The organism is Specibacter sp. NPDC078692 (assembly GCF_040686835.1).
In the GTDB taxonomy this organism is placed as follows: Bacteria; Actinomycetota; Actinomycetes; order Actinomycetales; family Micrococcaceae; genus Specibacter.
The window spans coordinates 1-56985 of record NZ_JBFBLV010000007.1; the positions used below are offsets into that span (position 1 = coordinate 1).

Annotated in this window: 51 protein-coding genes, 1 other RNA gene, 2 pseudogenes and 1 riboswitch; of the genes and pseudogenes, 25 read left to right on the plus strand and 29 right to left on the minus strand. The window is 61.2% G+C overall.

Annotation, left to right across the window (positions count from 1 at the left end; genetic code table 11):
• Positions 1-161: 161 nt before the first annotated feature.
• Both AB0O97_RS06955 and AB0O97_RS06960 read right to left on the minus strand, forming a co-directional pair.
• Complete coding sequence (locus AB0O97_RS06955) at positions 162-1649, minus strand: hypothetical protein (protein WP_363881259.1); 1488 nt, start codon at positions 1647-1649, stop codon at positions 162-164.
• Between the two features lie 8 nt (positions 1650-1657).
• Positions 1658-2047, minus strand: a complete 390-nt coding sequence (locus AB0O97_RS06960; protein WP_363881261.1) for a PadR family transcriptional regulator — start codon at positions 2045-2047, stop codon at positions 1658-1660.
• A 482-nt stretch (positions 2048-2529) separates the two neighbouring features.
• Here AB0O97_RS06960 and AB0O97_RS06965 point away from each other — a divergent pair, with 482 nt between their 5' ends.
• Entirely contained in the window at positions 2530-3900 is a 1371-nt protein-coding gene (locus tag AB0O97_RS06965) for a GH1 family beta-glucosidase (RefSeq protein WP_363881263.1), read from the plus strand.
• On the opposite strand, the gene AB0O97_RS06970 is transcribed toward AB0O97_RS06965, so the two are convergent.
• On the minus strand, positions 3897-4469 hold the full coding sequence (locus tag AB0O97_RS06970) for a hypothetical protein (RefSeq protein WP_363881265.1): 573 nt from the start codon (positions 4467-4469) through the stop codon (positions 3897-3899). The two genes, AB0O97_RS06965 and AB0O97_RS06970, sit on opposite strands and share 4 nt — an antisense overlap.
• On the opposite strand from AB0O97_RS06970, the gene AB0O97_RS06975 reads away from it, so the two are divergent.
• Entirely contained in the window at positions 4468-5169 is a 702-nt protein-coding gene (locus AB0O97_RS06975; protein ID WP_363838562.1) for a class I SAM-dependent methyltransferase, read from the plus strand. The genes AB0O97_RS06970 and AB0O97_RS06975 overlap by 2 nt on opposite strands.
• A gap of 36 nt (positions 5170-5205) precedes the next feature.
• Here the strand turns inward: AB0O97_RS06975 and AB0O97_RS06980 are convergent, their stop codons facing one another.
• Together AB0O97_RS06980 and AB0O97_RS06985 are read right to left on the minus strand one after the other, a co-directional pair.
• The gene (locus AB0O97_RS06980) at positions 5206-6957 is read right to left on the minus strand and encodes a DUF222 domain-containing protein (RefSeq protein WP_363838559.1); all 1752 of its coding nucleotides are present in this window, start codon (positions 6955-6957) and stop codon (positions 5206-5208) included.
• Between the two features lie 645 nt (positions 6958-7602).
• Entirely contained in the window at positions 7603-8622 is a 1020-nt protein-coding gene (locus AB0O97_RS06985; protein WP_363839344.1) for an EamA family transporter, read from the minus strand.
• Between the two features lie 75 nt (positions 8623-8697).
• On the opposite strand from AB0O97_RS06985, the gene AB0O97_RS06990 reads away from it, so the two are divergent.
• The 3 genes from AB0O97_RS06990 to hrpA all read left to right on the plus strand — a co-directional run bounded on the left by AB0O97_RS06990 (position 8698) and on the right by hrpA (position 14238).
• Positions 8698-9189, plus strand: coding sequence for a MarR family transcriptional regulator (locus AB0O97_RS06990; protein ID WP_363838556.1), 492 nt, complete (start codon positions 8698-8700; stop codon positions 9187-9189).
• 111 nt (positions 9190-9300) lie between these two features.
• Positions 9301-10161: a hypothetical protein gene (locus AB0O97_RS06995; RefSeq protein WP_363881267.1), complete on the plus strand. Its 861-nt coding sequence runs from the start codon at positions 9301-9303 to the stop codon at positions 10159-10161.
• 36 nt (positions 10162-10197) lie between these two features.
• Positions 10198-14238 (plus strand): ATP-dependent RNA helicase HrpA, encoded by a 4041-nt coding sequence (gene hrpA / locus AB0O97_RS07000; protein ID WP_363881269.1) that lies wholly within the window; start codon positions 10198-10200, stop codon positions 14236-14238.
• Positions 14239-14288: 50 nt separating this feature from the next.
• Here the strand turns inward: hrpA and AB0O97_RS07005 are convergent, their stop codons facing one another.
• Together AB0O97_RS07005 and AB0O97_RS07010 are read right to left on the minus strand one after the other, a co-directional pair.
• Positions 14289-16055 (minus strand): BCCT family transporter, encoded by a 1767-nt coding sequence (locus AB0O97_RS07005; RefSeq protein ID WP_363881271.1) that lies wholly within the window; start codon positions 16053-16055, stop codon positions 14289-14291.
• 78 nt (positions 16056-16133) lie between these two features.
• Positions 16134-16403, minus strand: a pseudogene (locus AB0O97_RS07010) (SDR family oxidoreductase); the annotation flags it as partial.
• 20 nt (positions 16404-16423) lie between these two features.
• On the opposite strand from AB0O97_RS07010, the gene AB0O97_RS07015 reads away from it, so the two are divergent.
• Entirely contained in the window at positions 16424-16561 is a 138-nt protein-coding gene (locus AB0O97_RS07015; protein WP_363881272.1) for a hypothetical protein, read from the plus strand.
• Between the two features lie 168 nt (positions 16562-16729).
• Here the strand turns inward: AB0O97_RS07015 and AB0O97_RS07020 are convergent, their stop codons facing one another.
• Genes AB0O97_RS07020 through AB0O97_RS07030 form a run of 3 tightly spaced genes read right to left on the minus strand, consistent with a single transcriptional unit; the run spans position 16730 to position 19112 of the window.
• Positions 16730-17158 carry an HIT family protein gene (locus AB0O97_RS07020; RefSeq protein WP_363838541.1) on the minus strand — a complete coding sequence of 143 codons (429 nt, stop codon included), beginning with the start codon at positions 17156-17158 and terminating at the stop codon, positions 16730-16732.
• Positions 17159-17187: 29 nt separating this feature from the next.
• The gene (locus AB0O97_RS07025; protein WP_363881274.1) at positions 17188-18237 is read right to left on the minus strand and encodes an NAD(P)-dependent alcohol dehydrogenase; all 1050 of its coding nucleotides are present in this window, start codon (positions 18235-18237) and stop codon (positions 17188-17190) included.
• The gene (locus tag AB0O97_RS07030) at positions 18234-19112 is read right to left on the minus strand and encodes a sulfurtransferase (RefSeq protein WP_363881276.1); all 879 of its coding nucleotides are present in this window, start codon (positions 19110-19112) and stop codon (positions 18234-18236) included. The genes AB0O97_RS07025 and AB0O97_RS07030 overlap by 4 nt, the downstream gene beginning before the upstream one ends.
• A 65-nt stretch (positions 19113-19177) precedes the next feature.
• On the opposite strand from AB0O97_RS07030, the gene AB0O97_RS07035 reads away from it, so the two are divergent.
• The gene (locus AB0O97_RS07035; RefSeq protein WP_363881278.1) at positions 19178-20257 is read left to right on the plus strand and encodes a PLP-dependent cysteine synthase family protein; all 1080 of its coding nucleotides are present in this window, start codon (positions 19178-19180) and stop codon (positions 20255-20257) included.
• 34 nt (positions 20258-20291) lie between these two features.
• Here the strand turns inward: AB0O97_RS07035 and AB0O97_RS07040 are convergent, their stop codons facing one another.
• Entirely contained in the window at positions 20292-20948 is a 657-nt protein-coding gene (locus AB0O97_RS07040; protein WP_363881280.1) for an MBL fold metallo-hydrolase, read from the minus strand.
• A gap of 117 nt (positions 20949-21065) precedes the next feature.
• On the opposite strand from AB0O97_RS07040, the gene AB0O97_RS07045 reads away from it, so the two are divergent.
• On the plus strand, positions 21066-21476 hold the full coding sequence (locus AB0O97_RS07045; protein WP_363838527.1) for a Fur family transcriptional regulator: 411 nt from the start codon (positions 21066-21068) through the stop codon (positions 21474-21476).
• 32 nt (positions 21477-21508) lie between these two features.
• Here the strand turns inward: AB0O97_RS07045 and AB0O97_RS07050 are convergent, their stop codons facing one another.
• The 8 genes from AB0O97_RS07050 to AB0O97_RS07085 all read right to left on the minus strand — a co-directional run bounded on the left by AB0O97_RS07050 (position 21509) and on the right by AB0O97_RS07085 (position 28941).
• The gene (locus AB0O97_RS07050) at positions 21509-22384 is read right to left on the minus strand and encodes a metal ABC transporter permease (protein ID WP_363838524.1); all 876 of its coding nucleotides are present in this window, start codon (positions 22382-22384) and stop codon (positions 21509-21511) included.
• Entirely contained in the window at positions 22381-23241 is an 861-nt protein-coding gene (locus tag AB0O97_RS07055) for an ABC transporter ATP-binding protein (protein WP_363881282.1), read from the minus strand. Before AB0O97_RS07055 ends, AB0O97_RS07050 begins: the two co-directional genes overlap by 4 nt.
• Positions 23238-24164 (minus strand): zinc ABC transporter substrate-binding protein, encoded by a 927-nt coding sequence (locus AB0O97_RS07060; protein WP_363881284.1) that lies wholly within the window; start codon positions 24162-24164, stop codon positions 23238-23240. Before AB0O97_RS07060 ends, AB0O97_RS07055 begins: the two co-directional genes overlap by 4 nt.
• A gap of 75 nt (positions 24165-24239) precedes the next feature.
• A complete protein-coding gene (locus AB0O97_RS07065; protein ID WP_363881286.1) occupies positions 24240-25298 on the minus strand; it encodes a hemolysin family protein in 1059 nt (352 codons plus the stop codon).
• Complete coding sequence (locus AB0O97_RS07070) at positions 25295-26677, minus strand: hemolysin family protein (RefSeq protein WP_363881288.1); 1383 nt, start codon at positions 26675-26677, stop codon at positions 25295-25297. The genes AB0O97_RS07065 and AB0O97_RS07070 overlap by 4 nt, the downstream gene beginning before the upstream one ends.
• Positions 26678-27014: 337 nt before the next feature.
• Positions 27015-27698: a flavin reductase family protein gene (locus AB0O97_RS07075; protein WP_363881290.1), complete on the minus strand. Its 684-nt coding sequence runs from the start codon at positions 27696-27698 to the stop codon at positions 27015-27017.
• Positions 27699-27881: 183 nt separating this feature from the next.
• A complete protein-coding gene (soxR, locus tag AB0O97_RS07080) occupies positions 27882-28385 on the minus strand; it encodes a redox-sensitive transcriptional activator SoxR (protein ID WP_363881292.1) in 504 nt (167 codons plus the stop codon).
• Position 28386: 1 nt separating this feature from the next.
• Positions 28387-28941 carry a gluconokinase gene (locus AB0O97_RS07085; RefSeq protein ID WP_363838505.1) on the minus strand — a complete coding sequence of 185 codons (555 nt, stop codon included), beginning with the start codon at positions 28939-28941 and terminating at the stop codon, positions 28387-28389.
• Between the two features lie 166 nt (positions 28942-29107).
• On the opposite strand from AB0O97_RS07085, the gene AB0O97_RS07090 reads away from it, so the two are divergent.
• Positions 29108-29278 (plus strand): hypothetical protein, encoded by a 171-nt coding sequence (locus AB0O97_RS07090; RefSeq protein WP_363881293.1) that lies wholly within the window; start codon positions 29108-29110, stop codon positions 29276-29278.
• 50 nt (positions 29279-29328) lie between these two features.
• On the opposite strand, the gene AB0O97_RS07095 is transcribed toward AB0O97_RS07090, so the two are convergent.
• On the minus strand, positions 29329-29814 hold the full coding sequence (locus tag AB0O97_RS07095) for a hypothetical protein (RefSeq protein ID WP_363881295.1): 486 nt from the start codon (positions 29812-29814) through the stop codon (positions 29329-29331).
• Positions 29815-29981: 167 nt separating this feature from the next.
• On the opposite strand from AB0O97_RS07095, the gene AB0O97_RS07100 reads away from it, so the two are divergent.
• On the plus strand, positions 29982-30227 hold the full coding sequence (locus AB0O97_RS07100) for a hypothetical protein (protein ID WP_363881296.1): 246 nt from the start codon (positions 29982-29984) through the stop codon (positions 30225-30227).
• A gap of 313 nt (positions 30228-30540) precedes the next feature.
• Here AB0O97_RS07100 and AB0O97_RS07105 read toward each other — a convergent pair whose 3' ends face one another.
• From AB0O97_RS07105 to AB0O97_RS07115, 3 genes and pseudogenes are all read right to left on the minus strand, one after another.
• Complete coding sequence (locus tag AB0O97_RS07105) at positions 30541-31683, minus strand: LacI family DNA-binding transcriptional regulator (RefSeq protein WP_363881298.1); 1143 nt, start codon at positions 31681-31683, stop codon at positions 30541-30543.
• Between the two features lie 150 nt (positions 31684-31833).
• Positions 31834-32549 (minus strand): annotated as a pseudogene (locus AB0O97_RS07110) (TIM barrel protein); the annotation flags it as partial.
• Between the two features lie 384 nt (positions 32550-32933).
• Positions 32934-34433, minus strand: coding sequence for a GuaB1 family IMP dehydrogenase-related protein (locus AB0O97_RS07115; protein WP_363881300.1), 1500 nt, complete (start codon positions 34431-34433; stop codon positions 32934-32936).
• A 332-nt stretch (positions 34434-34765) separates the two neighbouring features.
• On the opposite strand from AB0O97_RS07115, the gene AB0O97_RS07120 reads away from it, so the two are divergent.
• The 4 genes from AB0O97_RS07120 to AB0O97_RS07135 all read left to right on the plus strand — a co-directional run bounded on the left by AB0O97_RS07120 (position 34766) and on the right by AB0O97_RS07135 (position 40791).
• On the plus strand, positions 34766-38566 hold the full coding sequence (locus tag AB0O97_RS07120; RefSeq protein WP_363838492.1) for a multifunctional oxoglutarate decarboxylase/oxoglutarate dehydrogenase thiamine pyrophosphate-binding subunit/dihydrolipoyllysine-residue succinyltransferase subunit: 3801 nt from the start codon (positions 34766-34768) through the stop codon (positions 38564-38566).
• 87 nt (positions 38567-38653) lie between these two features.
• Complete coding sequence (locus AB0O97_RS07125; RefSeq protein WP_363838490.1) at positions 38654-39253, plus strand: GDSL-type esterase/lipase family protein; 600 nt, start codon at positions 38654-38656, stop codon at positions 39251-39253.
• A 482-nt stretch (positions 39254-39735) separates the two neighbouring features.
• Positions 39736-40203 carry a hypothetical protein gene (locus tag AB0O97_RS07130; protein WP_363838487.1) on the plus strand — a complete coding sequence of 156 codons (468 nt, stop codon included), beginning with the start codon at positions 39736-39738 and terminating at the stop codon, positions 40201-40203.
• 6 nt (positions 40204-40209) lie between these two features.
• The gene (locus AB0O97_RS07135; protein ID WP_363881302.1) at positions 40210-40791 is read left to right on the plus strand and encodes a group III truncated hemoglobin; all 582 of its coding nucleotides are present in this window, start codon (positions 40210-40212) and stop codon (positions 40789-40791) included.
• A gap of 52 nt (positions 40792-40843) precedes the next feature.
• Here the strand turns inward: AB0O97_RS07135 and rsrA are convergent, their stop codons facing one another.
• Positions 40844-41104 carry a mycothiol system anti-sigma-R factor gene (rsrA, locus tag AB0O97_RS07140; protein WP_363838481.1) on the minus strand — a complete coding sequence of 87 codons (261 nt, stop codon included), beginning with the start codon at positions 41102-41104 and terminating at the stop codon, positions 40844-40846.
• A gap of 2 nt (positions 41105-41106) precedes the next feature.
• Positions 41107-41868, minus strand: a complete 762-nt coding sequence (locus AB0O97_RS07145) for a sigma-70 family RNA polymerase sigma factor (RefSeq protein ID WP_363881304.1) — start codon at positions 41866-41868, stop codon at positions 41107-41109.
• Positions 41869-42107: 239 nt separating this feature from the next.
• Between AB0O97_RS07145 and AB0O97_RS07150 the strand changes: the two genes are divergently transcribed.
• From AB0O97_RS07150 to AB0O97_RS07185, 8 genes are all read left to right on the plus strand, one after another.
• Entirely contained in the window at positions 42108-42623 is a 516-nt protein-coding gene (locus AB0O97_RS07150) for a DoxX family protein (protein WP_363881460.1), read from the plus strand.
• Between the two features lie 6 nt (positions 42624-42629).
• A complete protein-coding gene (aroA, locus tag AB0O97_RS07155) occupies positions 42630-43979 on the plus strand; it encodes a 3-phosphoshikimate 1-carboxyvinyltransferase (protein WP_363881306.1) in 1350 nt (449 codons plus the stop codon).
• Positions 43980-43982: 3 nt separating this feature from the next.
• Positions 43983-45101 (plus strand): ribosome small subunit-dependent GTPase A, encoded by a 1119-nt coding sequence (rsgA, locus tag AB0O97_RS07160; RefSeq protein ID WP_363838473.1) that lies wholly within the window; start codon positions 43983-43985, stop codon positions 45099-45101.
• Positions 45102-45313: 212 nt separating this feature from the next.
• Positions 45314-46129, plus strand: coding sequence for a histidinol-phosphatase (hisN, locus tag AB0O97_RS07165; protein ID WP_363881308.1), 816 nt, complete (start codon positions 45314-45316; stop codon positions 46127-46129).
• 158 nt (positions 46130-46287) lie between these two features.
• Positions 46288-46401: riboswitch (SAM riboswitch) on the plus strand.
• A 44-nt stretch (positions 46402-46445) separates the two neighbouring features.
• Complete coding sequence (locus AB0O97_RS07170) at positions 46446-47858, plus strand: aminotransferase class V-fold PLP-dependent enzyme (protein ID WP_363881310.1); 1413 nt, start codon at positions 46446-46448, stop codon at positions 47856-47858.
• A gap of 236 nt (positions 47859-48094) precedes the next feature.
• The gene (locus tag AB0O97_RS07175; protein WP_363881311.1) at positions 48095-48865 is read left to right on the plus strand and encodes a class I SAM-dependent methyltransferase; all 771 of its coding nucleotides are present in this window, start codon (positions 48095-48097) and stop codon (positions 48863-48865) included.
• Positions 48866-49052: 187 nt separating this feature from the next.
• Positions 49053-50321: an Nramp family divalent metal transporter gene (locus AB0O97_RS07180; protein WP_363881313.1), complete on the plus strand. Its 1269-nt coding sequence runs from the start codon at positions 49053-49055 to the stop codon at positions 50319-50321.
• Positions 50322-50338: 17 nt separating this feature from the next.
• Positions 50339-51091 (plus strand): metal-dependent transcriptional regulator, encoded by a 753-nt coding sequence (locus AB0O97_RS07185; RefSeq protein WP_363838436.1) that lies wholly within the window; start codon positions 50339-50341, stop codon positions 51089-51091.
• A gap of 284 nt (positions 51092-51375) precedes the next feature.
• On the opposite strand, the gene AB0O97_RS07190 is transcribed toward AB0O97_RS07185, so the two are convergent.
• From AB0O97_RS07190 to AB0O97_RS07200, 3 genes are all read right to left on the minus strand, one after another.
• Positions 51376-51840 (minus strand): YrdB family protein, encoded by a 465-nt coding sequence (locus tag AB0O97_RS07190; RefSeq protein ID WP_363881315.1) that lies wholly within the window; start codon positions 51838-51840, stop codon positions 51376-51378.
• A 14-nt stretch (positions 51841-51854) separates the two neighbouring features.
• Complete coding sequence (locus tag AB0O97_RS07195; RefSeq protein WP_363881317.1) at positions 51855-53513, minus strand: AMP-binding protein; 1659 nt, start codon at positions 53511-53513, stop codon at positions 51855-51857.
• Between the two features lie 77 nt (positions 53514-53590).
• On the minus strand, positions 53591-53890 hold the full coding sequence (locus AB0O97_RS07200; protein WP_062287035.1) for a DUF4193 domain-containing protein: 300 nt from the start codon (positions 53888-53890) through the stop codon (positions 53591-53593).
• Positions 53891-54193: 303 nt separating this feature from the next.
• Between AB0O97_RS07200 and AB0O97_RS07205 the strand changes: the two genes are divergently transcribed.
• The 3 genes from AB0O97_RS07205 to AB0O97_RS07215 all read left to right on the plus strand — a co-directional run bounded on the left by AB0O97_RS07205 (position 54194) and on the right by AB0O97_RS07215 (position 56133).
• Complete coding sequence (locus tag AB0O97_RS07205) at positions 54194-54586, plus strand: hypothetical protein (protein WP_363881319.1); 393 nt, start codon at positions 54194-54196, stop codon at positions 54584-54586.
• Between the two features lie 96 nt (positions 54587-54682).
• On the plus strand, positions 54683-55417 hold the full coding sequence (locus tag AB0O97_RS07210) for a hypothetical protein (protein WP_363881321.1): 735 nt from the start codon (positions 54683-54685) through the stop codon (positions 55415-55417).
• Positions 55414-56133, plus strand: a complete 720-nt coding sequence (locus tag AB0O97_RS07215; protein WP_363881322.1) for a hypothetical protein — start codon at positions 55414-55416, stop codon at positions 56131-56133. Before AB0O97_RS07210 ends, AB0O97_RS07215 begins: the two co-directional genes overlap by 4 nt.
• Positions 56134-56614: 481 nt before the next feature.
• Here the strand turns inward: AB0O97_RS07215 and ssrA are convergent.
• Positions 56615-56980, minus strand: a transfer-messenger RNA (tmRNA) gene (gene ssrA / locus AB0O97_RS07220).
• Positions 56981-56985 lie beyond the last annotated feature (5 nt).

Genomic DNA, 56985 nt, shown 5'->3' on the forward strand with positions numbered 1-56985 from the left:
GGGCGCTAATTTGCACCAGCCCCTTGCCGGGCTTGGTCTCAAAGCCGTGCCGGACCGCGTTTTCCACGAGGGGCTGCAGGCTGAGGAAGGGAATGGGGCCATATGTGTCGACTCGAATCTGCTGGCGGGTGGGCTGGCGGGCGGGCCTTGGTTGCCTGACTCTACGTGGCTTGCGCGGGCATGGCTTGGTAGCCTGCTGGACGTTTTCGCCTAGGCCAAATCACCAGCGCCGTAGCAGCCAACGGAAGCGCAAACACCAGCATCGGCAGGACCATAATGCCCAGGAACGCCGTCACAATGGCACCGATCAGGGCCCCCAGCAGCACTCGCAGTGCTGGCGTTCCTGGCAGCATCTGGAACAGGAACCAGGCCAGAGCCGCACCACCAAACGCGGATGCCGTCAGCATCCCCAGCTCCATACCGTCCCAGGACGGAGCGTTGGTATACGCCGCGGCCATCGATCCACATGCCAAGGCAGCTAGTAATAACGGACCCCAAATATGCCGCGGACTGCGTTTAAGTGAGGGCCCAAACCGCAACCCAAGCACCGCCAGCAGTGGCACCGCCGATACCAAACCAATCGTGATGCCCTGCCCCATGGCTTGTGTCCCATCGTTGGCCCCACCCCACGAGGACCCCGTCAGCGCGTACACAACTCCCACGGTCCCACCTACTCCGCTAACGCCAGCCAAAATCCGCGATGCCAACAGGCCCGGGACCGCCGCCTTCACGGAGAGTCCGGGAGCCGCCGTCGTACTTTCTTGGGTATCCTGGCCGCTCTGGGCGCCTTGATGCTCAAGGGTCGACGCCGGAGCCACCTTGGTGTCGCGTTGAGCCTGGGCTACGGCCAAGACCGTGACAGTCAGCGCCGCCGCGGCGGGTATGTACGGCATGAGTAGCAGCACGCCTGCGAACAAGGCGCCGAATCCCCCGGCGAGAACAAGGGCGAGCATTCGACGCCAGGTGGCCCGTCCGGCGTAGACCGAGTCGAGCAGGAGCATGGCTGCCGCTGTGCCCGTGGCCCAGGCCACTAGGAATAGTGGGCCCACGATTCGGCTGAGGAAGGGGGCGGCCATTCCGGAATCGGCGGCGTCGAAGGCGAGTGAGAGGCCCTGCCATGTGGCCGCAGTGAGCCCTACAGCGATGATGGCGAGTGCGAGAATCCCTAGGGCACGGGGCCCCGTGACAGCGCCCCGTTCGCGGAGAAGTGAACACACCGAAACCATGGTCAAAGCCGGGCCGAGTCCGGCATTCAACGCGGGCAGCAACCAGCTGCATCCGGCTTCGTCGAGCACTTGCAAGCCCCACGTGAAAACGACGCCGACTGCGAGCGCAACAACGATTGCAGCTATGCCACTGCGCATCGCTAGCTTGGCGTCGAGTCGTGTTCCCACGCCGTGGGCCACCGATGAGATACGCTCCCCTGTGCTGGGCTTGAGCCTGCCCTGGGCATCAGCGGAGTCGAGCATGGTGGCGAGCAACGCTGCGCCATTTTCCTCGCGCCACGCTTTCGGGTACCAGCGCAACATGCGTGCATAACGCACTTGTGTGGTGTGGGCTTCCGCGGTACTGGCTTCCGCAGTACTGGCCGGTGACTGCTCAGGGCCGTTCGATGAGCGGGTCTCTGAGCCCTTCCCTGCGTCACTCACTGGACGCTTCACTGAGCGAATCCCTGCGCGAAACCCTGCGCGAATACGCGGCTGGTGACTCCGGGGCTCGTGAAGGCATAACTGTGGCCGGAGAGACGCTTGAGCGCCATTCGTGCCTGCGATTGAAGAACTCGGGCTTCTTCATCGAGGCGCGTTGCTCCTTGATCCGTCAACCGGTAATACCGCCGGGCCCGTCCAGAAACAATCTCTTCACCGTCAGCGGCAACAAGTCCATCCCGTTCGAGGCGTTCCAAAGCGGCATAGAGCGTGGTGGCTTTCAACTCCACGCGGCCATCGGAGACCTTGGCACTCTCGAGCATGATCTCGTACCCATGCCTGCGCCCACTGGCGAGAGTGGTAAGAATCCAGAAGGCCGATGAGCTTAGCGAGGTAGACATGACTCCACCATATGCCCACTGTGGGTATATGCCAAGCTTTGTGTCAGTTTAGATTCCCGGCCATGGCAGCCGGCGTTTTATCAGCTGACTTTCCGCTGGAAAATGCGGTCCTGCAAGTACCCGCATCGGCAGAAGCCAACTCATACTTGCCAGCCTCTAGGGTCTTGATGACCGCTGCGAAAACCTGCTCGGGAGAATGTGAAAGGCTCATGGGCTTCGTTACGGGCGCATGCATGATGTCGACCTCCAGTTGGCACTGAATGTTGGCACTGAATGTTGGGACTGGCTTTAGGCACTCTCAAGGAGACCCAAGCTTCCGAAGACCAGCGTGGGCGTTGGGCAGAACTTCCCAACCCATCGCACTAGGATGCCAGTGCTTTAGGTACCCAGCACTTAGGTACCACCCATCGCGGCACCCAACCCTTGACTTCCCTCCTCTATTCCGTGAAGCTCGTCCCCCAAGCCATCGATGAGAGGTCTCCATGGACACGTCACGCTTCCCCAGTTTTCCGAGTGATTTTGTGTGGGGCGTTTCCACCGCCTCCTACCAAATTGAAGGGGCCGTCAACGAAGACGGCCGGGGCCCCTCCACTTGGGATGCCTTCGTGGCCGAGCCTGGGCGCATTCACAACGGAGACACCGGAGCCATTGCCTGCGACCACTACCACCGCTATCCCGAAGACATCGCGCTCATGCAAGAGCTCGGTGTGGACGCGTACCGTTTCAGCTTCTCGTGGTCTCGCATCCAGCCCACCGGCAAAGGTGCGGTGAACGCCGTCGGACTTGGGTTTTACGACAAGCTCGTTGACGGACTACTGGAGGCCGGGATTACCCCAAGCCCCACCCTGTTCCACTGGGACACGCCTTTGGCGCTCGAGGAGACGGGAGGGTGGCTCAATCGGGAAACCGCCGAACGATTTGCCGACTACGCCCAGATTCTTGGCGAGCACTTTGCCGACAGAATCCCGCGCTGGATCACCATCAACGAACCCGTTGTGGTCACGATGCTCGGCTACGGTGCAGGCATTCACGCACCGGGGCTGGCGCTCGGTTTTGACGCACTCCCTGCCGCACACCACCTGTTGCTCGCGCACGGCCTCGGCGTTCAGGCGCTTCGTTCTGCGGGAGCTTCGAATATTGGCATCGCGAACAATCACGCACTCACATGGTCCGCCAGTGAGAGCGAAGAGGATCGTGCAGCCGCCGGACTCTATGAGAACATCACCAATTGGCTCTTTGCCGACCCCATCCTCACCGGCACCTACCCCGAGGCAGTGGCCCCTTTCCTCCCTCCCGTCCCTGACAGTGACTTGGCCATTATCTCCACGCCGATCGACTGGTACGGCATCAATTCCTACAACCCCACCTTGGTTGGTGCGCCCACCACCGGGGACGCCGCGCTCATGGATGGGCACGCCTTGGATGCAGCTCTTCCGTTTTCCTTGCGCGAGATTCAAGGCTATCCACGCACTGATTTCGACTGGCCCGTGGTCCCGGAAGCGTTCACTCAATTGCTTGTGAGCTTCAAGGAGCGCTATGGCGAGTCACTCCCTCCCCTATTCATCACCGAGAATGGAGCCTCCTATAGCGATGGCCCGGACGACGCCGGACGGGTCCAGGACCAGCGCCGAATCACCTACACCGATGCTCACCTGAGGGCTCTCAAAGCTGCCATGGACGCCGGTGTGGATGTCCGCGGCTACTTCCATTGGTCGCTCTTGGACAACTTTGAATGGGCTGCGGGCTACTCTCAGCGTTTCGGTCTCGTCCATGTTGACTACCAAACCCAGAAGCGCACTCCTAAGGATTCGTACTACTGGTACCAAGAATTGATCAGGTCAAATCTGAGTTAAAGTGAGCTAAAGATTGCGGCGATCCACCGAGGGTCCGAGTAGGTCGCGGACCAGCGAGTGGCCGCATTCCCGTCGAAGGCTTGATGGGCAGGGAAACTTGGCGTTTCAATTCCGGAAGAGGTAGCCACTGCCCCTGCTGCGGCATTGGGGATGCCGTGTACACCGAGGCTCCACACCCCCATGGTGGCGAAGCCTTGGGTGGGGGTCAATCCGGCAAGCCGCCCATACCGTGCTTCAGTCGTTGGAAAGGTGACCTGGTCCTTGCCTGGCCCAGCAACCTTATAAGGACTCATCCGATCCCAGAACAAACCGTCTTTGGACGTCTCAACGGCATAACCCGCCGGAGCGTTGAGCTCCCATTTAGCCGTGGCAGATCCGATTTTCTGTACAGACTCGAGGTCAATCATCAAAGCGGCTTCTTTGCCATCGGCGGATTTACTTCTCCTAGGGCGCAGGACCAAAAACTGCTGCACGGCTTCTTCATTCGGGAGCGCCCAAAGTCCCTGAATGCGAGTGCGGCATGTTGCGCGCAGGATTTGCCGGACTTCAGGCGTATAGCCTGTTGCCATGACGAACCTCTTCGATGAGAACTTCTGGGACGAGCGCTACGGCGGCAGCACAACAGTGTGGAGCGGGCAGGCAAATCCCCAACTAGTTGCTGAGTTATCTGATCCTGATGCTGGCGCCATTACAGCGCCTACTTCTGGTCCAAACAATGAACGGCCTGGCGATCGGCGTGGGGCCTCAAATATCCCTCGCACTGCTCTCGATGTGGGCTGCGGCGAAGGTGCTGATGCAGTATGGCTGGCTCGCCAAGGCTGGGACGTGACTGCTGTGGACATTTCACGTGTAGCCCTTCAACGCGCCAAGGAGCATGCAGCTGCGCTGGACTTGGCGGGTTCCATCAGCTGGGAACACCAGAATCTGTTGACCTGGACTCTCCCGGTATCCAGTTTTGGCCTTGTTTCCGCCCAGTTCATGCACTTACCCAGCGACGAACGGGAACCCCTGTACGCTCGACTCGCTACTGCGGTTACCCCCGGAGGGACACTGCTCATTGTGGGCCACTCAGCATCAGACATTCACGCAGGTGCCAGGAGACCAGATGCTCCAGATTTGTACTTCAGTACGGAGGAGCTCGCCAGCTCGCTGGATCCGCAGCAGTGGCAGGTTCTGGTCTCGGAGTCCCGGCCCCGTAGTGCGCAAAATTCTGAAGGGCAGCCGATCACAATTCATGACGAGGTTCTGCGAGCCATTCGCCTGGCCTAGTTACTGCAGGATTCCGCGAAGGAACGACTTCAGAATTTACTGCCGGTCCACACTGTGCCGGCTTTGGTATCCCGGTAACGGAGGCGCCGTGGAAACGTATCGGTGGCCGGTGGGAGTGCTGATGCAGGTTCCCGCCGGACCACCCTCTGCCACTCCATGGGACTCGCTGCCCTTGACACGTTTGGAAACCCAGCCGGGCGATTCCTTGGCCCGGTTGCAGTCCGAACACAGACCTTGACCGTTGTCCAGAGAAGTGGCTCCCCCGGCCACATAGGCTTTGATGTGGTCATACTCCCGGATTGGCGCGTCGCAATAGGGTGTTTGGCAGCGTTGACCTTGGAGCCGAAGGAATTCCTTCATGCCTTCCGGGAACAGTCTGCCCTGAGAATCCATAGCCAGAAGCTGATTGGTTTGCGGGTGGGTGAAGAGCCTCTTCAGCCACACTCGAGCTGAGAATCCTCCGTTCAGGACCATGTCGCGGGCAATAGGGGCTGGAATCGGATCGTAACCGACAAGAATGGCTGGCTCATTGTCAGTACCAAAGAGCGATCTGTCCGTCATGACCAGCTCCAAGGAGATACTGGCCTCATCCACGGTGGTGCACAACTGGTCGCCCGTGGCGCCAAACGGCGGAAAAGTTGCCGCCGGGAAGCCATCCACCGGAACACCCCGGTGATCGCTGACGGTTCCAGCGCCATCATTGCATGGGGCGTGCTGGATCAAGCGGTGCATCAGCGCGTCCGCCATGATTTGCCCTTTGCCCCGTTCATCACCAGAATTCCTGAGACTATCGGCAATCTTGGTCAGTGTGGCTAGCACACGCACTCCTTGTTTCAACGGGATCAATGCCGTCAAGAAGGTCATGCCATCTGCCGCTGGCCGAAGCGAGACATAGCGCTCTCCCACAGCTTTCTCCTGCCGCTTCACAAAAGCTTCCGGATCGAGGTTGTAGGCGGCTCTTCTGGCCGCCGCGCCGAGTTCTCGATTTCCTAGAAGCTCGACGGCGTCCATGTCACCACAGATTTTTCGATCCACCATTTGCCGGTGCTCCAGCGACAGAAAAACTGTTTCCCTAGCGACAATGCCAGCCTTGTACTCGCTGATCCTTCCTTGGGAGAATGCCTGCATGCTACACGGCATTTCCCGCACCAAGACCTCGGATAATTCACAGAGTTGGCGCCCTCTAAACGGCGATTCGTGTCTGGCAAGAGCCAATTGATGGGGAATGCCGCGACCCACTTTTTCCTTCGGGGTTCCCGCGCAAGCCTGACTAAGCCGTTGCTGGGCAACAAATAAAGTTTGCGCATGGGCCTGAGCCGCGGCAAGAGCATTTTTAGCTCGTTCAAGGGAGCCAATAACGTCAAGCAGCACGACACCGGAAACCGCTTCGACGGCTTCAGGGTCAAAACCTACATCGGAGATTTCGCCGCCCAAGGCCCGCAGCACGTCTGTGGCCAGTGTTGCCTGAGACGCGGCCTTGGTGGCATCTGATTTTGCCGTTGCCACACGTTGTGCCAAATGGGCCAGAGCGTCAGTATTTTTGCTTTCTCGGAGGGCCACTGACATTCCTTCAGTGGCAGCGACAACCTGCCCCTGCGCCCGGTGCGCAAATTCATGAGCGAGGGCCGCATCCAGCTGCGCCAGCATCACAGGGTCAAAGAAGGAATCGCACTCAGCCAACAGAGCGCTGCTGAACTCAAGCAGTCCTTGGCACTTACCCATGGCAACCGCACCGGAGTTCGCAGGTTTGGCTGGGCTGGCTTCAGCCAAGGTCTCCCACGCAGGCACACCTGTTGGTTCAATACCGACGTTGTTTGGTGCAGCCGCGGGGTCCACAGGGGGTTCAGCAGCTCTCTCGACATGCGGCCTCACCGCTGGGGCACTGCCAGTCGGCACCCCTACTTCTGGTCTATTGCCGACCGGCGACCCCAGTCCGGCAACAACCACTGGGGAACTCACCCATTCAGGAGCCGCCATGCGATTCACCGCCTTGCCATTTCGCCTAGGTCCGTCGGCAAAAGCTACGGAACCAGATTGCGTCCTTGAATCAAAGACAAATTCTGCAACAAGTGTCGATTCAGATCGTCCTTGATCTACTGCTACTTACGACACTACGCACACCCTCTGACATTCTGGATGCCAGAACCACGACACCTGGATAGCCGCGGCGCCGGCCTTGCCGGTGGAGGAATGAATGAGGCAAAGCGCTAGGACAAAGCCTCAGCGGATGCCTTTCGGGGCTTGAAGCTGCGACTTCAGGCCGGGCCCCAATTCGGGGACACAAGGGTGGACACAAGGAATGGCTATGAGTCGCGCGCTCAACTCATGAGCTCACCGATGTATCCGATGTATCAGACGCCGGATACCCCTAGCCATCGAGGCAAGACGCCCCATCTGCGAGCGCAGCCAGCAAATCAACAGCGAGCCTGCCAGTCACCGAGTTTCTAGCTCATGTGCGCCTGGCCCACCTACGCCTAGCTCACCTACTCCGAGCCCAATTGCGCCGAGCCCACCTACGCCGACGGCTTTTGAGGACAGCTTTCCAGACAGGGTTTCCGGTCGCAGTTTCCCAGCCTTCCCAGCCTCCCCACCCTCCCCAGAATTCCTCGAACGCCCAAGGCTTACCCCTGCAGCAACTGAACTTAGAACCACCGCGATACCCGCTATCTGCAGGGCCCCCATCGATTGACCCGCCACTGCCCACCCGAGCACAATCGCCACTACAGGGCTGAGCAGTCCCAAGAATGCTGCGGCGCCTGCTGGCAGCCGCGATAAACCTCTGAACCAGCAGAAGTAGGCGAATGCCGTGCCAAAAACGGACAGATACAGGTACCCGAGCACATTGGTGACCTTCAACGGTTCCGCCGGCAGACCTTCAAACACCAGCAGCAAAAAGGCTAGGGAAGCTCCACCTGCCATCAGTTGCCAGGCGGTGGTGGCCAAGGCCGTGACTGGCCGGCCACCACGTGAAACCGGCTGTCCCCATTTCTTGGCCAATACCGTGCCGGCGGCCATGGACACGGTGCCTCCTGCTGCGGCCACAAGTCCCAATGCGTCCAGTCGAGCCTGCGATTGCAGCACGATCAATGCGACACCCAGCACCCCCGCCCCGCCGGCCATGAGACGTGGCACAGTCAACTTTTCGAGCAGTACCGCACTAGCCAGCACCGCCACCATCAGCGGTTGAATCCCACCAACAATGGCGGCAACTCCACCGGGCAACCGATACGCCGCAATGAACAGCAGAGCGAAGAACGCTCCGATGTTGAGCACTCCCAAGACCCACGACTTCCACCACCATGAACCCTGCGGCAGCTGACGCGAAAGGGCCAGCAAGAGCAATCCGGCGGGGAGTGCTCGCAGCACCCCGGCAAGCAGCGGCCTCCCCTCCGGTAGGAACATGGTGGTTGTGAGGTAGGTAGTCCCCCACAGGATCGGGGCCAAGGAAGTCACGATTATCAAACTCAAATTTTTACTAAGCACTTAGCTAATATAACTAAGTGCTTAGCAAATTGCTAGAGTGGTGCCATGGCAGACCACCTTGAACGCATCCTTGCCCAATGGCACACCGAAAAACCTGAGCTGGATGTCTCTCCCATGGCAGTGATCGGGCGCTTGAGCCGGGCCGCCTCAGCCGTAGACACCCGACTCGCCGCAACGTTCGCCCAGCACGGGATGGATGCCTCTACCTTCGACGCCCTGGCCACACTCCTGCGCAGCGGGGCCCCGTACAGCCTCACCCCCGCCGCACTTGCGCGCGACGCCATGATCTCAAGCAGCGCGGTTGCCCAGCGTCTCAACAAGCTGGAAAGTCGTGGTCTGGTCAGCCGCGGCGCCAACCCCGACGACGGACGCGGCACCTTGGTCTCGCTGACCACCGCCGGCAGAAAACTAATCGAGACCACGTTGCCGGATCATCTGACTGCCGAACATGCCATCACAGGCGCGCTGAGCAAAGCAGAACAGGCACAGCTGGCAAACCTGCTGGAACGCATCACCGCAGCCGCTTCGGATCTCTGAAAGCCTCCCTCTTACTTGTTTGCCCAAAAAATTGAAGGGCACCGCGGGTGGAACAGCACAGCGGCCAGAAAACGGAGCGGCACACGAATCGATCCATGACAGACTTTCCCAATGACCAAATTGATTGCTGCGCTGGCCATTCTTGCGATGCTTGCCTGGGGCGTAACCGCGGCCGCTGCGTGGATTACCAAGAAGAAGGCCCCGCTAGCTCTCGCGGCCGGCAAGGCCCCGCTGCACGCAACTGCCGCCGATCAGGACCAGTCCATGCGCCGGGCCCAGTGGCGCACTGTGGCCGCTTTGGTCTTCGCAGCCGTCATGTTTGCCGCCCTGTTCAGGATTTCGATTGGCCTCTCCGGCCAGGAGGGCTTGCCGATCGCGGTCACTGCGGGCCTCTCTGCCAGCGGCGGGCTCCTGCTGTTCTCGGCCCTGCCCGCCGCCAAGCTCGCAACGCGCGAACGTCTCCTGCCTAGGCAATCCTTCATCTTGCCGGCAGCTGTCCTCGCCGCTTTTATCGCGTTCATCGCCTTTGTGGTGGCAACCGATCTGGTCCCGAATCTGACCCTTGAGAAGTACGACGGCGTGCCCCTCCTCCTCGTCGCCGTCCTGATCTGCGGTGCCTCACTTCTTGCCCTGCACAGGTTGAACACCACGGCCACTCTCCCGGATCCCCGCATGGCTGGCCTTGACCGCCGGTGGCGCGAAATCTCCGCCAGAAATCTACTCACCTTCATGAGCGGCGCGCTCCTGAGTTTCTTCGGCATGGCCGCGCTAGTGACTGCCATGGCACTCAACTCCGCGGCACTGAGCAAAACGGCCAGCGCTTCCGTCTCCACCCCCTGGGTAATCGCCTGCGGTGCCGGTGGCGCGGTACTAGCGCTGGCCGGCGTCGTACTTCTGGTCTTGGCGGCCAGAAGGGCGCTCGCTCTGCGCACCGCAGCACGCAAAGAAACCCTCGCGCCAGCACCCGAATAAGCGCCCACGTGAAAACCGCATAAACTGGGTGGCACCATGACTTTGACTATCACCTACCCTGCCGCGCTGCCCGTCTCGGAGCGCCGCGAGGACATCATGGCTGCCATCGCCGCCAACCAGGTCACCATCATTGCCGGTGAGACGGGGTCGGGAAAAACCACCCAGATCCCGAAGATGTGCGTGGAGCTGGGTCTGGCCGAGAAGGGTCTGATCGGCCACACGCAGCCGCGCCGCCTCGCCGCACGCACCGTGGCCGAGCGCATCGCCAGCGAACTGGGCGTGGAAATCGGCGAAGAGGTGGGCTTCCAGGTCCGATTCACCGGCCATGTGGGCCCGCAAACCAAGATCAAACTCATGACCGACGGCATCCTGCTCGCGGAAATTCAGCGCGACCGGCTGCTGCGCAAATACTCCGTCATCATCATTGACGAGGCCCACGAACGCTCGCTAAACATCGACTTCATCCTCGGTTACCTGCGCCAAATCCTGCCCAAACGCCCGGATTTGAAAATCGTCATCACCTCGGCAACGATCGACCCCGAGCGTTTCGCCACCCACTTCGCCTCCGCGGAGGGCCCGGCGCCCATCATCGAAGTCTCCGGGCGCACCTTCCCCGTGGACATCCGTTACCGCCCCTTGAGCGGCCCGGCCAATGGGGAGGGCGCCGGGGAGGACGACGACGAACTTGAGTTGCGCTCGGACCGGAACCGACACGGTGGGAACCGGGAAGACGGCGGCAATAGTGAGGAAGACCGCGACCCGCTCGATGCCGTGTGTGACGCCGTGGATGAACTGTCCAAAGAGGCGCCCGGTGACATCCTGATCTTCTTCTCCGGTGAGCGCGAGATCCGCGACGCCGCTGACGCCCTGGCCGGCCGGGTAAAAACAAATCCGCGGCTCCGTGACGTGCAAATTCTGCCGCTCTTTGCCCGGTTGTCGCTGGCCGAACAGCACGCCGTCTTTACGCCGGGCTCGCGGAAGCGGATCGTACTGGCCACCAACGTGGCTGAAACCTCGCTGACAGTGCCAGGCATTAAGTACGTCATTGACACTGGAACAGCCCGTATCTCGCGGTATTCGCACCGCACCAAGGTCCAGCGCCTGCCCATTGAGCGCGTTTCCCAGGCCTCGGCCAATCAACGTTCAGGCCGTTGCGGGCGTGTGTCTGACGGTATCTGCATCCGTTTGTACTCCGAGGAAGATTACAACGCGCGCAGCGAGTTCACCGACCCGGAAATTCTGCGCACCAACCTGGCCGCCGTCATTCTTCAAATGACGGCCATGGGCGTGGCCAAGGGACCCAAGGATGTAGAAAAGTTCCCGTTTGTGCAGCCGCCGGATTCCAGGGCCATCACCGACGGCGTGACCTTGCTCCGCGAGCTCGGTGCCGTGAGCGCCCAAGGTGGGATCACCGGCGTCGGGCGTCAGCTTTCACAGCTGCCAGTAGACCCGCGTCTGGGCCGCATGATCGTGGAAGCCGCCAAGCGCGGCGTGGCCGCCGAGGTCATGGTGCTGGCCGCGGCGCTGACCATTCAGGACCCGCGCGAACGCCCCACCGACAAGCAGCAACTGGCCACGGAAAAGCACAAGCGTTTCCAGGACGAGAACTCCGACTTCACCGGATTCCTGAATCTGTGGCGCTATATCAAGGAGAAGCAGAACGAGCTGTCTTCCAGTGCGTTCCGGCGCCTGTGCAAGGCCGAGTTCATCAATTATCTGCGGGTGCGTGAGTGGCAGGATTTGTTCACCCAGCTCAAGCAAATGGCGAAGTCGGTGGATATCAAGGTCGCAGGCTCCGAGATCGATCCGGTGGCCAATCACGACGCCATTCACATGTCGCTGCTGACCGGCCTGCTCAGCCATATTGGTCTATATGACCAGCGCAAGCGTGAATATGCCGGCGCGCGCGGCACCAAGTTCATGGTGTTCCCGGGCTCGGCCTTGTTTAAGAAGTCGCCCGATTGGGTCATGGCCGCCGAGCTCGTGGAAACCTCACGGCTCTGGGCGCGCGTGGCCGCGAAGTTCGATCCCCTGTGGGCGGAGCAGGTGGCGCCAGATCTGGTGAAGCGCACGTACAGTGAGCCGCACTGGTCCAAGAAAATGGGCTCGGTCATGGCGCACGAGAAGGTCACGCTCTACGGTGTCCCGATCGTGCCGAACCGCCGCATCCACTACGGGAAGATCGATCCGGAACTGAGCCGGGAGATGTTCATCCGCCATGCCCTCGTGGAGGGTGATTGGCACACCAACCACAAGTTCTTCCACCGCAACCAGGCCCTGTTGGCCGAGGTGGAAGAGCTGGAAACCCGCATGCGTCGGCGTGATTTGCGCGTGGATGACGAGACGCTGTTCGAGTTCTACGATGAGCGTGTGGGCGCCGATGTTGTCTCAGAGCGCCACTTCGACAAGTGGTGGAAGGACGCCCGGCACGAGAACGCGGCACTGCTGGACTTTGACACGCAGGTGGTCATGGCCGAGGAGCCGGAGCTGGATGAGGCCGCCTTCCCCAAGCTGTGGACGCAGGGCGAGTTTGAGCTGCCGCTTTCTTATGAGTTCCATCCCACCGCGCCGGGTTCTGCCCCCAACCCGTCCGACGGCGTGACCGTTCAGGTGCCGCTGTTGTTCCTGAACCAGCTGTCGGAAGCTCCGTTTAGGTGGCAGATTCCGGGCCTGCGTGCCGAGATGGTCACTGCCCTGATTAAGTCGCTGCCCAAGGCGATTCGGAAGAACTTTATTCCGGCACCGGATGTTGCGCGGCAGGCTGCGGCATCGCTGGCCGAGGACTTCGATCCGTCGACGGATGCCTTGGAGCCTTCCCTTGAGCTGGCGCTGCGCCGACTCAAGGGCCATGTCATTCCGCCCGGTTCCTGGAATTGGGACGCCGTGCCGAGTCATTTGCGCATGACGTTCTCCGTGGTGGATAAGAATGGCCGGATTTTGGAAGAGGGCCAGAATCTCTCCGAGCTGGCGTCCAAGCTGGCCGGAGCCACCCGGCGCGCCATTGCTGAATCGCTCGGCGCAACGCCGAAGACAACGCAGGCAGGCCGGGCTCCGCTGGCCAACCCGCTGGCCAACCCGCTGACTAACCCTTCCGCGAAGAACCCCAAGAACCCGTCCGCCAACGGCACCACAGCGGCAGGTAGCGCAACGGCGCAAGGTGCCGCTCCGGCGTCGAACATTAGCGGCGGCACAATCGCTGTGACGGACGGTATTGCGGAGCGTTCCGGGATCACCACGTGGGATGTGGGCACGCTCCCCCGCGAAGTCAAGCGTCTGGTAGGCGGGCACACGGTGACCGGTTATCCGGCGCTGGTGGATGAGGGCGTCACCGCCGGGATTCGCGTGTTCCAGCGCCAGGATATGCAGGAATCGGCCATGCGTGGCGGCGTCATTCGGCTGCTGGCGTTGCGTGTACCTTCGCCGGATCGCTACGTTTTGGACCACCTGAGCAACACTGAAAAGCTCACGTTCAGCCAGAACCCCCACGGCAGCGTCACTGAATTGATTGCGGACTGCACGCTGGCCAACATCGACAAGCTGACCCCGGCCGCGCTGCCCTGGAACAGAGCAGATTTCGACGCGCTGTATGAAGTAGTCCGCGCGGAACTGATTGACACGGTGTTCTCGGTGACCGCCGTCGTCGAACGGGTCTTGGCGTCCACTATGCGCATCCAAAAGCAGCTGCGAGCCACCACGAGCCTGCCGCTGATCAGCGCCCTGAACGATATCAAGCAGCAGCTGGACCTGCTCGTGTACCCGGGCTTCGTGGCCAAGACGGGCTTTGCCCAGCTGAGTCAGTTGCCGCGGTACTTGGGTGCCATTGAGAAGCGTCTGGAGAAACTACCCAGCAATGTGGCGCGCGATGGCCAGTCGATGGCCGCCGTGCAGCGTCTTGAAGACGAGTACGACGACGCCGTGGCGGCCCTGCTGCCCGGCCAGCGGTCCACGGCTGGGCTGGATCATGTGCGCTGGATGATCGAGGAACTGCGCGTGAGCCTGTTTGCCGTGGAGTTGGGGACTGCGTATTCGGTCTCAGAAAAGCGAATCCGGGTGGCGCTGGCGAAGGCCATGGCCTGACCCAGCAGGAGTTGTCACTGCGTTGGCCAAAGCCAGTACCGATTCCGCCGTTACACTTCGGGTTCGACCGGGGCAGCCTCGGACGCTGAATCTGCCGCCTCCGGCCCGCCGGGTGACTCCGCGTCCTGCGGGTGGTGTCCGAACGGGTCAATGCGTGGGCGTTTATCTACCGGAAGCCGTCCCCGCAATCGGGCAGTGAGCGCACGCAGATTCATCAAGGGGGAATCCTGGTTCGGGCCCTCGACTTCCAGCCCGTAAAAGTCGCCAATGTGTTCCACGAAGGCCATGCGCCTGGCCTTTTCGTAGGCGCGCGATTCGCGGGAGAAGGCCCGGTAGGTGGACCAGCAAATCAAGATCAGCACAACGCTGAAGGGCAGTGCAATGATGATTGCCGCCGTTTTCAGGGCCTCCAAGCCACCGGACAGTAGCAGGGCGCTAGCCAGTAGCGATGTGGTCAGGGTGAAGAAGATGCGGATCCAGTTCTTGGGTTCCACGTCTCCGCCGCTGGCGATCATGCCCATCACCAGTGCGCCCGAATCGGCGGAGGTCACGAAGAAGATCACGATCATGATGATCGCCCCAAAGGTGAGCACCCCGCCGGCCGGAATCTGCGCCAACGTCGCAAACAGGGCGCCAGCGGCGTCAACCGTCCCGTCCGGACCCACCAGCCCGCCTTTGCCGGAGAGCTCGGAGTACAGTGCAGTACCGCCCAGCACGCTGAACCACAGCAGTGTTACCAAGGTGGGCACAAGGATGACTCCGGCCACGAATTGGCGTACTGTGCGTCCCTTGGAAATCCGGGCAATGAAGATCCCCACAAACGGGGCCCAAGAGATCCACCAGCCCCAGTAGAACGTGGTCCAGGTGGACTGCCAGGCCTCGCCCTCCGCGCCGGAGAAGGCGCTGACATTGAAGGCCATGCCCAGGAAGTTCTGCAGATAATTGCCGGTGGACTGCACAAAGTTGCGCAGCAGGAACTGGGTGGGGCCGACCACGAGCAGGAAGACCACGAAGATGCCGGCCAGGATGAGGTTGGTGTTCGAGAGCCATTTCATGCCCTTGCCCACGCCTGAAAGCACCGAAAAAAGCACGAAGCAGGTGATCACCGCAATGATGACAATGTCAATGAACAACGACGAGGTGATCAGCCCGGCACTTTCCAGTCCGGCGCTGATCTGCAACACACCCAACCCGAGCGAGGTGGCCACGCCGAAGATCGTTCCCACCAGTGCGACGACGTCGATGAGGTTGCCCAGACCGCCACGAACCCTTTTTCCGAACAGGGGCTCAAGGGTCCAGCGGATCGATACCGGCCGGCCGCGACGGTGGATGGCGTAAGCCAGTGCCAACCCGATGACCACGTAGATCGACCAGGCATGGACGCCCCAGTGCAGGAAGGTTTGTGAGAGCGCCTGCTGGGCGAGCTCAGCGGGGGCTCCGGTGGTGCCGGGCTTCGGTGAAGCGAAGTGGGTCAAGGGCTCACTGACGCCGTAGAACACCAAGCCAATGCCCATGCCCGCGGCGAACAACAGGGAAAACCAGGAGCCGAGCGAAAATTCGGGTTCGTCGTCGTCCTTGCCCAACTTGATATCGCCAAATTTGCCGAAGCCGACCCACAAGCAGAAGATCACCAGCGCTGTGGCCAACAGAACGTAGTACCAGTTGAAGTAGCCGACGATGGTGCCCTGGATTTCCGAAAACAGGTTCTCGGCGAACTCGGGCGCAATCATGGCAAATGACGCGAAAATGATGACAATTAAGGCTGCTGGCCAGAATACCCAGCGATGGACCCGTGGCGTGGCTTTTGTTTCTGACATTTTTCCAGCATATGCGAATTTTTCCCTGAGACGCCGCTACTCAGCTTAGTACTCAACGGTGCGTTTCCGCTGCCACGGTTACGCTACGGACCAGCCGCCGTCGGAAGACAGGATGACGCCGTTGACATTCACACCGTCGTCGCTGAGCAAGAACGTGATGGAGGCTGCGAGCGCGTCGCCTTCGGCTGCGTCAGGCAGCACAGCCATGGCGCGACGAACACGTGCAGCACCCAGCTCGGAATCGAAGCGAGCCTCAATGTTGGTGATGACCGGTCCCGGCGCGACAGCATTGACGCGGATGCCGCTGGGCCCGTACATGAAGGCGCTGCTCTTGGTCAGACCAGAGACAGGGACGCATCGCCGCTACCGTGGAGCCGGCCGACGTGATGCTGGCCATTGGCATGCTGGCGTCGTTACTTTCCCGCACCCCGGTGGATGAGCGGATGGAGTCCGCGATTCGGGCCCGGGCCATTTTCAGGGCGGCGTTCGTTCCGCGCGCGCCGTAGCGCCACCAGCAGACCCCACAGAACCACGCACGACGGCGGCACTCACCGGCCGCCGTCGTCCACGTCTGCGTCTGGTTAACATCGAACGGTGCGCAACTCAATGAGTGGCGCACCGTTCGATGTTAACCGTACGCGGGTGCAAAGTGCAGGCCTGCAGCAATCGCGAAATTAAGCCTCCGGGACGAACTCCCCGTGCCCGGCTTCGCGCAAGGCCACCCGGAGCTTTTCGGCGTTGGCATCCATAGCGGCCGGATCCGGGTTGTTGTTGACAGTGCCGAAGTCGAAGTTTTCCAGCCCATAGGCCGGGAACACGTGCACGTGCAGGTGCTCCACTTCGAATCCGGCAATGGTCAGCCCGGCGCGCGGTGCACCAAAAGCGGCAACCTGGGCCTGGCCGATGGTCTGGGCCACAGCCATCAACTTCGTGACCAGCTCCGGGGCGGCATCGGTCCATTTGTCCACTTCAAGGCGCGGGACCACTAGGACGTGCCCGTCGGTCAGGGGCCCGATGGTCAGGAAGGAAACGCAGTCATCGTCCTTCCAGACAAAGCGTCCGGGAATCTGGCCCTCGATGATCTTGGTAAACAGGGTGCTCAAGAAATGCTCCTTATATGAGGGTGGGAAAACTAGATGGTGGCGGTGTCCAACACAAAGCGGTACTTGACGTCGCCCGCCACCATGCGGTCGTAGGCACCATCAAGATCTGCAGCGGTGACCAGTTCAATATCGGAAACAATCCCGTGCTCGGCGCAGAAATCAAGCATTTCCTGGGTCTCGGCAATCCCACCGATCAAGGATCCCCCATAGGCCAGGCGCTTGCGGATCAGCAGGCCGGGCTCCACCGGCGGCATCTTCTCCGAGGGAAGGCCCAACTGGATCAGGGCCCCGTCGCGAGCCAAGGTACGCAGATACGGGTTCAGATCGTGGACCGCGGCAACCGTATCGATAATGGCATTGAGCGACGCCTTGGCACCAGCCATGGCTGAGGGATCGGAGGAGATGACAACATGGTCGGCGCCGAGATCCAGAGCATCGGTGGTTTTGGCTGGCGAGGTAGTGAATACCGTGACCGTGGCGCCAAGTGCCTTGGCGATCTTGACAGCCATGTGGCCCAGCCCGCCAAGGCCAATGACACCCACCTTGTCACCGTCCTGAACATCGAGGTACCGCAGCGGCGAGTAGGTGGTGATGCCAGCGCACAGCAGCGGGGCGGTGGCTGCCGGATCCATGCCTTCGGGGATATGCAGCACGTAGTTTTCATCCACCACGATGCCCTGCGCGTAGCCGCCCTGCGTGATGGTGCCACCGTTCCGCCGATCAACAGCGCCGTAGGTGCCAACATTTCCTACTTCGCAGTACTGCTCGAAGCCTTCGAGACAGGAATCGCACTCGCGGCACGAATCCACCATGCAGCCCACGCCGACTCGCTCACCCACGGTGAAACCCTCGACGGAGTCCCCTACTCGGCTGACGGTGCCCACAATCTCGTGCCCGGGCACCAGCGGGTACTTGGCCGGCCCCCATTCGGAGCGGATGGTGTGCACATCGGAGTGGCACAAGCCGCAGAATTCAATGGCGATTTCAACGTCGTGCGCGCCGGGTTCGCGGCGTTCGATGGTTGAAGGGGTCAGTCCGGATGTTGCTGAAACAGCTGCGTAAGCCTTTACTTGGGTCATTGTTCAACCCTATCGCCGTTGCTGCCACTCCCGCCAGAAGCCCCTCGCTCAGAAGGCCCCGTCGCAACTGGCCGCTCCGGCTGATTTGACCACGCGGAGAAGGAACCCGGATACAGCGCCGCCCGAAACCCAGCAATTTCCAACGCCGCAATCTGATGCGCAGCGGTCACCCCCGAGCCGCAATACACCGCCACCTCGCTGCCCGGCTCAACGCCTAGCCCCGCAAACCGGGCCCGCAATTCAATCGCCGGCAAGAATGTGGCATCGGCCGCCAAATTCTCTCTGGTCGGTGCACTCACGGCCCCCGGAATATGCCCAGCCCGCGGATCTACCGGCTCAACCTCACCCCGGAACCGCTCCCCCGCCCGCGCATCGAGCAGAATCCCGGACCAGGCGGCGGCTTGGTCCGCGTCAATGGTGGCCTTTGCCCCAAAATGTACGACGGCGTCACCTGGCTCCGCTTGCTCCTCACCTGCTGCGAGGGGAAGGTCAGCAGCGCGCCAGGCGGCCAGACCGCCGTCGAGCAGGTAAACATCTTTGAACCCGGCATAACCCAACAGCCACCAAGCACGGGCGGCAGCAGCAGCTCCGGCGTCGTCGTAGACCACCACGGTGTCACCGGAGTTGATACCCCAGCGCCGCACCGTGGCAGCAAAATCTTCCTCGGACGGCAGCGGGTGGCGGCCGTCTTCAGGCTGCCCGTGACCGGCCAGCTCGGTGTCCAGATCCACGAACACAGCGCTGGGAATATGGCCAGCAAGGTAATGCTCGCGGCCGTTCGGATCGCCCAGCGCCCAGCGGACGTCCAGCAGCACCGGCGGCGTCGCGGAGACTAGGCACGTCTGTAGCTCGGCGACATTGATCAGAATACTCATGGGATGCTCCTTGGGCGAGGTTCACGGGCAACTGCAGATAAATCTACTGCGATACGCTGACTGGCATGAACACTTCGCACGCTGACTGGTCTTGGACGCACAACGCCATTGGCAAGGTCCAGGCCGAGAATAACCGTTCGGCAGACACGCACCTGTACAAGATCGAGCTGCCCGAGGCGTGGGGCGTGGACCTGTATGTGAAGGACGAATCGTGCCACCGGACAGGGAGCCTGAAGCACCGGCTGGCCCGTTCCCTGTTCCTCTTTGCCCTCGTGAACGGCCAGATCAACCGGGGCACCACGGTGGTGGAAGCCAGCTCCGGGAGCACGGCCGTGTCCGAGGCGTACTTTGCACAATTGCTCGGACTGGACTTTGTGGCCGTGATGACGCGATCCACGAGCCCGGAAAAGATCGCCCTCATTGAACAGTTTGGCGGGCGTTGCCATCTAGTGGAGCACGCCGATGAGGTGTATTCGGCGGCGGCGGAGATTGCCGCGCAGAACAATGGGCATTACATGGACCAGTTCACCTATGCCGAGCGGGCCACCGATTGGCGCGGCAACAACAACATTGCCGAATCCATCTTCAGCCAGCTCTCGCACGAACGCCATCCCGAGCCAGCTTGGGTAGTGGTGGGCGCTGGGACCGGCGGCACCTCGGCTACGATTGGCCGCTACATCCGCTACCACGGACACTCCACCCGGATGGCCGTGGTTGACCCGGAGCGCTCCGCTTTTTATCCGGCCTGGAAGAGCGGTGATCTGGGCACGGTCACCGGCCATTCTTCCCGGATCGAAGGAATCGGCCGCCCCCGCGTGGAGCCCAGCTTTGTTCCCGGAGTGATCGATGCGATGTTCCAGATCCCCGATGCCGCTTCCGTGGCGGCCATGGTGCACTTCGCGCAGCTGAGCGGCATGCATGCTGGGCCTTCCACCGGCACCAACCTGTGGGGTGTGTGGCAATTGGTGGCGCAGATGGTGGCCACCGGGAAAAAGGGCAGCATTGTGACGTTGATGTGCGACGGCGGGGAGCGCTATGCGGGCAGCTACAACAACCCTGCCTGGCTGGCCGAAAAAGACCTTGACCCGGCTCCGCATCTGCGCACGATCGAGGACTTCTTCGCCACCGGCGTGTGGACCGGCTGATCATTTTCGCTCAGCCGCCAGCCGCTCGCCCGTTCTAGATTTCCACCGACTGCCCAGCGTTGAGGTGACGGAACTGCACCCCGTGCAGCCCGCCGATCCTGGCAATGTGAGATTCGGTGAACGCTAATCCTTGCTCATTGAGGAGACCGTCGTGGATTTGGAAGGCGTGGGGTGCCCGTACCGAGACCACAAAGTCCACCACCTCGGACACCTTGGACCAGGGCGCATGGACCGGGACCAACAGGGTGCCCACACTGACCCCGTCGGGGACTATCAGGGAGTCGCCCGGGTGATAGACGTCGTCGTCAATCAGGTAGCCCACATTGGCAACCACCGGGATGGAGGGGTGGATCAGGGCGTGCTGGCCGCCGAAGCACTGGATCGCAAAGCCTGCCGCCGTGAATGAGTCCCCAGGCGCGGCGTCCAGAATCCGTTCCGCAGCTTCCGGCGCCCGTACCCGCAAGTCCCGGGCCACCCCAGTGGGAGCGTGAATGCTCAGCTCGGGGATGGCGGTCAAAGCCTTGGTGAGGGCGTCGCCGTCGTAGTGGTCGGCATGTTCATGCGTGATCAGCACCGCGTGGGCGCCATCCAAAGCGGTGGCGGATTCGGAGAAGACTCCGGGGTCCAGCACCAGTACACGGCCGTCCTGCTCGAGTCGAATACAGGCGTGGGAGAATTTTGTGAGCAACATGGTCACAGCCTATGCCTGGAGTTCAGCCCCGCCAAGGGCAGCAACAAGGGGACGTTAATGGGCAGGTGCGCTAGGCTGGTTGATTGAATCGAAGCGTGAAGAAAGAGGGTTGTGGGCATGTCGGATGCACCGATGAAGGAGCAGCGCGTCACCAAGCAGCGTGTTGCCATCAGCGCCGCCATGGACACCCTGGATGACTTTGTCAGCACCCAGGAACTCCACCGTCTGCTGCACGAGGCAGGGACCCCGGTCTCGCTGGCCACCACGTACCGTATTCTTGCCTCCATGGCTGAAGAGGGCCTGCTGGACACTCTCCGAAACGGGGAGGGCGAGGCCGTGTACCGCCGCTGCAATGCGACGAGTCACCACCACCACCTGCTGTGCCGCAACTGCGGGAAAACCGTGGAAGTTGAGGCTCCCGCAGTGGAGAGCTGGGCGGCTCGCATCGCCGCCGATCATGGTTTCACCCAGGTCCAGCACACCGTGGAAATTTACGGCCTGTGCCCGGAATGCTCGGCGCAGGCCTAATTTAGTAGGCCTAATTTACCGGGCCTACTTTACTAGGCGGCCACGGCGGGCCGAGCAGACCAGCCCCGGCGTCGCCGCCAGGACCCGGCCACGCGGCAGAGCAGATAGATCACAAACGACAACGTGGTGACGTAAGGGCTAATCGGGATACTTCCACCCAGGGCGATCATAATCCCACCCACGGTGGAGATCATGGCGAACGCCACGCTCAGTAACACCACCATCCGCGGGGCCACCGTTACCTGAAGGGCCGCAGCAGCCGGGGTGATCAAGAGTGCCAGAACCAGCAGCGCACCGACCACCTGAATCGAGAGCGCCACGGCAATACCCAAGAGGAACATGAACGCCAGCGACAACGTTCGCACGGGAACACCGCGCGCCGTGGCAATATCGGGATCAACGCTGGCGAAGGTCAGCGGACGCCAAATCAGGGCGAGCCCAGCCACCACCACCAGCGCGGTGCCGGCTAGAACCGAAAGCTGCGTGGCATCAACAGAGACAATCTGACCGGTCAGCAGACCAAATTTGTTGGCCGAACGGCCGTCGTACAGGGACAAAAAGAGAATGCCCAGGCCCAGCCCAAAGGGCATGATGACGCCAATGACAGAGTTTTTCTCTCTGGCACGCACACCCATGACACCGAGTAGCAGTGCCGCAGCGATGGAGCCCGCCAGCGAACCCAGAATGACATCGACCCCGATGAGCAGGGCAAAGGCCGCCCCGGCAAAGGACAGCTCGGCGATGCCATGGACGGCGAAGGCAAGATCGCGCATCATGACGAAGGTGCCCACCAAGCCGCCTACCAGACCAAGAATGGCACCGGCCAGTATGGTGTCGCGAAAGAGCGGAAGCAGTTCCGCGTAGTTGCTGAAGTTAAAGACCGCTTCTGAAAAGTCCGCCCAGCTCATGGCCGTCCCCCGTCAAATGTGCTTTCCGTGGCCGGAACGGCGTGAGTGTGCAGATGGTCTTCCGCATGGCCGTCAACCACGGAATCTGGCCGCCCCACCACCACGAGCCTGCCGTCAACGTTGAGCACCTCAACCCTGGTTTGGTACAGCTTGGACAGCACCTCGGTCCGCATCACATCCGCAGGGGCACCGAGAGTGAAACGCCCCCCAGCGAGGTACAGCACCCTATCTACGTGCTCCAGAATGGGGTTGATTTCATGCGTGACAAAGACGACTGCGGTTCCGTTCGCCTTTGCCTGTTGGGCCACGAGCTCGCTCACAGCCTTTTGGTGATGCATATCCAGCGAGAGCAGTGGTTCGTCACAGAGCAGGACCTTTGGGTTGGAAGCTAGCGCTTGGGCAATCCGCAACCGTTGCTGCTCACCGCCGGAGAGCATGCCTACGGGAATCTTGGCGTAGCTACTGGCCCCGACCATTTCTAACAGTTCATCCACACGCTGATGGTAGCCGCGGCCACGCATCCTAAAGCCCCATTTGTGGCCATCAACCCCAAGTCCCACGAGGTCGCGGGCCCGCAGGGCAGTGTCAGGGGAAAAGTTTTTTTGTTGGGGAACATAGCCAATGGTGCGGCTACCGCGTTTGGCGGGTGCGCCGTCGAGCATGATCAGTCCCGAGCTCAGCGGAGCCAGGCCCAACAGAATTTTCAGGAAGCTTGTTTTGCCGCTGCCATTGGCACCCAGGACGGCCAGGAATTCACCGGGCGACACCTCTAAGTTGAGGTCTTGCCAGAGGGTGCGTTGGCCGTACTTGAGGGTTGCTCGCTTGAGCGTGATGACTGATGGTGCTGATTCGCTCATTTTCCAGCCGTTGTAGTTAGTCCTTGTTCCAAGTTACTTACATTAGCAATCATCCAGTCGAGGTAGCTCGTGTCAGCTGGCAAGGTCTCTGCAAAGTCCACCACAGGGACTCCGGCCTTCTCAGCAGCAGCCTTGACCTGCTCGGTCTGCGGGCTTTCGGTCTGGGTGTTGTAGGCCAACACGGCAACCTTGCCAGAGGCCATCATGGCCAGCACTTCGGTCAGTGTCGAAGCCGGAACATCGGCGCCATTCTCGATAGCAGAGGTGAACTTTTCCGGTGTTTCATTGACCAAACCCGCCTCGGCGAGCAGGTAGAGCGGAACCGGCTCCGTCACGGCCGCACCAGCGCCATCGTGGTCCTTCTTCAACACCGCAAGGCGGGACTCCACAGTCGCGATCTGAGTTTTGAACGCAGCGGCCTGATCGGTGAATGTCGCCGCTTGCGCTGGCAGCTCGGCACTGAAACGGGTGGCAAGATCATCGGCCAGCTTGAGAATGGTGGGTAGTGAATACCATACGTGCTCATTGAAATCAGCGCCTGTATCCAGACCGGACAACTCGCTGACATTGACAATGTTCTTCGTGTCCAGCTGCCCCTTGGCTAGCTGAGTGAAGAAGTCGTCGTAGCCGCCACCATTCTCAATACCTACCTGAGCTTTTGACACGGCCAACTTGTCCTGGGCGTTGGCTTCGTAGCCATGCGGGTCGGCGGCGGGATCAGAAATGATGGTGTGAACACTGACGTGGTCTCCCCCAATGCTCTTGGCAATATCGCCGTAAACATTGGTGGAGGCCACGACCGCAATGGTTCCAGCATTGCTGGCTTCGGTCCCGGAAGGGGTCCCGCCGCCGCACCCTGCCAGGGTGAGTGAAGCCGCCAAAACGGCCCCCATGAGCAGAAGTGAGCGGCGGGTTGCAGACATGCGATTCCTTTGAGAGATGCTAATGAGAATTGTTACCAATAAGACCAGCATAACGCATATTAGGAATCGTTCGCATCAAGCCCTTCTGCGCTCCTGGATGTGCGTCTGGGTAGCGTCGCGAATCTCGCCCACCAATTGCTCGATGACGTCTTCCAGGAACAGCACTCCCAGGGTTTGTTCATTGGTATCGATGACGCGGGCCATGTGCGATCCGCTGCGCTGCATGGTTGCCAGCACATCCTCAATTTCCTCGGTGGCCTGCAGGTTCACCATGGAACGCACGCGCGCTTCACCAATGGGCGTCTGGTAACGCTCCAGTGGAATCCGCAGCACATCCTTCAAGTGCAGATACCCAATCAAGGAGCCTGCCTCATCGGCAAAGACAAACCGGGAAAACCCGGTCTTGCCGACCTTCCGCTCGAAGTCCACAGGCGTGGCATTCACCGGCAAGGTGACCAGCCCGGCCAGCGGCACCATGATGCCTTGGGCCGTTTGGGAGGAGAATTCCAAGGCACCGGTAATGAGCCCTGTCTGGTCATCCACCAGCCCGCTGCGGGTGGATTCCTCCACGATGGATTGCACCTCTTCAAGCGTGTAGCTAGAGGAGACCTCATCCTGGGGTGTAATCCCGAACAACCGCACAATATGGTTGGCGCTCCAGTTCAACGCCACGATCACGGGACGGACCACCTTGGCCACGAGCACCAGCGGCGGAGCCAGCAGCAGGGCCGCCTTGTCTGCGGCGGAAACGCTCATGTTCTTGGGGACCATCTCACCAAAGGTCACGTGCAAGAACGTCACCAGCGCCAAGGTGATAACAAAGGCCACCGGTGATGCCACATTGTCTTGAACCCCTATGGCGTGCAGCGGTTCCGCAATCAAGTGGTGAATGGCAGGTTCGGCGACGTTCAAGATCAACAGTGAACACACCGTAATACCCAGCTGCGAACAGGCGAGCATGAGCGAGACATTTTCCATGGCGCCCAAGGTGATCTTGGCGCGCTTGGAACCGGCGTCAGCGAGAGGTTCAATCTGGCTGCGCCGTGCGGTCATGACAGCAAACTCAGCGGCTACAAAGAACGCGTTACCCAGCAGCAGCACCACTAGCCAGGCAAGTCCGGCCCAAGGGCTCATCGGGACTCACCGCGCTCTTTGGATTCTGCCGCACGCTTGGTGTCTTTTTCGGTTCCGAGGGCGTCACCATCAGTACCTTCTGTGGATGGTGCCGGGATAAAGCGGATCCGGTCAATCCGGCGTCGTTCTATCCGGTCAACCACCAACTGACCACCTTCAACCGAAACACTGTCACCAGGTGCGGCGATGCGGCCCAGTTCGGCCATCATGAAGCCACCCACAGTTTCGTAGCCGGCCTCGTCGGGGACATTGAGCGGGCCAATGCGCTCGGAAACCTCGTCGGGGCGCATGAGACCTGGGAAGAACCACGTGCCGTCCGCGCCGAGCAGGATGCCGGGCTTGATGCGGTCGTGTTCGTCGGAGACTTCGCCAACAATTTCCTCTACCAAATCTTCCAGCGTGGTCACCCCAGCCGTGCCACCGTATTCGTCCTGCACCACGGCCATCTGCAGATTGCCTTCACGAAGCTCCAGGATCAGGGCGTCGAGATGAACGGTTTCGGGCACCCTCAGGACCTCTGTCATGATGGCACCCACTTCAAGGTCCTCGCGTTTATGGAAGGGCACTGCAACAGCCTTTTTCAGGTGGACCACGCCCACAATATTGTCCGGTGACTCATAGATAACCGGGAACCTGGAGAAGCCGGTTCGGCGGGCGGCATCGATGATCTCGGCCACGGACTGCGTGCTCTCGATGGTCTCAACCTGCATGCGCGGGGTCATGACATCGGCGGCCGTACGCCCAGAGAAGCTCAGCGTGCGGGCCACAAACGTCGCGGTTCCCACATCCAAAGTGCCCATGGCGGCCGATCGGCGCACCAGAGAAGCAAGCTCCGACGGCGAACGAGCACCGGAAATTTCTTCCTTGGCTTCCATGCCGAACAAGTTCAGAACCTTGTTGGAGAAGCCGTTCAAAACGATGATGGCGGGCTTGAACACGGCTGTGAAGATCAGCTGCGGGCGAGCTACCAGTTTGCCAATTTCAAAGGACTTGGCGATGGCCATGTTCTTCGGGACCAGTTCACCAATCAGCATCGACAGCAAGGTTGCGATCAACATGGCCAGAGTCAGTGCGACCGCGGCGATGGCTGGTTCCGGGACACCCATGGCGCTCAGCGGCTCCGTGAGCAACACACCCAGGGACGGCTCCATCAAGAAGCCCGTCAACAAGGTGGTCAAGGTGATACCTAGCTGGCAGCTGGAGAGTTGAGTAGACAGTGACTTCAAGCAGCGCAGCAGAGGTTCTGCGGCTTTGTCGCCAGCATTCACTGCCCGCTGGACGGTGGACTGGTCCAGTGCAACGAGAGAAAATTCAACGGCAACAAAGAATCCTGTGCCAAGGATGAGCAGCAGACCTGCTGCAAGTAATATCCATTCCATTTACAGCATCCCCCATGTCAGTACATGCCGTGATGTTGCATGCATGTGGGGGTTGGCCGCCGGCGGAGGGTGGTCGGCGGCGGGGCCGGTCACTGCAGGGGTGGGAGAACTTTGGTCATGTGTGCGGGTTTTGCCGGCATGGGCAACGTGGTTGCAGGCGGCACTCGAAGTGCTCTGCAGACCGTTGCGCCGGCCCCTAGATTTACTTTCCATTGGACGGCCAGTCTACCCCAGCGCGCCGCAGACTCTTCGATGATCCCAGGAGTATGAAGATGAACAAACGCTGCGAGTTTGCCGCAGATATTGAGCGAACTCCTGGCGTGTATCGAGTATGCGGCTAGTACGGCATCACGCTGTGTTCGCCAAGGGCGTGGAAGTTGCGACTGTGATAGACCATAGGTGCGCTAGCGCTCACGGGTGGGAAATTCGCTTGCGCAGGATTGGCTTGTGCAGGATCGACTTGTGCAGCAGGGCCACTTCTACCCGGTGTCATGATCTCCAGCACTTGCGCCGCCAACAACAGCGAGCCACCGGCCGGGGTGCGGCTCAGAATCTTGCACCGCAGAGCGTAGCCACCATGGGTCAGTAATGGTTCCCCTGTCTCGAGCCGAGTCCAGGGCATGGCAGCGGTAAAGCGTTCAGAGTTTGAATTGGCGAAGGTCTTGGCCAATTCCAGATCGTCTGTTGTTAGCAGATGCACCACCACTGAATTGGCCACGGCGAGTGCGGCTGCCGATCCGCTGGACGCGGCTAGAGAGAATGCCAGCAGAGGTGGCTCGGCAGATACCGAAGCCACGGACGACGCCGTAATACCCACCGGTCCCGTCGCTGAGTCTGCCGTAATGACCGAAACTCCTGCCGGGTGGCCACCGAAGGCAGCCTTGAAGCTGTCGGTCAATGCTGGGTCAATCTGCGCTGCTTGTCCCACTGCCGAAACCGGACTTCCCGTTGCGGCTCCTTCGCCTTGCACTGCCGCTATGTGCACGGTCGCGGTGTGCACGGTCTCAATTTGCGCGGTCATGATCAAAATTCCTCTCACCTCGCCCAGCCTCATCAGGCCAGGTTCCTCAAGTGACTCTAAAACCTCAACTATAGTTGAGGTCAAACCAGGCCGCCATGAGTCCTCTCACTCCAGCACTTGACTCCAAATCGCAGTCGTGGCGGATACGCGGCATGTGCAAGCTCGTCGTGGATTCAACGATTGTTACGCGGAGCCGCGCCTATCAGCGGACCCGTCCCCGTCCCCGATCCCATCGAATGCGCGGGCACCGGGGCCCTGTCCGGCCACTTGATCGTCCGGATTCACAAAGCCGCATTCAGCCAGTGAGAGACAGCCGCAGCCAATGCACCCGCCTAAACTTCCGCGCAGTTTTTGCAGGGCGGCAATGCGGGTATCGAGCTCTCGCTGCCAGTGCTCGGAGAGCCGCTGCCAATCAGCCTGGGTGGGAACCCCGTGATCGGGCAACTCCGCAAAGACGGCTGCCACCAGCGAAAGCGGGATGCCTGCGCGCTGGGCTGCCCTAATGACTGCCACACGCCGCAGTACCGAACGTGAGAAGCGGCGTTGGTTCCCGGAAGTCCGGGTGCTAAAAATCAGCCCCTGCCGCTCGTAAAAGTGCAGTGCCGAGACGCTGACCCCGCCGCGTTGGGCGAGTTGACCCACGCTCAACTGTTCGTTCGCGCGGTGCCCGGCTCCGGCGTCGTGCATGCTAGCCAGCCGCGATGGTGCGAATCCCAGCCACAGCCTGATCCAGAATCTCGCTCATACTATGATCGACATCAACCACGACGGCGGCCTCGTCGGCTTCCATGGGTTCCAAGGCTTCCAGCTGCGAGGCCAGCAGATTCGCTGGCATGAAGTGCCCGGAACGGCCCTCGAGCCTGGCACTGAGCACCTCCAAGGAGCCAGCTAGATGTAGGAAAATGGTGTCGGGGGCCTTGGCTCGGATGGCGTCACGGTAGCGCCGCTTCAGTGCCGAACAGGCAACAACCACTCCCCTGCCCGAGGTGGTGGCCAGCTCATGGCCCACCAGATCTAGCCAGGGCCAGCGGTCCTCATCGTTCAAGGGCGTGCCGGAAGCCATCTTGCGAATGTTGCTCAGCGGGTGCAGGGAATCTGCGTCGACGAACGGAAAATCCAAGGCGTCAGCCACCAGGGTGCCGATAGTGCTTTTGCCAGCGCCTGAGACACCCATGACCACAACACGGATGACGTCCGACGACGGGACGGTAGATTCAAAGCTCGAGTTCAAGGGGATATCCATACTCACTTGTATATCAAACGCGAATACTTTTCTCCCCACCGGATGGGCCGGCGGGAAGAAAAGCAGAACCAGCCTAGAGCCGGGTGTCGAAGGAATTGCAGAAGACGTTCTCATTGAACGAGCCCTGGAATTCGGAGAGTCCCTGAATCTTGGCCACGGTGGCCGGATGGCTACGCGGGAGTCCGCATGGGCGTGGATGGCGGTTTTGACCATCGGCACGTCGATGAGATGGTTGGGCTGGTTCAGCGAAACGAACACGGTGGGCACCTCGGTGACGTACCACGGGATTTCCGCGGCCATCGGTGAGGACCACTTGAGGCGTATGGCTGCTTCTTGAGCGAAGCCCTTCACATTCGCGACCACCAGCGCGGCGTCGTACTTATCGGCCTAGTCGGCCGTTGTTTCATCGGAGATGACGGACATGAAGTTCACGCCCTCCTCCCCCGCGGCCCTGCGCTGATCGGCGGTCTTGAAGATGTGCACCTCAAAGCCCACACTTTCAAGCTCCTCGGCCACAACATCCAGATAGCCCAACGGATCTGCCATGGTGAAGTCGGAGCCACCGGAAATACCGTACAGACGGATCTTCTTGTGCGTGGCCGGGGTGACCGTTTTCTCGGCCACGTCAGCGGCAGTGGCGCGGTGTGCCTCGGAACCAATGACAGCCAGCGCCGAAGCAGCAGGAACCAACGCAGCCCGGTCCTTAACGTGCAGCCCCAGCGAAACCTTCAAGGCCAGAATGCGGCGCAACCAGAATTGGCCCTCGCCACAGTGAATCCGGGCGAGACCATCAAGCTTGCCAAGGCCACCTATGTGGGCAATTTTTCCACCGCCCGCGCCGGGACCGGAACGGCCCATCCATCTCGTCGGCACGGCCGATAGCATCCTCATGAACTCCGGCACATCCGGAACTGCCCCAGCCTGCCCCGTTATCCCGCACGGACGGCTGGAATTCAGGCTACGGTCGCTGGCTTTCCAACGCCCCGCACAGGGAGCTCTCCGGCTTCACCAGCACCAACGGCGTTGACGGGTCCCACCGCGTGCAGGTGCTCAACAACCACCTCGGCCCGTTCATCGCCGCCGAACCAGTCGACATCAAGGCAGGAACCTACAACGGCATCATCCGCGGCAACGTGTTCAAGTCCACCATCTCCGACCTGGCGAACAGCGGCAGCTGGGCCATCTTTGACGCGTCAAAAAACTGCACCCTCCCGAACGTCGTCCAGTCATCCAGCACCGTGACGAATGCCGTCAAGGGCCTGAACAACATCGCCGTCACCCCGTAGACCCTGCCCCTCGCGCAGGCACGCACGACGCCGGGCCCGTTCAGCCCCGGCGTCGCCCGATGCCCAGGTGCACCCTTGCGCCCCAGGACGCCCGCTTGGGCGGCTCACGCTGCCGGGCGCCGCCCAAGCGAGCGTCATTGTTCCATGCGGGAGCTGTCTGGCCATTTTGTTGTTGCAGGCCCCGCAAACTAAAACGGCGGAAGTTGCGGCGTATCGGGACTTTCCTTTGGTTGGGTCATACACTTCCAGACAAAAAAAGAGGCTCTGACCTGCACAAACACTAGCCTGACCCCGATTAGCCGGGAAACTCCCGCTAATGCGCAGTCCCCGCTGCCGGTCCGATGGAGCCGCGCAGCACCAACTCGGTCAGCAGAGGTCCGGTGCTTGCCCCCGGCTCGGGCGAATACAGCTTGTCCAGGATATTCCGCACTGCCGCATCCCCTGCTTCGCGCAGCGGCGACTTGATGGTGGACAGCGGCGGAGTGGTGAAGTCCGAGCCAAAGATGTTGTCGAAGCCCAAGATGCTCATGTCTTCAGGGACCTTGATGCCGGCGAGCTGCAGCTCGCGCATCAGCCCGATGGCCATGAGGTCGTTGTAGCAAAACACTGCCGTTGCCCCACTGGAGCGGACGGCAGCGGCGGCGCGGCGTCCGCCGTCGACAGTGGGAACACCCGAGGCAACCACGGTGACGTTCATGCCCGACCATTCGCAGCGTGCCCGGATGCTTTCCCACCTGCGCTTGGACATCCAGGACTTGTCGGGACCGGCCACATAGGCCAGCGATTTGTGGCCCTGGGCGGACAGGTGACAGACGGCCTCCGTGACGCCGGCCTCGGTGTCGGCCACGAGGGAGTCCACGCCGTCAACCAGCCGGTTGACCACCACCACGGGCTTTTGCTGGGCAAGCTCGACGATTTCGGCGTCGGACAACCGGGGGCTGGCGAGGATGATGCCGTCAACCGTGGCCAGCATGCGCTGCGCCGCGGTCAGTTCCAGTTCCGCAGACTCGGTTGATTCAGCCAGCATGAGCGTGTAGCTGCGGGCCGACGCCGCGGCCTCGGCGCCCCGGAGCACGTCAAAGAAGGCGGGGTCGGTGATGTCGGAAACTATCAACCCGATGGAATGTGTTCTGCCGGTGGGCAGGGCCCGCGCAAAGACATTAACCCTGTAGTTGAGGGCTTCAGCAGCATCCTCAATCTTCTTTTGGGTCTTGGCGCTGACCCGGCCCGGCTTGCTCAGTGCCCGTGAAACGGTGGACGGGTTGACTCCGGCACGGGCAGCAATGTCATAGATGGTTGGCGCGGACTTTCCGTTGCGGGCACGCGGGGCCCCCGCGGAAGGTGCCACCGGGCCAGCCGGGGTGCGGGAAGCGGCCGGCGCAGCACTCGGGTCCGCAGGGTCGTTGTGCTTTGCAGGTGTTGCAGTGTTTCCTGAAACATCGCTGGTGTCTTTCAAAGCAGCCCTCCGCCGTAAGTCGTAATGGCCAGCTTAAGCGGTATATGCCTGTTTATCCGGTACCTGCCCCGCCTGTCTAGGCACAGGGTGGCGGGAGGCACTCCCGCCACGCCATGTCAGGCCGATGCCCAACGACCCGGCAGCCGATCTGAAGGCCCGTGCCGCTACACCAAACGCAACGGGCCCGGAGTAGCCGCCCAGTTCGTGGGCGCTCGCAAGGTGCGGCTCAAGGGAGGCAAAGCCTGCGTATCCGTCCCTCGTATCTGTCCCGGCGCAGCGCGTCCATGGTCAGGCGCAGCTCGCCATCGCCCTGCCCCGTGGGCACCACGGTTCCGGAGCCCGCCAGCGCATCCTTGACCTGCAGGTATTCCAGGTAAGGCCGGAGCATGGTGTAGCCGTCCGTGTAGGGCCTGACCCCCACCTGGACAAAGTTCGTGTTGTCCCAGGCAGCCCGCATTGCCGGGGAATCCACCGTCTCCATGATGTCCAAGACCCGCTCGGGGTGTCGTCGTAGATACCCTTTTCGTTTTCGTGCAGGAGCACCACGCCTGCCTCTTGCGCGGTTGCGGCCAGCGCAGCCATGCGTTCCATCACGTCGTCACGAATGTCGGCGGCGGAGAGTTCCGGGGCGTGGAAGTGGGAGAAGATCCGAATGTAGCCGGTGCCCAGTATCCCGGCAGCCTCAATGATCCGCTCCGGCAGCCGTGCCGTGTCCAGGTCCACCACGTTGTTTGTGCCCCAGGGGCTGCGCACCTCAATGTGCCGGGCACCAAGAGTCAGCAGGACGGCGCCTGGATCCTTGGGGCGGGGTCCACCTCGTCGCCGAAGCCGGACTGGGTCCATACAGAGTTGGGCGGTTCAGCCATGCAATCCTCCATACATAGGGAGGCCCCGCGATTGCGCCACTGCGTCACGGCGCCATTGCGTGAGCTCTTTGTGCCCGTTGGGCGGCTGTCCCGGAGCGCCGCCGCACGAGCGATGCCCTGACGCACTGCCACGGGGTTGCGCTGCTTTCGATGGCAACAACCCGACACCCAATTGTCAATCGATTGTCATCACACTTTGCGCTGGGGTTCCGGCCCTGCCGGAAGCTTGCGACCAGCGGAACCATTACGGATGCGGCTGGCGGGCTCCCACGTTGGTGCAAGGGCAAAATTGGTTTGCTTCTGCGCCACATTGGCCCCCTGCCGCAGCGCATATGCTATGCGCGGGCCGAGCAATGCAGCGCACCTTGGAGGGACAATGCCCCGTCACCACCCCTGCGGCAGCGGCCGGCCTTCCTCATATCCGGCGGCGGACTGCACCCCCACAATGGCCCGCTCACGGAACTCCGCCAGCGAGGAGGCACCCGCGTAGGTGAAGGAGCTGCGCAGACCTGCTGTGATCATATCCAGCAAATCTTCAACTCCTGGACGCACTGGGTCCAGGTACATCTTGGACGTTGAAATGCCCTCTTCGAACAATCCCTTTCGGGCGCGTTCGAAGGCCTGATCGCCCGAGGACCGGTTCTGTACGGCCCGGGCCGAAGCCATACCAAAGCTCTCCTTGAACTGCCGGCCGTTAGCGTCCACCTGCAGGTCCCCGGGGCTTTCATAGGTGCCGGCGAACCAGGAACCAATCATCACTTGCGAAGCTCCTGCCGCCAGCGCTAGGGCCACATCGCGCGGATAGCGCACTCCCCCGTCGGCCCAGACGTGGGCACCCAACTCGGCAGCCGCCGTCGAACATTCCAGAACGGCTGAGAACTGGGGCCTGCCCACGGCCGTCATCATGCGCGTGGTGCACATGGCTCCGGGGCCCACACCCACCTTGATGATGTCGGCGCCAGCCTCCACGAGATCGCCTACGCCGGCCGCGCTGACAACGTTGCCGGCTGCCACTGGAACGGACGGCGAGAGCGAACGGACCGCACGCAGGGCCTCGAACATCTTTTCCTGATGTCCGTGCGCCGTATCCACCACCAGTGTGTCCACGCCATAGTCCAACAACGCTGCAGCTTTGCCTGCGACATCGCCGTTGATGCCCACAGCCACACCGAGTCGCAACCGGCCGGAATCGTCCACGGCGGGCCGGTAAATGGTGGAACGAAGCGCACCGAGCCGGGTCAAGACACCTACCACTTCCCCGGAGCGCAGCACTGGAGCGTAATCTGCACCAGCAGAATCAAGGACAGCGAAGGCTGAGCGTAAGGCAGCATCCGTCGATGATTTAGCCGCCGAGAAGTCCAATTCACCGGCATCGGCCTGCGCACGGATCTCGTCAAAGGGTGTGGCATCCAGCGTCAGCACGTTCGAACGCATGACCGAGGCGAGAGATGCAAAACGGTCAGCACCTTCGCAATCGGCGCTGCGCACCACGCCAACAAAGTCGTTGCCATCAACCACCACTACGGCGTTGTGGGCCCGTTTGCCCATGAGGTGCAGGGCGTCGATGACAATATCGCCGGCGGTCATCAGCAGCGGAGTTTCATAGAGCGAATCGCGCTGCTTGACCCACGCACTGACCTGCCCCAACACCTCCAGCGGCACGTCCTGAGGCAAGATCGCCATCCCACCGCGTCGCGCCACGGTCTCCGCCATGCGCTTGCCAGAAACAGCCGTCATATTTGAAACCACGAGAGGAATGGTGGTTCCGGTGCCATCCATGCTGGATAAATCAACATCCAGCCGTGAGGTGACGGTGGAGTGTGACGGAATCAGAAAAACATCCGAGTAGGTCAGGTCGGTAGCGGGCTGGGTCAAAAAACGCATAGCACTCCCTCGTTGATGCGGACCGGTGGACGGTCTCGGCGGACGGCAGAGCAATCAGGTGCCGTCCGCGTCCGATTCTAGTCACAATAACAAGGGTGTTCGGCGCAAATTTTGCCCTTTTTGGCTGATTTGCTGAGCGCGCCATGGCACAGATTGGCCTACAGTCTAAATTGCTTACTAGACTTACACCCGGAACGGGTTTGTTGGACCTGGACCATTTTCGAATAGGCTTCGCACGTTTGCGCCGACAGCATCCGCCAGATTCGGATGCCGTCGCCTTGCGCGGGCGTGCACAACGGGCAACAAGAACTCATGGAAGAGGCGTAATACACGTGCCAGAGCAATCCATCCACCGTCTACCCGAAGAGTTTGGCGGCAACGAGTGGCTCGTCGATGAACTGTACGAGCGCTACAAGGGCGACAAAAATTCTGTGGACACAAAGTGGTGGCCACTCTTTGAAGGTTTTGCAGCCGATGATGCGGCAGGAAACGGTCGCCACACTGCCAACAATTCCGCCCCGATCACCGCACAGATTCCGGTAGTTGCCGCCCCTGCGGCACCTGTTGCACCTGCCGCACCTGTGGCAAGCACGACGCCGGCCCCCGCCGCCGCTGCTCCGGCCGCTCCCGCCGTGGCCCCCAAGACGCCGGCAGCTCCGCGTCCTCCGGCCCCGGCCAAGGATGCAGCTCGCACCGGCACCACCCCCATCCCGGCTCAGCTGCCCAAGTCCGCCAAAGATGTCTCGGTGCCGGAAGAGGCCGTCAAGACGGTGCTTCGCGGACCGGCCAAGGCAATCGCCGCCAACATGGTCTCAAGCCTGGAAGTTCCCACGGCCACCAGCGTGCGCGCCATCCCGGCGAAGCTGCTCATCGACAACCGCCTCGTGATCAACTCCAACCTTGCCCGCGCCCGTGGTGGCAAGGTTTCCTTCACGCACCTGATCGGCTATGCCGTCATCAAGGCGCTGTCCGCGTTCCCGTCGATGAACGTGTTCTACGACGAGATCGATGGCAAGCCCGTTGCGGTTCAACCTCCGCATGTGAACTTCGGTATTGCCATTGATATGCCCAAGCCGGACGGCACTCGTCTGTTGATGGTGCCGAACATCAAGAAGGCTGAAACGCTGAATTTCGCCGAGTTCTGGCGCACCTATGAGGACCTCATCAAGCGCGCCCGTGCCGGCAAGCTGACAGCCGATGATCACTCAGGAACCACTGTTTCCCTGACCAACCCCGGCGGTATCGGCACGGTTCACTCTGTACCGCGCCTCTCCAAGGGCCAGGCTGCCATCATTGGCGTCGGTTCCTTGGACTACCCGGCCGAGTACCAGGGATCCAGCCCCAAGATCATCGCTCAGAACGCCGTCTCAAAGATCCTGACGCTGACCAGCACCTACGACCACCGTGTCATTCAGGGTGCCGGTTCGGGCGAGTTCCTCAAGAAGATCCACCAGCTCCTGCTCGGTGCTGAGAACTTCTACGATGAGATCTTCGAATCCCTGCGTATCCCGTACGAGCCCGTCCGTTGGAGCCATGACCTGCAGGTTGACCCGGCTGATGAGATCAACAAGGTTGCCCGGATCCAGCAGCTGATCCACTCTTACCGTGTGCGTGGACACCTGATGTCTGACACGGATCCGTTGGAATTCGTTCAGCGCAAGCACCCCGACCTGGACGTGCTCACGTACGGCCTGACCCTGTGGGACTTGGACCGCGAATGGCCCACCGGTGGCTTCGGTGGCAAACCCAAGCTGCTATTGCGCGACATCTTGGGTGTCCTGCGTGACGCTTACTGCCGCACCACGGGCATCGAGTACATGCACATTCAGGAACCGGAACAGCGTGAATGGTTCCAGAACGAGCTGGAGCACCCTTACTCCAAGCCGAGCCGCGAGGAGCAGCTGCGCATTGTCTCCAAGCTGAACTCTGCCGAGGCGTTTGAGACGTTCCTGCAGACCAAGTTCGTTGGCCAGAAGCGCTTCTCCCTGGAAGGCGGCGAATCCTTGATTCCGCTGCTGGACTCCATCATTTCCGATGCTGCCGACGACGGTCTGGACGAGGTCGCGATTGGTATGGCTCACCGCGGCCGTCTGAACGTGCTCACCAACATCGCCGGTAAGACCTACTCACAGGTCTTCCGCGAATTTGAAGGCACCCAGGATTCTCGCACCGTGCAGGGCTCCGGGGACGTCAAGTACCACTTGGGTACGGAAGGTACTTTCACCTCCGACGCCGGCAACGAAACCAAGGTCTACCTCGCCGCCAACCCCTCGCACCTAGAAGCCGTCGACGGCGTCCTTGAGGGCATTGTTCGCGCCAAGCAGGACCGTTTGGATCAGGGCGAGAACTTCCCCGTTCTGCCCATCATGGTCCACGGTGACGCGGCCTTCGCCGGCCAGGGTGTTGTTGCTGAAACCTTGAACCTGTCCCAGCTGCGTGGCTACCGCGTCGGCGGTACCATCCACGTGGTTGTCAACAACCAGGTTGGTTTCACCACCGCACCCTCATCGTCGCGCTCATCGGTGTACTCCACCGATGTGGCCAAGATGATTCAGGCACCGGTGTTCCACGTCAATGGCGATGACCCGGAAGCTGTTGTACGTGCAGCACAGTTGGCATACCAGTTCCAGCAGCGCTTCCGCAAGGACGTTGTCATTGATCTGGTCTGCTACCGCCGCCGCGGCCACAACGAGGGCGATGACCCCTCGATGACCCAGCCGCTGATGTACAACCTGATTGAGGCCAAGCGTTCCGTACGCCGCCTGTACACCGAAGCCTTGATTGGCCGTGGTGACATCACCGAAGAGGAAGCCACGCAGTTGCTGCGCGACTACCAGGAGCGCTTGGAGCGTGTCTTCGCCGAAACGCATGCCGCCCAGACCTCCCCGATCCCGATCATCACCAAGGATGCTCAGGCCATCTCAGATCTGGAACGCCCCATAGCCCAGCAGGCTGACTCGGGTGTCAACGATCCCCAGATCACGGCCATCAGCGCTGACACACTGGCCCGCATCGGTGCAGCCCACCTGGCTATCCCCGAAGGCTTCGAGGTGCACCACAAGCTCAAGCCGCTGCTGGAAAAGCGTGAAGCCATGTCCCGTGAAGGCGGCATTGACTGGGGCTTTGGCGAGCTCACTGCGTTTGGTTCGCTGCTCTTGGAGGGTGTCCCGGTCCGCATGGCAGGCCAGGATTCACGTCGCGGTACCTTTGTTCAGCGCCACGCAGTATTCCATGACCGCGCTAACGGCAATGTCTGGAACCCGCTGACTGAACTCAGCGAAGACCAGGCCAAGCTGTGGATCTACGATTCGCTGCTCAGCGAATACGCCGCACTTGCGTTTGAATACGGTTACTCGGTGGAGCGCCCGGACGCGCTGGTTGTCTGGGAAGCCCAGTTCGGCGACTTCGTCAACGGAGCACAGACAGTCATTGACGAGTTCATCTCCTCGGCTGAGCAGAAGTGGGGCCAGCGTTCCTCACTGGTACTGATGCTGCCGCATGGCTACGAGGGCCAGGGCCCGGACCACTCCTCAGCCCGCATTGAGCGCTTCTTGCAGATGTGTGCCGAAGAGAACATGATCGTGGCCAACCCGACCACGCCGGCGTCGCACTTCCACCTGTTGCGCCGTCAGGCTTACAGCCGACCGCGCAAGCCATTGATCATCTTTACACCGAAGCAGCTGCTGCGCCTTAAGGCCGCTGCGTCCTCGGTGGAAGACTTCACCACGGGCGGCTTCCGCCCCGTGATCAGTGAGCATGCAGCGCTGGATAACAACGCAGTCGACCGTGTCATTTTGGTCTCCGGCCGCCTGTACTACGATCTGCTCGCAGCTCGCGACAAGGCAGCCGATAACAAGGTGGCCATTGTCCGGGTGGAGCAGCTGTACCCGCTGCCACTGGATGAGATCAAGGCTGAACTGGCCAAGTACCCCAACGCCGATCTGGTGTGGGCACAGGACGAGCCCGCCAACCAGGGTCCGTGGCCGTTCATGGGCCTGAACCTGGCGCCCGAGCTGGATAAGAAGCTCACCCGGGTTTCACGCCCGGCTTCGGCATCTACGGCCACCGGTTCCTCCAAGACCCACGCGGTTGAGCAAACGTTGCTTGTCAAGCAGGCTTTCGAGCGTAGCTAAGCCAGTCAAGATGCCCGGTCTGTATAATCAGGCCGGGCATCTTCTATTTAGACTTTCACTGTTTGTCAACGAGGGAAAAGGGGAGCCGTGGAGAAACGGGACCTGAGAATTGTAGCTGTTGGGGACGAATTAGTGGCCGGTGTGGGCGATCCCCGCGCTTTGGGCTGGCTGGGACGGGTGCTAGCCAGGACCCCTGCCGAGGCCGTGTCCATTGAGCCGTTCATCCTTGCCAGCCCCCGCGAGGGCACCGAGGCATTGGCGGGGCGTTGGCTCACCGAGGCCGGGCGTCGCTTCGATGACTTCCACGAGAACCGTCTGGTCATTGGGCTTTCGGGCCGAGACATTGAATACGGTCTTTCCACGGCTCGCAGCCGGTTGAACCTGGCGAACATCCTCGACGGCGCCACCCAGCTGAACATCCCCGTGTTCGTAGTGGGCCCGCCGCCGTCGCTGGACCCGGCGTTGAACCGCAAGCTGGCGGAGCTGAACACGGCCTTTGCCGATGTCACCACCCGCCGCAAGCACCACTATGTGGACACGTTCACGCCGCTGCAAAACCATGAGCAGTGGCGCAATGATGTCGCGGCCAATGCCGGTGCCCCCGGCCAGGCCGGCTACGGTCTGATGGCCTGGCTGGTACTGCACCGTGGCTGGTACCAGTGGCTGGAGATCCCTGAGGCTGTGTAGGCGCTGAGGCATTCCAAGCCAAAGTTGCAGCTGTGCTTGCCTCAAGGCGTACCTCAAGGCTTGCCTCAATCTGCTCGAGTAAGCACTTGACGTACACTTTTGGTCGTTTTTCTGCTTTTTCCGTACGCAAGGTGAACACTCGAGACTCCGTTGGCTTCCACCGGAGCCTCAGAACTAGCCGCCAGTTAGGTGGGCATGTGTCACCTATGCGAAACTATATGAGGATCGTTTTTAGAGATCTCAATTTTAATGATTGGAGGCAGCTATGTCGAAGCGTTCACGTAAGCGCAAGGACCGTAAGAAGGGCGGCGCTAACCACGGTAAGCGTCCCAACTCGTAGGTCTTGACGTACACAGCAAAAGCCCGTTCGGCCACCATGGCAGGACGGGCTTTTGCATATCAAGGGAGAACTTTCCCACCTCCTAAGCCCTCAAAGTCTTCAGAGTCCTCAGATCCATCAAAGCCTTCAGAGAAAGCTAAAAATGTTCTCGCTCGTTCTGCTCATCATGCTGCCGTTTGTTTGGTTCGGCATGGTCACGGCTATCTCATTCATCGAAACACCGTTGAAGTTCAAGGCACCGGGCATGACACACGCACTGGGTGTAGGTATTGGCAGGCTTGTTTTCAAGGCGCTGAACCTGGTCGAAGCCGCCATGGTGGTGCTACTCGTGGGTGCGTGGACGCAGCATCAGGACTTGGTCACGCTGCCCATCGGCATCCTCCTGACATTGCCACTGATGGCATTGCTCGCGCAGATGCTGATTCTTCGACCAGCCATGGCCAAGCGGACCAAGGCGCTGGCGGAGACCGCTCACACGCACTCAGGGGACACAGCAGTCAAGGCCAAGGTCGCCACAGCAGCCCACATTGCCTTCATCAGCTCTGAGGCATTGAAGGTCATCACCTTGCCCATCGCAGGGATCCTCTTGGTCCTAGCTGTGGCAGCGTAGGCCCGGATGGAACGCGCGGCACTCAACTCCGGTAGAACGGCGTCGAACCTCAACGCCTACACCCCGGCGGCAACGGCGGCAGCAACGCCAGCTTCTGAGCGCGGCGACATCGGCACGCGCGAAGACATCCTGATATTGGTGGAGACGTTTTACACCAAAGCGTTCGATGACGATTTGATTGGGCATATTTTCACCGAGGTGGTGCACATGGACCTGCCTCGGCATATGCCCATCATGGCGGATTTCTGGCAAACGGTGCTGTTTAAGGCGGGCTTGTACAGCAGGAATGCGCTGAAAATCCATTTCGACATCCATGCCAAGGAGCCACTGACACTGGAACACTTCAACCGGTGGTTGCAGTTGTGGACCAACACCGTGGATGAGCTGTTCGCCGGTGAGAAGGCGGAGCTGGCCAAGGTCCAGGCTCACCTGATCGCAGGCTCACTGCACCGGCGCGTAACAGGCCGCCCGGCCAGCCAGTACAGCACCATCTCCATGCGGCCGGACACTGCGCGCATGGACGCAGCGCGCACGGACTCTGAGCGGGAAGACTCTGTGCGCCCAGAAGCCCCAGCGCCACAAGACTAACCCGCAAGGCCGCTACAGCCGCAAACGGTTAGGGCGCGAAACACACGTACGGCTAAACGGCGGCCGGACGTCCTTCGTGCAGGCGCGCCAAGATGGCTTCCTTGAGGGTTTCCGGGGCAGCTTCCTTGCAGGATCGCTTCACCACGGAGCGGATGACGCATTCGAGGTCATATTCCTGCGAGCAGTCGGTGCAATCGTCAAGGTGGGCCTTGATCTCGCCGAGGTCCTCGCGGGACAGTGCACCGTCCAGGTATTCATAAATTCGAACGATGCGTTTATCGTCGCAATCGCCCAGGCTTTGGCAGTCGCCCATGGTTATTTCTCCGTATCAGTTAGTTGGTCGGCTTCCTTGAGGTAGCCGCGTTCCACGGCATAGTCAGCCAACATGTCACGCAAAAGCTTGCGTCCCCGGTGCAGCCGTGACATCACGGTGCCAATGGGGGTGTTCATAATTTCTGAGATTTCCTTGTAGGCAAATCCCTCTACATCGGCGAAGTAGACGGCCAACCGGAATTCCTCCGGAATGGCCTGCAGCGCGTTCTTGACATCAGAATCGGGCAGGTGATCCAAGGCGTCGGCTTCCGCCGAACGCAAACCCTTGGAGGTGTGCGACTCCGCCCGAGCCAACTGCCAATCCTCGATGCTGTCCGCATTGGACTGCAGCGGCTCGCGCTGACGCTTGCGGTACAGATTGATGTACGTGTTGGTCAGGATCCGGTATAGCCACGCCTTGAGGTTAGTACCCGGCTTGTACTGGTGGAACGCAGAAAAAGCCTTGGTATAGGCCTCCTGCACCAGATCCTCCGCATCGGAGGGATTCCGGGCCATACGCATGGCGGCCGAATACAGCTGGTCAACATACACCATGGCGTCACGCTCAAAACGTGCGCGCCGTGCTTGCGTGGTCTCATTGGCAACATCAACATCAGCAACGTCCGTGCTCACCACTACGGGTGCGCTTTGCGGCTCGGTGCTGACGGTTTGCTCAGGCTCGGAAATGTTCATCACGTTCGAGTCTATGCTCACACGCACTAACACGTCAGTTACTGGAGGTGCCAGAGTACTTAGTGTCTGCATTGCCGCCTTTCCGTCCCTGAGTCGTCGATGAGTCGTTCATGAGTCCTCGATCAGTAGTGTCAACTGTCCGGCCCCAACAGACGCCGCCACTAATGATGTAAACCGGGCAACGGCGTCGGATATTCCGCAATGACCGCATCAGCGCTTCCAGTCGTGGGAGACTGGTACACAGCATGAGCCTTCTGTGGGCCGGCCCGGGCCGCCCATGGATGGCTGACCGCACCACGAAGGAGGCCACCTTGTCCATTATTCGCGCTCTTGCCCGCCCAATGCTGGCATCATCGTTCATCTTTTCCGGTCTGGATCGGCTGCGCCACGCAGATGCGACGGCCGCACAGCTATCTCCGGTTCTGGGCCCGCTCAGCGCCGCCCTGCCGGTGGAAGCCAGTGAGAAGAACCTTGCCCGCGTCCTTGCTGGCGCCCAGGTAGGGGCCGGCGTCCTGCTGGCTGCCGGCAAGTTTTCCCGGCCCGCCGCCGTCGTGCTTGCACTGACCGCCGGGCTCAACACGGTGGTGGAGTACCGCAATGCGAACACCGACACCAAGGAAAACCGCTCGCACCGCCGCAATCAGCTGTCCAAGAACATTGGCCTGATTGGCGGGGTTCTGCTGGCTAGCGTGGACACCGCGGGGCGTCCGGGACTGGCGTGGCGTACTGAAAAGCTGCTCGCGAGCAGCAAGAAGACCGCCAAGACTCAATTGAAAAATGCGGACAAGCAGGTCCGCGCGCTTGCCCACGACGTGACAGGACAGTAAATATTTATGACCACCGCCCATTGGCCCGCACCTTTTAGCGCAACACCCCTGGACGCCACCGTCACCATTCCGGCCTCCAAATCGCTGACCAACAGGTATCTTGTTCTCGCCGCCATCGCCGAGGGTGAATCCCGCCTCCGCGCCCCGCTGCAATCGCGTGATTCTGATCTGATGATCGGCGCGCTGCGTGCCTTGGGGGCTGGCATCACCGAGGTGCCCGGCAGCGGCGACGTCCCGGATTTGGTGGTCACCCCCATCCCAGCGGGCTTCACCGCGCCCGACGGCGGCATTGTGGTGGACTGCGGGCTGGCAGGCACGGTCATGCGTTTTGTTCCGCCGCTTGCCGCTCTGGTTTCCGGCGCAGTGAAGTTCGACGGCGATCCCGCGGCTTTGGTGCGCCCCATGGCTCCCATTGTGGCCGGCTTGGAAGGGCTTGGGGTGCGGGTCGAGGACGGCGAGGATGGCTTCTTGCCGTTCACCGTCCACGGCAGCGGTGGTGTTGATGGTGGACACGTTCAGGTAGATGCTGGCGGCTCTTCCCAGTTCATTTCCGCCCTGCTGCTGGTGGCACCTCGTTTTAACACAGCTCTGCACCTAGAGCATATTGGTGAGTCTGTCCCGAGCCTGGACCACATTTCCATGACAGTAGAAATTCTGCGCTCTATGGGTGTTTCCGTGGACGATTCCACGCCCAAGCACTGGATCGTGGAGCCCGCCACCTTGGCTGGCTTTGATGTTTCGCTTGAGCAGGATCTGTCCAACGCAGGGCCGTTCCTGGCTGCCGCGCTGGCCACACGGGGTACTGTGCGTATCCCTAACTGGCCCACGAACACCACCCAGGTGGGCGATAAGTGGCGCGAAATCCTGCCACAGTTCGGTGCCACAGTGACTCTCGAAGAGGGTGTGCTCACCGTGACCGGCGGCGCTGAAATCCGGGGTGTGGACATTGCCGACACTTCCGAGCTGGCACCGTCCACGGCGGCCATCTGCGCCCTGGCGTCGACGCCGTCGCGCCTTCGCGGGATCTCGCATTTGCGTGGCCATGAGACGGACCGTCTCGCTGCGTTGGTGGCCGAGATCAACGCTCTGGGCGGCAACGCCGAGGAGACCGAGGACGGGCTGATCATCAACCCCGCTCCCCTGCGCGCTGGCGTGTTCCACAGTTATCACGACCACCGGATGGCGACAGCCGGCGCCATCATTGGCTTGGCCGTGCCCGGTATTGAAGTGGAAAACATTGGCACCACGGCCAAGACCATGCCTGACTTCCCGGCCATGTGGGCGCAGATGGTGGCGCAGACGGCCGAACCGTCGGCCAGCACCGAGAACATTGCGGCGGCTGAAACAGAGGCGTAGAACATGGCACGGGACTACAGCAACTGGGACGAATCAGATGTTCGCGTACGGGCAAACAAGAAGGGCAGCCGTCCGCGCACCAAGGACCGGCCTGCCCACGATGACGCCGTCATTGGCCGGATCATCACGGTGGACCGCGGCCGCTACACAGCGATCGTGGATGAGGACCAACCCACGCAGCGCATCCTGATTGCTGCTCGGGCGAGGGAACTGCGCCGCAATCCGGTGGTGGCCGGAGACTTCGTGGCGCTCGTGGGAGATACCAGTGGCAAGCCCGATTCCTTGGCCCGGTTGGTCCGGGTGGAGGAACGCCGCACCCTGCTGCGCCGTAGCGCCGACGACACCGATCCGGTTGAGCGGGCCGTGGTAGCCAACGCAGACCAACTGGTCATCGTGGTGGCCGCCGCCAACCCGGAACCTCGCACCGGCTTCATCGACCGCGCCCTGGTGGCTGCCTATGACTCCGGCATCGCGCCCCTGTTGCTCATCACCAAGACCGACATCAAGGACCCGTCCGAGCTGCTGGCCAACTACGAACACCTGGACATGACCGTCATCATCAGCCGCACGGCCGCAGATGGCGCCTCCGGTATCGATGCCCGCAGCGACGACGGCGATTCCGCCCTCTTGGCAGGCGGCGCCGTGGAACAGCTCCATGGCTATTTGGATGGCAAGGTCAGCGTGCTGGTGGGCCACTCCGGCGTGGGCAAGTCCACCATGGTCAATGCCCTGACCGGATCGCAACGGGCCACCGGCGGCGTCAATGCCGTCACTGGTCGCGGCCGCCACACCTCATCCTCGGCGCTGGCGCTGAAACTCCAAGACTCCCAGCCCGGCTCGTGGATCATTGATACCCCTGGTATCCGCTCCTTCGGTCTGGCCCATGTGGACCCCGACCGGATCCTGCAGGCCTTCCCGGATCTGCAGCCCGGCACAGAGGATTGCGAACGCGGCTGCAAGCATGACAGCGCCGCGGTCAACTGCAGTTTGGACCCTTACGTTGCCGCCGGCCACGCGGGCGAGGCCGGCCCGGCCCGTCTGGCATCGTTGCGCCGCCTCCTGGGCACCAGCGACCGCACCGAAGGCCGTGCCGCCGAGAAGGAACTGGGCATCATCGAGTAGCCGCTCCAGCGCCCACTTGCGGTCCAAATTTATGAACTCATACGCACCACTGCGCGCCACCGGTGCGTATGAACACTCATACGCACCGGTGGCTGCGACGGGCGCGTATGTGTTCAGGGCGCTGAAGCTATACGCACCACTCATCACGAATGGTGCGTATGTGTTCAGGGCGCCTGCCCCGTCTTGTGGTTAAATCGCGATAGCGTGAACTTATGACGACCCCACCCCAGACGTACAACGATGACCTCCGCCTGGCCCATGTGCTGGCTGACAGCGTGGATTCCCTGACCATGTCCCGCTTCAAGGCCCTGGATTTAGCCGTTGAGACCAAGCCGGATCTGACACCTGTCACCGATGCCGACAAGGCCGCCGAGGAGTCCATCCGCAGCCAGCTGTCCCGGGTCCGCCCGCGTGATGCTGTACTGGGCGAGGAATTTGGCAGCAGCGGCCACGGTTCGCGCCGCTGGATCATCGACCCGATCGACGGGACCAAGAACTTTGTCCGCGGCGTTCCGGTCTGGGCCACGTTGATTGCTCTGGTCGACGACGGCATCCCCGTTGTTGGCCTCGTCAGCGCACCTGCCTTGGGCAAACGCTGGTGGGCCGCTCAAGGCACAGGGGCGTACATGGGCAAATCTCTCGCCGCAGCCACCCGCATCCGCGTCTCCAACGTCGCTGAGCTCAAGGACGCCTCACTGTCCTACTCATCGCTGACTGGCTGGGCTGATCGCGGCAATCGCGACGAGTTCATCTCCCTCACCGACGATGTCTGGCGCACCCGGGCCTACGGCGATTTCTGGTCATACTGCATGGTCGCCGAGGGCAGCGTAGACATCGCCTGCGAGCCAGAACTGAACCTCTACGACATGGCAGCCCTGGTCCCGATCGTGCAGGAAGCCGGCGGCCGCTTCACCTCGCTCGAAGGCGCCGAAGGCCCGTTCGGCGGCAACGCTTTGGCCACCAACTCCATCTTGCACACGGAAGTTCTGCGGCGCCTGAACCCGAATTGGGACGACCTGCTGGGCTGACCCCAAGCCCTCTCTACGCAATAGCACAGATGAGTTAAGAACGACGGCGGCCTCCCGCCGTCGTTCTTTGTCTCCCCTGCCGCCGCGCTCACCAAGGCGTGCGAAACGAAACGTAATAGATGCACCGCTAAAAATCTTGGGCTACGATTTTGGGCATAGGTCACGAGTGCCAGCGCTAAACCCCGGTTTGCTGGCCGGCAACCCTCCTTTCGCGGCGGGGTGCCCCGGGTGACGACCTGGCCAGAGCCGTTCGGTTCTGGCAAGCGCGGACTTCTTGGCACCCCCAAAAGGTCCCAAGGTGTAAAAGGAATTTCTCATGAGCTCTGCCGTTTTGGACCACCTTCAACTTGCCGATACGCCTCTTCTGCCCGTGGTGGGTCAGGATCTGTCCGCTCCGCTGATTCAGGGCGGGCATGTGCGGTACGCAAATCTGGATTATGCAGCGTCGGCCCCAGCTGTTGAAGAGGTTGCCGCGCATTTGAATGAGGTGCTCCCCTACTACGCGAGCGTGCACCGCGGGGCCGGATTCGCCTCACAAGTTAGCACCTCGGTCTATGAAAATGCCCGCAAGATCGTGGCCAATTTTGTCGGCGCCCGGGAGGATGACACAGTCATTTTCACTCGCAACACCACCGATTCCCTGAACCTTTTGGCTGGCTGCGTGGAATCGCTCTTGAAACAGCGCGGCTACGCCGAGGGCCGTTCCAATGTCCACGGCGAGGTGCTGTATCTGGACATTGAACACCACGCCAACCTCCTGCCTTGGCAAGCACTCCCCCACCGTTCAGTGGTGGCCGCCAGTTCCATTGTCTCCACACTGGCTCGCGTGGAAACGCAGTTGCGAGCCGGGAATGTGCTGCTCCTAGCCGTCACCGGCGCCTCCAATGTCACCGGCGAGGTGCTCCCCATAGCCGAGTTGGCCACCCTGGCTCACCGCTACGGCGCCCGGATCGTAGTCGATGCCGCCCAGCTGGCTCCGCACCGCCGCATCAACTTGGCCGAGACCGGCATTGACTACGTGGCCTTCTCCGGACACAAGTTGTATGCTCCCTTCGGCGCGGGCGTTCTGGTGGGACGTTCCGACTGGCTCGACGCCGGTCACCCGCACCTCGCCGGCGGCGGAGCCGTGAAGGACGTCCGGCTCGAATCGATCATCTGGGCGCAGGGACCTGCCCGCCACGAGGGCGGCACCCCCAATGTGCTGGGTGCCGCGACCCTCGCCAAGGCGGCCACGGTCCTGTCCGCTTTGGACGCCGATGACTGGCACAACCATGAGCAGAGCCTGCGCGCCCATCTCGTGGCAGGGCTCAACGAGATCGACGGCGTTAGGATCCACTCGCTGTTCGAGGACGCGGACTCGCACCCGGAGTGCGGGAGCATTGGCGTGGTGAATTTCTCGGTCACCGGGTACGACGCCGGATTGGTCGCCGCTTATCTCTCCGCTGAGCATGGCGTTGGCGTCCGTGACGGAAAATTCTGCGCACACCCGCTGCTGAACCGTCTGGGATTGCCGGCCGGTTCGCTGCGTGCCAGCTTCGGTGTGGGGTCACAGCTTGAGGATGCCCGGCGCCTGATTGCTGGCGTGGCGGCCTTGCTCAGTGACGGCCTCGGCTGGGATTACGTGGTGGATACTGGCCGCTGGGTACCGACGAACGATAACCGCAGCTACCCCCAGTGGGCACCGAACACCCCGGGAACAGCCGGCGCGGCCCCCTGCTCAACGGACTAACCCAACAGCAAAAAACCCAACGCCGGAAACCCAACGCTATCGCAGCAATGGTTCCGTTTCGGGGAACGCTATCGCACCGCGGTGAAGTGCGGTGCGCTAGGGTTCGCCAAAAGTTGACCATTGCTGCGATAGCGTCTCAAGCTCACGAGCAGAACCGCGGGCCAGGGCCTGGAGACAGAGGCGGTAAAGTTGAACCGCACTATCTGGTCAACAACCACGCAACATTCAGGAGCTCCATGGCAGGCACCGGCGGTCCGGTCTTCGACGCTCAGCGGCGCCAGCAGATGGCCACAGCCTTCCTTGAGGGCGGGGATCACTACCACAAGGTGCGCCCAGGCTACCCGGCGGAGTCGCTGGACTGGCTCGAGGAATTGAGTCCCCGACTAATCCACGATGCCGTAGATATTGGGGCCGGCACCGGCAAGTACACGCAGCTTCTGGCACAGCGCAACTGGAACATCACCGCTGTGGACCCGTCTGCGGACATGCTCGCCCAACTCGCTGCGGATTTGCCTCAGGCCACCACCAAGGTAGGAGCCGCCGAACACCTTGAGTTGCCGGATGAATCCATGGATCTGGCAGTGGTTGCTCAAGCTTGGCACTGGTGCGATCCGCTCGCCTCCAGCACCGAGATCGCCCGGGTTCTGCGACCCGGTGGGGTACTCGGCTTGGTCTGGAATCAGCTCGATATCGGACTCCCCTGGGTTCATCGTCTGGCACGGATAATGCATGCTGGCGACGTTCACAAGCCTGATTTTCGGCCCACGGTTGGCCCGGAATTCACGGCAGCAGACCCGCACCATACGCACTGGGCCCAACTGCTGACACCGGAAGGCATCATGGAACTGGCCAAGTCGCGCAGCTACTACCTCAAGGCAAATGAACAGATACGAACCAAGGTCATGACCAATCTGAGCTGGTACCTCTTCGAACATTTGGGCCACGCACCCGGCGAGACCATGGAACTGCCGTACACCTCCCAAACGTGGCGGACCCAGAAACGCTAGCTCCACCGAAACCGAAGTAAGGCCGAAACCGCAACGCACCGCCGCGCAACCATCAATACGAGCGCAGCACCAAAGAAAAAGGCCAAAGCCCCGGCCAACGCCCCAGCCCAAGCTCAAGCTCAAGCCCACTCGACAATACCAACCCAACACCCTATGATTTCGGTATGCCTAAATATTTGATTTAGGCATGGCGAAAGGTGGGGTTTTGCTAGACACAGCCAAGGTCAAGGCGCAGCGCAGACCTCGCGGGGGCCTCTTACTGCTGCTCGGACCAGCGTTCGTGGCAGCCATCGCCTACGTGGACCCCGGCAATGTAGCCGCAAACCTCACTTCTGGCGCCAGCTACGGCTACTTACTGGTGTGGGTACTGGTCGCGGCCAACGTCATGGCCATGCTGGTCCAATACCAGTCCGCCAAACTTGGCGTGGTGACTGGGAAATCGCTCCCGGAGCATCTCGGCGAACGCTATAGAACCACTCCGCGCCGACTCTACTGGGCACAGGCCGAGCTCGTAGCCATGGCTACCGACCTCGCCGAAGTGGTGGGCGGCGCCATCGCTCTGCACTTGCTCTTCCAGATCCCCTTGCCGATCGGCGGACTGATCGTGGGCATCGCCTCCATGGCCCTGCTGACGATCCAGAACCGGCGGGGCCAGCGGCACTTTGAAACCGTCATCATCTTCTTGCTAGTCATCATCACCATCGGATTCCTGGCCGGCCTAGTACTCAGCCCGCCCGATCCGGCCGGCATCGCAAGTGGCCTGATCCCCCGGTTCGACGGCGCCAACAGTGTCCTGCTCGCAGCTGGCATGCTCGGCGCCACCGTCATGCCACACGCCATCTACCTACACTCACAACTGGCCAAGGACCGCCATCCCGATGCAAGGAGCACCCCGGAAAAGCTCAAGCTCGTCATCAATGCCACACGAGTCGATGTGGTGCTGGCCCTGATCCTGGCCGGAGCCGTCAACATTGGCATGCTCCTGCTGGCAGCCTCAACACTGGGCGGCATCTCCGGAACCGACAGCATCGAAGGCGCTCACGCAGCGATCGTGGACAGTTTAGGCCCCGTGATCGGCGTCGTATTTGCCGTGGGTCTGCTGGCCTCGGGCTTGGCCTCCACCTCGGTGGGCGCCTACGCCGGCTCCACCATCATGAACGGGTTACTGAAGGTGCGGATCCCCCTACAAACCCGGCGCATGGTCAGCCTGATCCCGGCCATCATCTTGCTCTCGGCCGGCGTTGACCCCACGTGGGCACTGATCGTAAGCCAGATCGTCCTCAGTTTCGGCATCCCGTTCGCGCTCATCCCCCTCCTGCGTCTAACCGCCAGCAAGGAACTCATGGGAGTCCATCGCGACGGTCTGCTGCTACGGCTGACGGCGCTGCTCAGCGTGATTCTCATCGTTGCCCTGAACATCCTGCTACTGTGGCTGACATTCACCGGCCAGACCTAACAGGTAGTGTTGAGGACGTGAAAACAACTGCCACTTCATCCAGCATCGAAGACTACGTCAAGGTCATCTATGCCTACACCGAATGGCAAGATAAGCCCATCACTTCCTCGGTGCTGGCCACCCGGCTGGGGGTGGCCAACTCCTCCGTTTCGGAAATGGTGCGCAAGCTCAAGGATCAGGGCTTAGTTGATCACCAGCCCTACAGCCCCATCCACCTGACTGCCGAGGGGCTGTCTTTAGCCCTAGCCATGGTGCGCCGTCACCGGCTCTTGGAGACCTATCTGGTGCAGGAGCTCGGTTACACCTGGGACGAGGTCCATGATGAAGCCGAACAGTTGGAGCACGCCGTCTCGGAGAACTTCATCGAGCGCATGAGCAACAAGCTCGGCCATCCGGTACGCGACCCCCATGGGGACCCCATTCCCGATGCTCAGGGCCGTATCACCATGGCCCCCTCACACCGGCTCGATGAGCTGGATCCCGGCCATACCGGGCGCATCAGCCGCATCAGTGATCACGATCCCGAGCTCCTGAGGCACTTGGAATCCTTGGGCATTGGCTTGGACACCGAGCTCACAGTGTTGGGCCGGCCGCGCTTCGGTGCCGGTCTGCAGGTGCATGTAGAGAACTCAACGCACGACGCCGGACCCCAGACTTTGGGCGATGAGGTCGCCGCCTCGCTGTGGTTGGCTTCGGTAGGAAGCCACGCCGAATGTTTAGTGCAGGACCTCACCGGGGGCTCACTCATGAGCCCGCACACCACGCACTAGGGCGTCTTTTTTCTGTGATTTCCTCGCGTTGCGCTGGGTAGTCGCCGTGGGTGGCCAGCGTCAGCATGTACGACGATGTATCTAGTTCGTCGGCGCCGCAGTCGATCTCATTTTGCCCATCAGAATTGATCGGGACGCCCAGAACATTCCAAGGAGGCGCATGTCTGACACCGTGAGTTCGCAATTCGACGCTCATGGCGAGCCCCGTCTGAGCAGCAACTCCCAGCAGGGAGTAGCTGATCTTAGCCAAGAGAATCAGCTAGGGCATAGCGGAGAACAAGGATTCAGCTAGCCTGACGGGCCACATACTGTGAGCCGAGGAAATGCCCCGCAGAGACTAGGGCCATAAGTGTGCCCCAGAGCGCGGCGCCAGCAGCAAAGAGCGCCACGGCTGCGAGCAAGAATAGTGCCAGAGCCACCCAGCACACAATGGCGGGCTTGAGACGCCGTTCGCTTCGTGGCGCCAAAAAGACTCCCCATGCGACCACTAGGACGGCAGGAATGCCAATGCCCAAAACCAGGTCCCACGGACTGTCCTGCCGGAATCCCCAGAACACAAAAGCTGCCAGCATGGCCACTTCCAAGACAAACCCAAGTGTGGCTAAGCCCACGGCCACCACCGGTTCCTTGTTAACCGCGCCTGCGGACCGTCGGCCCGCCGCCTGACGCCCCGCCGCCTGACGCCCAGCTGCCGGGACCGCCGCAGCGTCCGCCTCCGTCGCTGTCTCTGCAGTTGTGCCGTTGTCCACGCTCGCCCCGTTCCCTAACCCAGATCCGTCATGGCGGCCCGGTCTTTGCGCAACACGAAGCGCTGGACTTTACCGCTGGGCGTTTTGGGAAGTTCGGCCACAAAATGAATGCGCCGCGGATAGGCGTGGGCAGCAAACTTGGTCTTGACCAATTGCTGTAGTTCCACGGCCAACTCATCGGAAGCAGCAGCCGGATCATTGAGCACCACGAACGCTTCCAAAACTTCGCCGCGGATGTCATCCGGCGTGCCAATAACGGCGGACTCAGCCACGGCCGGGTGCGTCACCAGTACGGACTCCACATCGAACGGGCCAATCCGGTAGCCGGCCATGATGATGACATCGTCATCACGGGAAGAGAAGTAAATGCAGCCGTCGGCATCGCGCCGGCCAGCGTCACCGGTGATGTACCAAACGCCGTCGGCCGTGTAACGCTCGGCGGTTTTCTCCGGAGCATCAATGTAGGAGGTGAACCACATGAAGGGGCTGTCCGCCACCTTGATAGCCACGCGTCCAGATTCGAGGTCAGCGGCAGGAGTGTCGCTTTCATTGGCCAGCACCTCCACGGTCCAGCCCGGCAGCGCCCGCCCCATCGAGCCAGGTCGCAACGGTTCGCGCAGACCATCGGCCCATGCATTGCCAGCCACCATGCCGTGTTCGGTCTGTCCGTAGTGGTCGCGCACCTCAACGCCCAGAGCCTCGCGTCCCCACTCAATCACGTCAGGGGTCAGCGGTTCGCCGGCGCTCGATGCCCGGCGCAGCGTGTGTCCCTGACCGGCAGTAGAGCCAGATCGCAAGGAACGGTACACTGTGGGCGCCGCAGCAAAGTTAGTCACGGAGAACTTCTCCATCACCGACCACACCAAGTTGGCATCAAATCCGGCGGTCAGCAGCAGAGAGCGTTGTCCGGTAGCCATCGGCCCCAGCAGCGCAAAGTAGAGCCCATAAGCCCATCCGGGGTCAGCCATGTTCCAAAAAACGTCGGTGTCCCGGACGTCCAAGCCAAACTCCAAGTAGCCCACAAAGGAGGCCACAGCTCGCAGTGGAATGGGCACACCCTTGGGCGAACCGGTGGTTCCGGAGGTGAACAACTGCACCAGCGGGCCATCACCGCCCACGGCGACGGATCCGGCGTCGTAAGTGTCAGTCAAGGGGGCAAGCCCGGAAAAGGCGCCCGTCCCGGCCACCATCTCGGCCAGAGAATGGTCGTAGCCGAACGCTTCGCCGCGGGCCACAATGACGGGGCGGGAGGCATCGGTGGGGGTCTCGCCGGGAGGGGTCAATTTACGGCGCTGATCGGCGTCGCAAATCACCAGCCGGGTGCCACTGACCTGCAACCGGAATTCAATGGCGTCGTGTGCAAAGGCGGTGAACAGCGGAACGTTCACCGCACCAAGGCGCCAGATGCCCAGCAGCGCAATGACCAGTTCAGCAGACTTGCCCATGAGGGTGGCCACGTGGTCGCCGGGGGTCACCCCGAGGGAGGACAAAGCAGCGGCGAACCGCAGGGATTTCTCCCGCAGTTCGCCGTAGCTGATGTCGACCGAGTCAAGGTTGGCATCGATGACCGTAAAAGCGGTGTTCTCTGCCGGGTGCCGGTCGCACAACAGCTCGGCGGCGTTGGCATTGGGGGCATCGAAGACGCCCAACAGTTCCTGCACACGATCGGTCATGATCCGCACCAAGCTTTCCTCGAAGTCCGCCGTAGAGTGCAGGACCACATTAAAAGGCCCTGCATAGCGAGCGTACTTTAGCCTTCGCAGTCCTTGCAGAAGAACATGCCGTTCTTTTCGCGAGCAACCTGGCTGCGGTGGCGAACCAGGAAGCAGGAAGAACAAGTGAACTCGTCGTCCTGTGCGGGAATGACCTGAACCACCAACTCTTCGTTGGAGAGGTCGGCGCCGGGCAGATCCATGCCTTCAGCCGTGTCTGAATCTTCGACGTCAATATGAGCCGTCTGTGCACCGCCACGCTGAACCTGGAGTGCCTGAAGCGACTCTGTCTCGTGGTCTTCGTCCTTGTTGCGGGGTGCGTCGTAATCCGTTGCCATGCGGTTTTCAAACTCCTGAGGTACTCGTGGTAATGGCGGGGTGTTTCAGCGCCCCATACTAGCCCTAGAATGCTGGACTTGCGCCCTATATTCCCTGATGTTTTCCCACAGCATAGGGGACGATCGGTAAATTTAGTGTATTCTCGGCGAATTTATTCAAAATGTTGCAGGCAGGGGCTTCCCTTTGTGGCCATTCTCACCAGCTTCGAGCGGCTACTTTGGCTATCCACGGACCCACTTGTGGCCTTCACCGGCCCTGTGGAATCGCCACCGTGCTCGCTTCGCCCTATTCTTGATAGAACCATGGCAAACAACTCTTCCTCGCACTCTTCGCTCAACCGTCGGCAAGTGGCCCAGGCCCTGAATATTCCGCCGGAAATGGCTGCCCGCAACGGCATTCCCTCACGCATGAGTTCCGTCGAGGTCGCGGCCATTGATGCCAACCCGCCCGCATGGTTAGCCCAGTCCCGCGCCAACTCCACCGGCAAGCGCCCCATCTGGGTGGATCTGCGCTGCTACCTCTGTGACTTCCTCGAGGTGGCTCGCCCAAAGAAGTGGTGGCCGGAATTCACCTACGTGATCTGCGATTTCCACGAGAACTCCGAGCTCCCTGATCCGCAGGCCGGCTGGCGTCGTAGCGAGTACGACGGCGTGGGCTCGCGTTTCCGTGGCATCGTCGACACCCAGGATGACTAGGCAAGCAACGGGCCCAGCTATGAACAGTTCTCCTGAGACGATCACCTTTGGCGCTGGCTTAGGCTGTGGCGCTATCACTGGCGCCGGGGTGCGGCCGTGACCGTTCCGGCAAGATTCTTCCAACACTGGCTGACTGGTGTTGCCGGTGGCACCAGCCACGCCGCTGTGTGCCGCGCCGCTGGCATCAAACGCTCAACCCTGGCCCAGCAATTGGTGCGCGGGCGAGTATCGCTGGGAACCATTGCCGCCGTCAGCCGTTCCTTGGATTTGCCTGTGGTAGCTACCCTGACCGAATTCCCCTCTTTCGAGGACCTTTCTGCAGGGTCAAAGCCGCCCAACCTCGCTGAATTACTGAGCCAAGTCTCTGATTCAGACCTCCTCCAGGAGCTACTGAACCGAAACACGGCGGCAGAGAGTCTCAGCAAACCCGTTGCTGTGCCTTTGTCAGCACCGCACCACAAGTCCTCTGTGCGGGCCTGGCTGGATGCCGTGGACACCGGAGATCTGCGCCAGGCCGTGGCCAGGCAGGCCGCCATTGCCCCACAGAACTTATCTGCGCAGATCAGCGCTAACCGGCTCACCGCCGAACTGGCCATTGGCAGTGCCAGAATTGCCGGCGTCGGCCTGAGCAATGGCCTGGTGTCCACCGGCTTCCTGTCCCCCGCCGAGGCCGGGTGGGAATCCGGATCCCGCGAACAGGCTTTGCGGACCCTACCCACCAGCGCTCTCGCCTCCCTGGCATCCCATCGGCTGGACTACTTGAGCCGGGTATTGCGCCGTACCGAGGATGATAAGGCAGCTGTGCGCAGTGTTTGGGAGAACTTGGGATGACCCTTATTTTGCAATGGAGCGCACTTATCGTGTGTCTAGCCTGCACCTTGTGGCGTGCACCCTCGCTACTCAAAGGCCGCAACCGCGGGCTTTCCTGGGCTTTTGTCCTAGCCACGGTCAGCGTCGCACTGAGCCTGCCGGAAATTTACCTGCCTGTTGATGCCTTGCTTGGGGGTGTCAACCTGGCCAATGTTGTGTTGCGGCTGAGCATGTTGGGTGTCTTCTTCCTACTGACGTTCAAGGTAGCCGCTGCATACAATTCTCCTTTGGCTCAAACGCTCATCCGAGGCCCGTTGGGTGTGACTGTTTTAGCCGTGTCGGCACTGGGACTTTTCGTCAGCTATGTGCTCGCCGATGTAGATGGGTCCAGCACGGGGCTGGTGGCGTTCACCCATCAGCCAGCCTTGAACGCCTACCAATGGTTCGGTATTGCCTATATTGGCTACGCCGCAGCCTGCGCGGTGGTGGCAACCGCGAAGGCCGCATTTTCTCGACGGCCTGTGGTTGACCGGGTCGCGGCTTTCTTCTTGCTGGTTGGATTCTCCTTGGTCTGTGCCACCGTGCCCTTGCGAATTCCTCGGTGGGCAAACTGGCAGGCGGTGGACATCATGACCTTCTCCGCCATCTTGTTTGTGGCTTTGGGGCTGGTGCTTGTCTGGTTGTCCTTCATCCGCCGCCCCGTTGCAGTCACGACGCAGGCGCCGCGCCAGCACTAGAGCCCGGCACTCCAGCTCCGGATCCGGGTCCTCACAAAGCCCGATGTACACTTTTCCATTAGTATCTGACATAATAATGAATGTGTGAACAAAGTTTGCCTCATGTGGTGCACAAAACTTTGGGGGTGAGTGGTGGTCCGGCTTTCTGGCTGGCCACCACTCAATTGTTTAAAGGTGTTTAGCCCACTGCCATGGTGGCGTCTTGCGGGTATGCGGCTCCGCAAGTTAGAGCGATTGCCGTCGCACCAGCCAGTGCGGCCAGCCACCCCCTAGCAAGCCTGCTTGTGCCATCGCCTACTAAGGACAAGGACACCGCCTCTGCTCGTCTCCCGTGCATCTTCATCCCCCTTGTGTCGACTGATGATGAAACCCGCGCACCGCTAACTAGCGCCCCAGTTGCCGCGCGTCACTCTGTTTTCCATCAGGGCATAAAAAAGGACCTGTCCCCCACCGCGAAGGCGAGGAACAGGTCCCAATAGGGATGTGGAGATGGGGAGAATTGAACTCCCGTCCGATGTTGTGTTGTCAGGGCTTCTCCGGGTGCAGTTTGCAGCGGTTTTTCTCGGCCCCAGCTATCTCGCAAACAAGTAGCTGCCAGGCCCAGTTGTATAAGAGTCCCCTAAGCGCCTACAACGAGAACTTAGAGCAGTGGCCCTCTAGATGACGCCAGGATCCGGGACGAGAGCGTTCCCGGGCTGACGGACTGTCTTACTGCTTAGGCAGCAAGAGCGAAGTCAGTGCGATTTGATTCAGCACTTGTGTTTTACAGAGATCGTTTACGAGTTAACCCTGTATCCTCGACCCGCTTCACCTGTCTCGACTAACACCGTCGAAACCGATCATCCCCTATTG

What these genes read in the sequence shown, in the direction of transcription:
- AB0O97_RS07050 (WP_363838524.1), bottom strand. Translation starts at nt 22,384, where the DNA reads ATGAGCTGGGCGGACTTTTCAGAAGCGGTCTTTAACTTCAGCAACTAC.
- AB0O97_RS07195 (WP_363881317.1), bottom strand. Translation starts at nt 53,513, where the DNA reads ATGACCGATCGTGTGCAGGAACTGTTGGGCGTCTTCGATGCCCCCAAT.
- AB0O97_RS06975 (WP_363838562.1), top strand. Translation starts at nt 4,468, where the DNA reads ATGACGAACCTCTTCGATGAGAACTTCTGGGACGAGCGCTACGGCGGC.
- AB0O97_RS07145 (WP_363881304.1), bottom strand. Translation starts at nt 41,868, where the DNA reads ATGCAGACACTAAGTACTCTGGCACCTCCAGTAACTGACGTGTTAGTG.
- hisN (WP_363881308.1), top strand. Translation starts at nt 45,314, where the DNA reads ATGACGACCCCACCCCAGACGTACAACGATGACCTCCGCCTGGCCCAT.
- aroA (WP_363881306.1), top strand. Translation starts at nt 42,630, where the DNA reads ATGACCACCGCCCATTGGCCCGCACCTTTTAGCGCAACACCCCTGGAC.
- AB0O97_RS06990 (WP_363838556.1), top strand. Translation starts at nt 8,698, where the DNA reads ATGGCAGACCACCTTGAACGCATCCTTGCCCAATGGCACACCGAAAAA.
- AB0O97_RS07085 (WP_363838505.1), bottom strand. Translation starts at nt 28,941, where the DNA reads ATGGATATCCCCTTGAACTCGAGCTTTGAATCTACCGTCCCGTCGTCG.
- AB0O97_RS07200 (WP_062287035.1), bottom strand. Translation starts at nt 53,890, where the DNA reads ATGGCAACGGATTACGACGCACCCCGCAACAAGGACGAAGACCACGAG.
- AB0O97_RS07180 (WP_363881313.1), top strand. Translation starts at nt 49,053, where the DNA reads ATGGCGAAAGGTGGGGTTTTGCTAGACACAGCCAAGGTCAAGGCGCAG.
- AB0O97_RS07215 (WP_363881322.1), top strand. Translation starts at nt 55,414, where the DNA reads ATGACCCTTATTTTGCAATGGAGCGCACTTATCGTGTGTCTAGCCTGC.
- soxR (WP_363881292.1), bottom strand. Translation starts at nt 28,385, where the DNA reads ATGCACGACGCCGGAGCCGGGCACCGCGCGAACGAACAGTTGAGCGTG.
- rsrA (WP_363838481.1), bottom strand. Translation starts at nt 41,104, where the DNA reads ATGGGCGACTGCCAAAGCCTGGGCGATTGCGACGATAAACGCATCGTT.
- AB0O97_RS07090 (WP_363881293.1), top strand. Translation starts at nt 29,108, where the DNA reads ATGGCTACGCGGGAGTCCGCATGGGCGTGGATGGCGGTTTTGACCATC.
- AB0O97_RS07035 (WP_363881278.1), top strand. Translation starts at nt 19,178, where the DNA reads ATGAACACTTCGCACGCTGACTGGTCTTGGACGCACAACGCCATTGGC.
- AB0O97_RS07135 (WP_363881302.1), top strand. Translation starts at nt 40,210, where the DNA reads ATGGAACGCGCGGCACTCAACTCCGGTAGAACGGCGTCGAACCTCAAC.
- AB0O97_RS07115 (WP_363881300.1), bottom strand. Translation starts at nt 34,433, where the DNA reads ATGCGTTTTTTGACCCAGCCCGCTACCGACCTGACCTACTCGGATGTT.
- AB0O97_RS07130 (WP_363838487.1), top strand. Translation starts at nt 39,736, where the DNA reads ATGTTCTCGCTCGTTCTGCTCATCATGCTGCCGTTTGTTTGGTTCGGC.
- AB0O97_RS07040 (WP_363881280.1), bottom strand. Translation starts at nt 20,948, where the DNA reads ATGTTGCTCACAAAATTCTCCCACGCCTGTATTCGACTCGAGCAGGAC.
- AB0O97_RS06970 (WP_363881265.1), bottom strand. Translation starts at nt 4,469, where the DNA reads ATGGCAACAGGCTATACGCCTGAAGTCCGGCAAATCCTGCGCGCAACA.
- hrpA (WP_363881269.1), top strand. Translation starts at nt 10,198, where the DNA reads ATGACTTTGACTATCACCTACCCTGCCGCGCTGCCCGTCTCGGAGCGC.
- AB0O97_RS07065 (WP_363881286.1), bottom strand. Translation starts at nt 25,298, where the DNA reads ATGAGCCCTTGGGCCGGACTTGCCTGGCTAGTGGTGCTGCTGCTGGGT.
- AB0O97_RS07205 (WP_363881319.1), top strand. Translation starts at nt 54,194, where the DNA reads ATGGCAAACAACTCTTCCTCGCACTCTTCGCTCAACCGTCGGCAAGTG.
- AB0O97_RS07045 (WP_363838527.1), top strand. Translation starts at nt 21,066, where the DNA reads ATGTCGGATGCACCGATGAAGGAGCAGCGCGTCACCAAGCAGCGTGTT.
- AB0O97_RS07075 (WP_363881290.1), bottom strand. Translation starts at nt 27,698, where the DNA reads ATGACCGCGCAAATTGAGACCGTGCACACCGCGACCGTGCACATAGCG.
- AB0O97_RS06965 (WP_363881263.1), top strand. Translation starts at nt 2,530, where the DNA reads ATGGACACGTCACGCTTCCCCAGTTTTCCGAGTGATTTTGTGTGGGGC.
- rsgA (WP_363838473.1), top strand. Translation starts at nt 43,983, where the DNA reads ATGGCACGGGACTACAGCAACTGGGACGAATCAGATGTTCGCGTACGG.
- AB0O97_RS07175 (WP_363881311.1), top strand. Translation starts at nt 48,095, where the DNA reads ATGGCAGGCACCGGCGGTCCGGTCTTCGACGCTCAGCGGCGCCAGCAG.
- AB0O97_RS07070 (WP_363881288.1), bottom strand. Translation starts at nt 26,677, where the DNA reads ATGGAATGGATATTACTTGCAGCAGGTCTGCTGCTCATCCTTGGCACA.
- AB0O97_RS07030 (WP_363881276.1), bottom strand. Translation starts at nt 19,112, where the DNA reads ATGAGTATTCTGATCAATGTCGCCGAGCTACAGACGTGCCTAGTCTCC.
- AB0O97_RS07055 (WP_363881282.1), bottom strand. Translation starts at nt 23,241, where the DNA reads ATGAGCGAATCAGCACCATCAGTCATCACGCTCAAGCGAGCAACCCTC.
- AB0O97_RS07005 (WP_363881271.1), bottom strand. Translation starts at nt 16,055, where the DNA reads ATGTCAGAAACAAAAGCCACGCCACGGGTCCATCGCTGGGTATTCTGG.
- AB0O97_RS07060 (WP_363881284.1), bottom strand. Translation starts at nt 24,164, where the DNA reads ATGTCTGCAACCCGCCGCTCACTTCTGCTCATGGGGGCCGTTTTGGCG.
- AB0O97_RS07170 (WP_363881310.1), top strand. Translation starts at nt 46,446, where the DNA reads ATGAGCTCTGCCGTTTTGGACCACCTTCAACTTGCCGATACGCCTCTT.
- AB0O97_RS07025 (WP_363881274.1), bottom strand. Translation starts at nt 18,237, where the DNA reads ATGACCCAAGTAAAGGCTTACGCAGCTGTTTCAGCAACATCCGGACTG.
- AB0O97_RS06995 (WP_363881267.1), top strand. Translation starts at nt 9,301, where the DNA reads ATGACCAAATTGATTGCTGCGCTGGCCATTCTTGCGATGCTTGCCTGG.
- AB0O97_RS06960 (WP_363881261.1), bottom strand. Translation starts at nt 2,047, where the DNA reads ATGTCTACCTCGCTAAGCTCATCGGCCTTCTGGATTCTTACCACTCTC.